At 68.8% G+C, this 55,772-nt stretch carries 55 protein-coding genes (2 of these 55 running past the window's edge); 33 read left to right on the top strand and 22 right to left on the bottom strand.

Annotated elements, in window-relative coordinates:
- Positions 1-668, top strand: partial view of a glutathione synthase gene (gene gshB / locus FL625_RS05780; RefSeq protein ID WP_149587664.1) — the 3' portion only. Its footprint begins 274 nt before the window's first position; the window shows 668 of its 942 coding nt (coding positions 275-942); its start codon lies off the left edge, out of view; the stop codon is at positions 666-668.
- Here the strand turns inward: gshB and FL625_RS05775 are convergent.
- Positions 665-1,555 (bottom strand): hypothetical protein, encoded by an 891-nt coding sequence (locus tag FL625_RS05775; protein WP_149587663.1) that lies wholly within the window; start codon positions 1,553-1,555, stop codon positions 665-667. The two genes, gshB and FL625_RS05775, sit on opposite strands and share 4 nt — an antisense overlap.
- A 177-nt stretch (positions 1,556-1,732) precedes the next feature.
- Between FL625_RS05775 and FL625_RS05770 the strand changes: the two genes are divergently transcribed.
- From FL625_RS05770 to pqqE, 6 genes are all read left to right on the top strand, one after another.
- Positions 1,733-2,272, top strand: a complete 540-nt coding sequence (locus FL625_RS05770; RefSeq protein ID WP_149587662.1) for a tetratricopeptide repeat protein — start codon at positions 1,733-1,735, stop codon at positions 2,270-2,272.
- Positions 2,273-2,348: 76 nt separating this feature from the next.
- A complete protein-coding gene (pqqA, locus tag FL625_RS05765) occupies positions 2,349-2,441 on the top strand; it encodes a pyrroloquinoline quinone precursor peptide PqqA (protein WP_128514459.1) in 93 nt (30 codons plus the stop codon).
- Between the two features lie 12 nt (positions 2,442-2,453).
- Positions 2,454-3,338, top strand: a complete 885-nt coding sequence (gene pqqB, locus FL625_RS05760) for a pyrroloquinoline quinone biosynthesis protein PqqB (protein ID WP_149587661.1) — start codon at positions 2,454-2,456, stop codon at positions 3,336-3,338.
- Entirely contained in the window at positions 3,335-4,078 is a 744-nt protein-coding gene (gene pqqC / locus FL625_RS05755; protein ID WP_435532695.1) for a pyrroloquinoline-quinone synthase PqqC, read from the top strand. The genes pqqB and pqqC overlap by 4 nt, the downstream gene beginning before the upstream one ends.
- On the top strand, positions 4,075-4,338 hold the full coding sequence (gene pqqD, locus FL625_RS05750; RefSeq protein WP_235019322.1) for a pyrroloquinoline quinone biosynthesis peptide chaperone PqqD: 264 nt from the start codon (positions 4,075-4,077) through the stop codon (positions 4,336-4,338). The genes pqqC and pqqD overlap by 4 nt, the downstream gene beginning before the upstream one ends.
- Positions 4,331-5,440: a pyrroloquinoline quinone biosynthesis protein PqqE gene (pqqE, locus tag FL625_RS05745; protein ID WP_149587660.1), complete on the top strand. Its 1,110-nt coding sequence runs from the start codon at positions 4,331-4,333 to the stop codon at positions 5,438-5,440. The genes pqqD and pqqE overlap by 8 nt, the downstream gene beginning before the upstream one ends.
- A 132-nt stretch (positions 5,441-5,572) precedes the next feature.
- Here pqqE and FL625_RS05740 read toward each other — a convergent pair whose 3' ends face one another.
- On the bottom strand, positions 5,573-6,316 hold the full coding sequence (locus FL625_RS05740) for a CPBP family intramembrane glutamic endopeptidase (RefSeq protein WP_160147736.1): 744 nt from the start codon (positions 6,314-6,316) through the stop codon (positions 5,573-5,575).
- A gap of 290 nt (positions 6,317-6,606) precedes the next feature.
- On the opposite strand from FL625_RS05740, the gene FL625_RS05735 reads away from it, so the two are divergent.
- The 5 genes from FL625_RS05735 to FL625_RS05715 all read left to right on the top strand — a co-directional run bounded on the left by FL625_RS05735 (position 6,607) and on the right by FL625_RS05715 (position 13,317).
- Positions 6,607-7,017, top strand: a complete 411-nt coding sequence (locus FL625_RS05735) for a c-type cytochrome (protein ID WP_149587658.1) — start codon at positions 6,607-6,609, stop codon at positions 7,015-7,017.
- A gap of 275 nt (positions 7,018-7,292) precedes the next feature.
- Complete coding sequence (locus tag FL625_RS05730; RefSeq protein WP_149587657.1) at positions 7,293-9,056, top strand: PQQ-dependent methanol/ethanol family dehydrogenase; 1,764 nt, start codon at positions 7,293-7,295, stop codon at positions 9,054-9,056.
- Between the two features lie 175 nt (positions 9,057-9,231).
- Positions 9,232-9,894, top strand: a complete 663-nt coding sequence (locus tag FL625_RS05725) for a response regulator transcription factor (protein ID WP_235019321.1) — start codon at positions 9,232-9,234, stop codon at positions 9,892-9,894.
- 46 nt (positions 9,895-9,940) lie between these two features.
- Positions 9,941-11,125 (top strand): FIST N-terminal domain-containing protein, encoded by a 1,185-nt coding sequence (locus FL625_RS05720; RefSeq protein ID WP_200833893.1) that lies wholly within the window; start codon positions 9,941-9,943, stop codon positions 11,123-11,125.
- Positions 11,122-13,317: a hybrid sensor histidine kinase/response regulator gene (locus tag FL625_RS05715; RefSeq protein ID WP_149587655.1), complete on the top strand. Its 2,196-nt coding sequence runs from the start codon at positions 11,122-11,124 to the stop codon at positions 13,315-13,317. The genes FL625_RS05720 and FL625_RS05715 overlap by 4 nt, the downstream gene beginning before the upstream one ends.
- A 71-nt stretch (positions 13,318-13,388) precedes the next feature.
- On the opposite strand, the gene FL625_RS05710 is transcribed toward FL625_RS05715, so the two are convergent.
- The 5 genes from FL625_RS05710 to FL625_RS05690 all read right to left on the bottom strand — a co-directional run bounded on the left by FL625_RS05710 (position 13,389) and on the right by FL625_RS05690 (position 17,761).
- On the bottom strand, positions 13,389-14,261 hold the full coding sequence (locus tag FL625_RS05710; protein ID WP_149587654.1) for an ABC transporter permease: 873 nt from the start codon (positions 14,259-14,261) through the stop codon (positions 13,389-13,391).
- Entirely contained in the window at positions 14,258-14,971 is a 714-nt protein-coding gene (locus FL625_RS05705; protein ID WP_149587653.1) for an ABC transporter ATP-binding protein, read from the bottom strand. The genes FL625_RS05710 and FL625_RS05705 overlap by 4 nt, the downstream gene beginning before the upstream one ends.
- 121 nt (positions 14,972-15,092) lie before the next feature.
- Positions 15,093-15,506, bottom strand: a complete 414-nt coding sequence (locus tag FL625_RS05700; protein ID WP_149587652.1) for a hypothetical protein — start codon at positions 15,504-15,506, stop codon at positions 15,093-15,095.
- A gap of 63 nt (positions 15,507-15,569) precedes the next feature.
- On the bottom strand, positions 15,570-16,550 hold the full coding sequence (locus FL625_RS05695) for a YVTN family beta-propeller repeat protein (protein ID WP_268815764.1): 981 nt from the start codon (positions 16,548-16,550) through the stop codon (positions 15,570-15,572).
- Positions 16,551-16,591: 41 nt separating this feature from the next.
- Positions 16,592-17,761, bottom strand: coding sequence for an ABC transporter substrate-binding protein (locus FL625_RS05690; RefSeq protein ID WP_149587650.1), 1,170 nt, complete (start codon positions 17,759-17,761; stop codon positions 16,592-16,594).
- A 161-nt stretch (positions 17,762-17,922) separates the two neighbouring features.
- Here FL625_RS05690 and pedF point away from each other — a divergent pair, with 161 nt between their 5' ends.
- The 6 genes from pedF (at position 17,923) to FL625_RS05660 (ending at position 23,808) form a co-directional block, all read left to right on the top strand.
- Entirely contained in the window at positions 17,923-18,594 is a 672-nt protein-coding gene (gene pedF, locus FL625_RS05685) for a cytochrome c-550 PedF (protein WP_149587649.1), read from the top strand.
- Between the two features lies 1 nt (position 18,595).
- Complete coding sequence (locus FL625_RS05680; RefSeq protein ID WP_149587648.1) at positions 18,596-19,504, top strand: transporter substrate-binding domain-containing protein; 909 nt, start codon at positions 18,596-18,598, stop codon at positions 19,502-19,504.
- Positions 19,505-19,574: 70 nt separating this feature from the next.
- On the top strand, positions 19,575-20,096 hold the full coding sequence (locus FL625_RS05675; protein ID WP_149587647.1) for an SRPBCC family protein: 522 nt from the start codon (positions 19,575-19,577) through the stop codon (positions 20,094-20,096).
- A 39-nt stretch (positions 20,097-20,135) separates the two neighbouring features.
- Positions 20,136-20,621, top strand: a complete 486-nt coding sequence (locus tag FL625_RS05670; RefSeq protein ID WP_149587646.1) for a (2Fe-2S)-binding protein — start codon at positions 20,136-20,138, stop codon at positions 20,619-20,621.
- A gap of 9 nt (positions 20,622-20,630) precedes the next feature.
- Entirely contained in the window at positions 20,631-23,009 is a 2,379-nt protein-coding gene (locus FL625_RS05665; RefSeq protein WP_149587645.1) for a xanthine dehydrogenase family protein molybdopterin-binding subunit, read from the top strand.
- A gap of 10 nt (positions 23,010-23,019) precedes the next feature.
- Positions 23,020-23,808, top strand: a complete 789-nt coding sequence (locus tag FL625_RS05660; protein WP_149587644.1) for an FAD binding domain-containing protein — start codon at positions 23,020-23,022, stop codon at positions 23,806-23,808.
- A 114-nt stretch (positions 23,809-23,922) separates the two neighbouring features.
- Here FL625_RS05660 and FL625_RS05655 read toward each other — a convergent pair whose 3' ends face one another.
- The 3 genes from FL625_RS05655 to FL625_RS05645 all read right to left on the bottom strand — a co-directional run bounded on the left by FL625_RS05655 (position 23,923) and on the right by FL625_RS05645 (position 27,563).
- Positions 23,923-24,774 carry an FAD:protein FMN transferase gene (locus FL625_RS05655; RefSeq protein WP_149587643.1) on the bottom strand — a complete coding sequence of 284 codons (852 nt, stop codon included), beginning with the start codon at positions 24,772-24,774 and terminating at the stop codon, positions 23,923-23,925.
- Complete coding sequence (locus tag FL625_RS05650; RefSeq protein ID WP_149587642.1) at positions 24,771-26,846, bottom strand: 4Fe-4S binding protein; 2,076 nt, start codon at positions 26,844-26,846, stop codon at positions 24,771-24,773. Before FL625_RS05650 ends, FL625_RS05655 begins: the two co-directional genes overlap by 4 nt.
- A 69-nt stretch (positions 26,847-26,915) precedes the next feature.
- A complete protein-coding gene (locus FL625_RS05645; protein WP_149587641.1) occupies positions 26,916-27,563 on the bottom strand; it encodes a carbonic anhydrase in 648 nt (215 codons plus the stop codon).
- Between the two features lie 150 nt (positions 27,564-27,713).
- Between FL625_RS05645 and FL625_RS05640 the strand changes: the two genes are divergently transcribed.
- The 3 genes from FL625_RS05640 (at position 27,714) to FL625_RS05630 (ending at position 30,666) form a co-directional block, all read left to right on the top strand.
- Positions 27,714-28,094: a hypothetical protein gene (locus FL625_RS05640; RefSeq protein ID WP_149587640.1), complete on the top strand. Its 381-nt coding sequence runs from the start codon at positions 27,714-27,716 to the stop codon at positions 28,092-28,094.
- Positions 28,095-28,389: 295 nt separating this feature from the next.
- Positions 28,390-29,778, top strand: coding sequence for a leucyl aminopeptidase family protein (locus FL625_RS05635; RefSeq protein ID WP_149587639.1), 1,389 nt, complete (start codon positions 28,390-28,392; stop codon positions 29,776-29,778).
- Between the two features lie 72 nt (positions 29,779-29,850).
- On the top strand, positions 29,851-30,666 hold the full coding sequence (locus tag FL625_RS05630; protein ID WP_149587638.1) for a C40 family peptidase: 816 nt from the start codon (positions 29,851-29,853) through the stop codon (positions 30,664-30,666).
- A gap of 58 nt (positions 30,667-30,724) precedes the next feature.
- Here FL625_RS05630 and FL625_RS05625 read toward each other — a convergent pair whose 3' ends face one another.
- The gene (locus FL625_RS05625) at positions 30,725-31,069 is read right to left on the bottom strand and encodes a DUF2794 domain-containing protein (protein ID WP_149587713.1); all 345 of its coding nucleotides are present in this window, start codon (positions 31,067-31,069) and stop codon (positions 30,725-30,727) included.
- A 30-nt stretch (positions 31,070-31,099) separates the two neighbouring features.
- The gene (locus FL625_RS05620) at positions 31,100-32,119 is read right to left on the bottom strand and encodes an asparaginase (protein WP_149587637.1); all 1,020 of its coding nucleotides are present in this window, start codon (positions 32,117-32,119) and stop codon (positions 31,100-31,102) included.
- Positions 32,120-32,286: 167 nt separating this feature from the next.
- Here FL625_RS05620 and FL625_RS05615 point away from each other — a divergent pair, with 167 nt between their 5' ends.
- The 11 genes from FL625_RS05615 to FL625_RS05565 all read left to right on the top strand — a co-directional run bounded on the left by FL625_RS05615 (position 32,287) and on the right by FL625_RS05565 (position 41,795).
- Positions 32,287-32,805 carry an invasion associated locus B family protein gene (locus tag FL625_RS05615; protein ID WP_149587636.1) on the top strand — a complete coding sequence of 173 codons (519 nt, stop codon included), beginning with the start codon at positions 32,287-32,289 and terminating at the stop codon, positions 32,803-32,805.
- 121 nt (positions 32,806-32,926) lie between these two features.
- Complete coding sequence (gene rlmN, locus FL625_RS05610; RefSeq protein ID WP_149587635.1) at positions 32,927-34,117, top strand: dual-specificity RNA methyltransferase RlmN; 1,191 nt, start codon at positions 32,927-32,929, stop codon at positions 34,115-34,117.
- 60 nt (positions 34,118-34,177) lie between these two features.
- Positions 34,178-34,561 (top strand): DUF6173 family protein, encoded by a 384-nt coding sequence (locus FL625_RS05605; protein ID WP_200833884.1) that lies wholly within the window; start codon positions 34,178-34,180, stop codon positions 34,559-34,561.
- Between the two features lie 174 nt (positions 34,562-34,735).
- Positions 34,736-34,885 carry an aa3-type cytochrome c oxidase subunit IV gene (locus FL625_RS05600; protein WP_149587634.1) on the top strand — a complete coding sequence of 50 codons (150 nt, stop codon included), beginning with the start codon at positions 34,736-34,738 and terminating at the stop codon, positions 34,883-34,885.
- A gap of 14 nt (positions 34,886-34,899) precedes the next feature.
- Positions 34,900-35,517, top strand: a complete 618-nt coding sequence (locus tag FL625_RS05595; protein ID WP_149587633.1) for a hypothetical protein — start codon at positions 34,900-34,902, stop codon at positions 35,515-35,517.
- A 72-nt stretch (positions 35,518-35,589) separates the two neighbouring features.
- Positions 35,590-36,180 carry a molybdenum cofactor guanylyltransferase MobA gene (gene mobA, locus FL625_RS05590; RefSeq protein WP_149587632.1) on the top strand — a complete coding sequence of 197 codons (591 nt, stop codon included), beginning with the start codon at positions 35,590-35,592 and terminating at the stop codon, positions 36,178-36,180.
- The gene (mobB, locus tag FL625_RS05585; RefSeq protein WP_149587631.1) at positions 36,177-36,668 is read left to right on the top strand and encodes a molybdopterin-guanine dinucleotide biosynthesis protein B; all 492 of its coding nucleotides are present in this window, start codon (positions 36,177-36,179) and stop codon (positions 36,666-36,668) included. Before mobA ends, mobB begins: the two co-directional genes overlap by 4 nt.
- The gene (locus tag FL625_RS05580) at positions 36,661-37,500 is read left to right on the top strand and encodes a hypothetical protein (RefSeq protein WP_149587630.1); all 840 of its coding nucleotides are present in this window, start codon (positions 36,661-36,663) and stop codon (positions 37,498-37,500) included. Before mobB ends, FL625_RS05580 begins: the two co-directional genes overlap by 8 nt.
- Positions 37,491-38,078: a GNAT family N-acetyltransferase gene (locus tag FL625_RS05575; protein WP_149587629.1), complete on the top strand. Its 588-nt coding sequence runs from the start codon at positions 37,491-37,493 to the stop codon at positions 38,076-38,078. Before FL625_RS05580 ends, FL625_RS05575 begins: the two co-directional genes overlap by 10 nt.
- A 151-nt stretch (positions 38,079-38,229) precedes the next feature.
- Positions 38,230-39,675 carry an aldehyde dehydrogenase family protein gene (locus FL625_RS05570; RefSeq protein WP_149587628.1) on the top strand — a complete coding sequence of 482 codons (1,446 nt, stop codon included), beginning with the start codon at positions 38,230-38,232 and terminating at the stop codon, positions 39,673-39,675.
- A 143-nt stretch (positions 39,676-39,818) separates the two neighbouring features.
- A complete protein-coding gene (locus tag FL625_RS05565) occupies positions 39,819-41,795 on the top strand; it encodes an FAD-dependent oxidoreductase (protein ID WP_149587627.1) in 1,977 nt (658 codons plus the stop codon).
- 83 nt (positions 41,796-41,878) lie between these two features.
- On the opposite strand, the gene FL625_RS05560 is transcribed toward FL625_RS05565, so the two are convergent.
- The 10 genes from FL625_RS05560 to FL625_RS05520 form a co-directional block, all read right to left on the bottom strand.
- Positions 41,879-43,069: an MFS transporter gene (locus FL625_RS05560; protein WP_149587626.1), complete on the bottom strand. Its 1,191-nt coding sequence runs from the start codon at positions 43,067-43,069 to the stop codon at positions 41,879-41,881.
- A gap of 80 nt (positions 43,070-43,149) precedes the next feature.
- A complete protein-coding gene (locus tag FL625_RS05555; RefSeq protein WP_149587625.1) occupies positions 43,150-44,556 on the bottom strand; it encodes an FAD-binding oxidoreductase in 1,407 nt (468 codons plus the stop codon).
- A gap of 1 nt (position 44,557) precedes the next feature.
- Positions 44,558-45,217, bottom strand: a complete 660-nt coding sequence (locus FL625_RS05550) for a helix-turn-helix domain-containing protein (protein ID WP_149587624.1) — start codon at positions 45,215-45,217, stop codon at positions 44,558-44,560.
- A gap of 74 nt (positions 45,218-45,291) precedes the next feature.
- A complete protein-coding gene (locus tag FL625_RS05545) occupies positions 45,292-45,852 on the bottom strand; it encodes a sarcosine oxidase subunit gamma (RefSeq protein WP_149587623.1) in 561 nt (186 codons plus the stop codon).
- Positions 45,845-48,784: a sarcosine oxidase subunit alpha family protein gene (locus FL625_RS05540; protein WP_149587622.1), complete on the bottom strand. Its 2,940-nt coding sequence runs from the start codon at positions 48,782-48,784 to the stop codon at positions 45,845-45,847. Before FL625_RS05540 ends, FL625_RS05545 begins: the two co-directional genes overlap by 8 nt.
- Positions 48,781-49,065 (bottom strand): sarcosine oxidase subunit delta, encoded by a 285-nt coding sequence (locus tag FL625_RS05535; RefSeq protein WP_149076902.1) that lies wholly within the window; start codon positions 49,063-49,065, stop codon positions 48,781-48,783. The genes FL625_RS05540 and FL625_RS05535 overlap by 4 nt, the downstream gene beginning before the upstream one ends.
- 12 nt (positions 49,066-49,077) lie before the next feature.
- Complete coding sequence (locus tag FL625_RS05530) at positions 49,078-50,328, bottom strand: sarcosine oxidase subunit beta family protein (protein ID WP_149587621.1); 1,251 nt, start codon at positions 50,326-50,328, stop codon at positions 49,078-49,080.
- Between the two features lie 106 nt (positions 50,329-50,434).
- Positions 50,435-50,557 (bottom strand): hypothetical protein, encoded by a 123-nt coding sequence (locus FL625_RS18495; protein WP_268815759.1) that lies wholly within the window; start codon positions 50,555-50,557, stop codon positions 50,435-50,437.
- Between the two features lie 78 nt (positions 50,558-50,635).
- Positions 50,636-54,091 carry a chromosome segregation protein SMC gene (smc, locus tag FL625_RS05525; protein ID WP_149587620.1) on the bottom strand — a complete coding sequence of 1,152 codons (3,456 nt, stop codon included), beginning with the start codon at positions 54,089-54,091 and terminating at the stop codon, positions 50,636-50,638.
- 120 nt (positions 54,092-54,211) lie between these two features.
- Positions 54,212-55,267 carry an NAD(P)/FAD-dependent oxidoreductase gene (locus FL625_RS05520; protein WP_149587619.1) on the bottom strand — a complete coding sequence of 352 codons (1,056 nt, stop codon included), beginning with the start codon at positions 55,265-55,267 and terminating at the stop codon, positions 54,212-54,214.
- A gap of 42 nt (positions 55,268-55,309) precedes the next feature.
- Between FL625_RS05520 and mnmC2 the strand changes: the two genes are divergently transcribed.
- On the top strand, positions 55,310-55,772 hold the 5' portion of the coding sequence (gene mnmC2 / locus FL625_RS05515; RefSeq protein WP_149587618.1) for a tRNA (5-methylaminomethyl-2-thiouridine)(34)-methyltransferase MnmC2. 224 nt of this gene lie beyond the right edge of the window; the window shows 463 of its 687 coding nt (coding positions 1-463); its start codon is at positions 55,310-55,312; its stop codon lies beyond the right edge, outside the window.

Raw genomic sequence — 55,772 nt, 5'->3', positions numbered from 1 at the left:
TCGACATGGGCTACATCACAACCACCCACCTGCTGGAGATGATCCATCCCCGGACGCTGGTGGTGAACGATCCCTTCTGGGTGCGCAATTCGCCCGAAAAGCTCCTCGTGCTGCGTTTCCCGGAACTGACCCCGCCCACCGCCATCGCCCGCGACCTCGGCACCATCCGCGCCTTCAAGGCCCGGCACGGCGACATCATCCTGAAGCCGCTTTACGGCAACGGCGGCGCGGGCGTCTTCCGGCTGGACCCGAACGACCGCAACCTGACCTCGCTGCACGAGCTGTTCATGGGCATCAACCGCGAGCCGGTGATCGTGCAGAAGTTCCTGCCCGCGGTCGAAAGGGGCGACAAGCGGGTGATCCTTGTTGACGGCGAGCCGGTGGGCGCGATCAACCGCGTGCCGCAGGCCGGTGAAACCCGGTCGAACATGCATGCCGGCGGGCGGCCCGAGAAGGTGGGACTGACCGAGCGCGACCTGGAGATCTGCCGCGCCATTGGCCCCGTGTTGCGCGAGAAGGGCCAGATCTTCGTCGGCATCGACGTGATCGGCGACTGGCTGACCGAGATCAACGTGACCTCGCCCACCGGCATCCAGGAGCTGGAGCGGTTCGACGGCACCAATGCCGCGCGCCGCATCTGGGAAGTGATCGAGGCGAAGCGCGCCTAGGCCAGCCCGCTGTCGGGATAGGCGCTGACCACGGTCCAGACGACCTCCTTCATCCAGGCCTGCTGCGCGGCCGAGGGCCAGCCGGGCTCGCCCCGCAGTCCCGGGATCTCGCGCGGGTCGCGGCCGTAGATCACGGCGTAATGCGCCAGCGCGATCAGGAAGGCGCCCTTCGCATTGACGTGGATGTCGTCCTCGAACAGCTCCTGCATCCGCGACAGGCCGGGCGCCGTGCCGGCCTGGATCGCGTCATAGACCGCCGCCATGATCTTCGGCCCGGGAATCACCCGCATCCGCGAGCTGTCCTTCGGGCGGTTGGCGTTCACGAAATCCGCGATGCTCTGCCAGGCGGACATCTCGACATCCAGCCGCTCGCGGAAAGGGATCTTCTGGTCCTCGCTGTTGTCCCATTCGCTGGGCTTGCCGCTGTCTAGGCTGATCCAAGAGGCATAATAGACTGTCTCGGCACCCTTGCCGCCACGACCGTTCTTCCAGGCGTGTTCGAACCATTTCAGCGCAATCTTGTCGGCGTGGTGCCATTCCAGGGTCGCGCGTACCGCCACACGTTCGGTCAGCACCAGCAGGTCGTATTTCGCGATGTCCCGCCGGGCATCCACCGGCAGGTTCAGGTCGTTATCCCAGCGGTGCTCGGCCGGGCTGCCGGGAATCGTGGACAGGTCGATCTTCATGCCGCGCGACTGCTGCCCGCCCGCCGCCCTGACCAGGATCTCCAGCGGATGCGGGATCGGGTCGGTCAGGCTGTGGCCCGACATAACGATGCGCAGGTTGAACGGCCGCTCGGCCGGACCGGCGCCAACCGCGCCGCCCGCAATCGCGGGAAGCGCCGCAAGCCCGGCCAGAACACTGCGGCGGCTAGGAAATTCGGCCATGACAATCACCTTTCACAACGACTCTGCCGACAGCCTACAGGTCGGGGCCGGGGCTGGAAAGGCCCGCTGCCGCCCCGAAAGCGCGGGAAAATGGTCGTATACGACCACAGGACGTTTGGACCGCCGCCCCGCACCCGGTAAGGTTGCCGCACACCGCCAGCGGCCCGCCGGAGACTCATGCGCGCGATCCTGATCCTGTTCCTGTCTGCCCTGCCCGCCCTGGCCGAGCCGGAGGAGGACATCGGCGTCCTCAACCCCGAGGAGATGACCATCGCCCGCATCCTCGACGATGTCGCCCGGGGCGAGACCAGCATGATGCATTGCGCCGCCGGCTACGGGATCACCAAGAAGGGCGACCACGACCATGCGCGCGACGTGTTCGAGGCCTGCGCGCGCGATGGCTGGACCGGGGCGATGACCTGGATCGCGCAGCTCGACGACAACGGCCTCGGCGCGCCCGACGAGGACCCGGCCCGCGCCGCGAACTGGGACCGGATGGCCGCCGAGGCGGGAGATCCGGTTGGCCAGTTCAACTACGGGCTGGACCTGATGCGCGGGCGCGGCGTCGCGCAGGACCAGGCCGCGGGGCGCGCGCTGGTTGACCGGGCGGCGGCGGCGGGTCTGCCGGTGGCGCAAAGGCTGCAGGCGGCGGGCTATGACCTCGACGAGGTCACCCCCGACGCGGACGACTGGAAATACGAGAAACGTCTCTACTGACCCCCTCCGAAGGTCGCATAGGCCCCGGGGCGGAATCATGGCTTACTCACCGGCATCAGATGGAGGAGGACCCAAGATGCGCTGGACGAAACCCAAGGCCGTGGAAGTGCGCTGCGGCATGGAAATCAACATGTACGGCCCCGCCGAGGACGACCGCACCCTGGTCTGATCGGAACATGCCATGATCCTGACGGTACTCGGCGCCGCTGCGGGCGGCGGGGTGCCGCAATGGAACTGTGCCTGCCGGAATTGCTCCCTGGCCCGCGCGGGTGACCTGCCACGGATGACGCAATCGTCCGTGGCCGTTTCATTGGACGGCACCGGATGGGTGGTGCTGAACGCCTCGCCCGACATCCGCGCCCAGCTGGCGGCGCCGCGCTTTGCGCCGCAGGGGCTGCGGGGCAGCCCGGTCAAGGGGGTGGTGGTCACCAATGCCGACGTCGATCACATCGCCGGACTTTTGTCCCTGCGCGAGGGCACGGGCTTCGATCTCTGGGCCAGCGCCGAGACCCATGCCGTGCTGGCGGCAAGCCCGGTGTTCGGCGTTCTGTCCGAGGTGGTGCTGCGTCGGGACATGACGCTGGACGAGGGCTTCAATCCCATCCCCGGCCTGACCGTCACGCCCTTTGCCGTGCCCGGCAAGGTGGCGCTGTTCCTCGAGGCCGAACAGGGCGCCGACCATCGCATGGGCGGGCAGACCGTCGGGCTCGAAATCACGGGCGGCGGCAAGCGTGTCCTTTACATTCCCGGCTGCGCCAGTCTGCCCGACTGGCTGCTGGACCGGATCGAGGGGGCAGACGTGCTGTTCTTCGACGGCACCGTTTTCCACGACGACGAGATGATCCGCGAAGGCGTCGGCGCCAAGACCGGCGCGCGCATGGGCCATGTGGCGATCGGGGGGGCGGGCGGCACGCTCGAGCGCCTTTCGGGACGCCGGGTCGGGCGCAAGATCCTGATCCACATCAACAACACCAATCCCATCCTGCGCCCCGGCAGTCCGGAGCGCGCGGCGGTGACTGCGGCGGGATGGGACATCGCCCTTGACGGGATGGAGATAGCGGCATGACCGAGATGACGAAACCGACAAGCGACTTCGAGGCGCGGCTGCGCCGGATCGGGGACGAGCGTTATCACGACCGCCACCCCTTTCACCGCCTTCTGCACGGGGGCGGGGCGACGGTGGACCAGGTCCGCGCCTGGGTGGTCAACCGCTGGTATTACCAGAGCCGGATCCCGATGAAGGACGCGGCCTTCATGAGCCGGGTCGAGGATCCCGATCTCCGCCGCGCCTGGCGGAGCCGGATCGAGGACCACGACGGCGCCGAGGGCCGCGAGGGCGGCATCCGGCGCTGGCTCAGGCTGGCCGAGGCGGTGGGGCTCGACCCCGACTATGTGGCCTCGGGCGCAGGCGTCATGCCGGCGACGCGCTTTGCGGTGGATGCCTATGTGGCCTATGTCCGCGAAAGGCCGCTCTTGCAGGCAGTGGCCTCTTCGCTGACCGAGCTTTTCGCGCCGAGGATCCATGCCGAACGGATCGCGGGGCTGCTGGAGCACTACGATTTCGCCACGCCCGAGACGATGGCCTATTTCCGGCATCGCCTGACCGAGGCGCCGAAGGATGTGGCCTTCGGGCTGCAATGGGTTCTCGACCACGCCCGCACGCCCGAGGACCAGGACGCGGCGGCTGCGGCGCTGACCTTCAAGACCGATGTGCTCTGGGCACAGCTCGATGCGCTCTGGCACGGCTATGTCGAACCGGGGAACATCCCCCCCGGCGCCTGGCGGCCGGGCGAGGGGCTGCGGTGACGCCCGCCCTGCCCCCCGGCGTACGGCTGCACTGGGACGCGGTGCGCGGGACGCATGTGCTGCTCGCCCCCGAGCGGGTGCTGATGCTGGACGCGGTGGGCCATGCGATCCTGTCCCGGGTGGACGGGGCGACGGCGGTCGCGGCGCTGGTCGCGGACCTCGCCGCCGCCTTCGACGCGCCGGCGGAAGAGGTCGGCCCGGACGTGACCGAGTTCCTGGAAGGTCTCGCCCGCGAGCGGCTGGTGGACCTTCATGCCTGACGGAGCCCGCCCCACCGCCGTCCCGCCGCCCATCGCGCTTCTGGCCGAGCTGACGCATCGCTGCCCGCTCTCCTGCCCCTATTGCTCGAACCCGCTGGAGCTGACCCGGCGCGAGGCCGAGCTTTCGGTCGCGGACTGGGCCGAGGTCTTCCGGCAGGCGGCGGCGCTGGGGGTGTTGCAGGTGCACCTGTCGGGCGGCGAGCCCGCCTCGCGCCGGGATCTGGAAGAGATCGTCGCCGCGGCGCGGGGGGCGGGGCTTTATGCCAACCTCATCACCTCTGGCATCGGGTTGACCGCCGACCGGATCGCGGCGCTGGTCGCGGCGGGGGTGGATCATGTCCAGCTGTCCGTTCAGGGCACGCGGGCCGAGACGGCGGACCGGGTGGGCGGCTACCGGGGCGGCTTTGCCCGCAAGATGGAGGTGGCGGAGGCGCTGGCGGCGGCCGGTCTCGCGCTGACCCTGAACGCGGTGATGCACCGGCACAATCTGGCGGAGCTGCCCGAGGTCTTCGATCTGGCCGAACGGCTGGGCGCGCGACGGGTGGAGGTGGCCTGCGTCCAGTTCCAGGGCTGGGCACTGGCGAACCGGGCCGTGTTGCAGCCGACGCTCGAGCAGGTCGAGGAGGCCAAGCAGCTGGTCGGGGCGGCCCGCCGGGACCGCGCGGGGCGGCTGGTGATCGACTTCGTGCCGCCGGATTACTACGCCGACCTGCCCAAGGCCTGCATGGGGGGCTGGGGCTCGACCGGGCTGAACGTGGCCCCGGACGGCGCCGTCCTGCCCTGCCACGCGGCGCAGACGATCCCGGGGATGGTCTTCGCCAACGTCAGGGAGACCCCGCTGGACGAGATCTGGTATCGCGGCCCGGCCTTCGCGGCGTTTCGGGGGACGGAGTGGATGCCCGAGCCCTGCCGGTCCTGCGACCGGCGCGAGGTCGATTTCGGGGGCTGCCGCTGCCAGGCGCTGGCTGTCCTCGGCGATGCCTCGGCCCCCGATCCGGTCTGCCGGCGGACGCCGGGGCGGGCGAGGCTTGACGAGCTTCTGGCGGCGGAAGGGAACGCGCCGGGCCTCGACGCGGCGCGGTGGCGGCGAATCGGAGGCTGAGTGTCCACGGTGGACATTTTCGGATTTCGCTTTTCGATCATGGGCTTGCCCGTGGAAGGTAACCGGGCGTTAACCACCTGAAACAGCCCTGCCCCGGCCGGCTCCTGCCAGGACCCAGCCGATCCTTCCGGGTCAGTCGGCGCCGGTCTGCCCGGACCGGGCCGCCTCCGGCAACCGCCGCAGGAGGATCAGCCCGTAGAGAAAGTTCGGCAGGACGACGAGCATCGGCATGAGGTAGGTGCCGGGGGGCATGGGGCCGTCGGGCAGCGGATATTTCGCGGTCTCGTAGGCCACGAGCAGGATGCCGAAGTTCCAGAGCAGATGATATGCGACGGCGGTCCAGATCGACCCGGTGCGCAGCATCAGCGCCACGAGGAGGGTGCCGGTCATCATCGCGGCGACCGCCTGCGCGGCGGCCAGGCGGATGTCGCCCAGCGCGAAGGCGTTGAGGACGTGAACCGCTCCGAACAGGACCGAGGTCAGCGCGATCGCCGCCCAGAGGGCCATGCGCCCCCGGAAGGCCGCGAAGAGGACGCCGCGGAACATCCATTCTTCGGAGAGCGCGACAAGCGCCGTGTTGACCGCGAGGAAGAGAATCGCCTGCGCGGGTGGCAGGCCCACGGCGAAGGCGATGGCATAGAAGGGCAGCAGGGTCAGGACGGGAAACCAGGCGAGCCGGAGGACCGGGCCGCTCCGGGGCGCGCGGAAGCCGAGATCGCGCCAGCCGAAGGCGCGCGTGGCAAGCGCGAGGAGGATGGCGCCGGCCAGCACGTTCCAGGCGATGCCGCCGGAGAGGAAGCCGACGATCTCGGCGATCCCGGCGGTCTGCGGGCGCAGCATCGTTCCGACGATGACGGTCACGGCCAGCCATGCCATGAGGGTCACGAGGGCTTTGGGCAGGCGGTTCGGCATCGCGGTCCTGGAACTTGGGCGTCATCTGCCCTTGGTAACGATGCGCGGCGACAAGGCGTTCCGGGTATCGCGGGGCGGTTGCGGATGACTAAGCGCGAAGCAGCCCGGCGGCAAGGACCGGAGTCCGGGGCGGACTACGACCATGAGGCCGGGGTTTCTACGACCATTCGGGCCGGTTCGCTTGACGCAGGTCAAACAGCGCGGGGCGCGGGCGGGCGCAAGTTGGGCAGGTTCCATCAGCCAAGGAGACCGCGATGCAACCGATCCTTCGCCCCTTTGCCGCGCTGGCGCTGGTCCTGTCCGTGCTTCCGCTTGCGACGCCCTTGCGCGCCGACGAGCCGGGGGCGTTCGAGAAGATCAAGATCGACGCGGGCAAGGCGCTGTTCGAGGCCAGTTGCCGCCGCTGCCATGCGACCGATGCCAGCGACCCGAGCTATGGCCCCGTCCTGGAGGGCGTGGTCGGACGGAAGGCCGGCAGCATGGAGGGCTATCCCTATTCCCCGGCACTGAAGGGCGCGGGCTTCGTCTGGACCCCCGGCGCCCTGCGGGCCTGGATGGAGGACAACGACGGGCTCGTCCCAGGCACCAAGATGCGGCATGTGGGCATCGAGGATCCGACGGTGCAGGACTTCATCCTGGCCTATCTGAGGACCACCGGCCGCTGAGCGGCGCGCCTGCGGCGCAAGCCTTTCCTGTCGTCGTCGGCCTTCGCCTCCTCCTCCGTGCGGCATGGCCGCTGGACCGGGTGGCAGGGCAATGCCGTGCCTCCAGCGGGAGTATTTGGAAAAGGGCAAGCAGAAGGCCGGGGGGCGCGCGGGGGCTTACGACCATTGGCCAATACCGGCGGCGCGGTTTGGGACGCAAAGTGACCGGTGACAGGGGCCCCGGGGGAGGGACCGGCGCGCCGTCCAGTCGTCTGAAACCCGAGGGAGGGATCCTGATGAACCGCTTTGTCGCTGCCGTTTCGGCGGCCCTGATGCTTGCTGCCCCGGCTTATGCGGGGATCACCGAAGAGGACCTGGCGGGGGATGCCGCCTCGACCGGGGACGTGCTGACCAACGGGATGGGGCGCGACCTGCAGCGGTTCAGCCCGCTGGCGACGATCAACAAGGAGAACGTGGGCAAGATGGTCCCGGTCTGGGCCTTCTCGCTGGGTGGCGAGAAGCAGCGCGGTCAGGAGACGCAGCCGCTGATCCACGACGGGGTGATGTACATCACCGGGTCCTACAGCCGGCTTTACGCGATCGACGTCAAGACCGGGAAGGAGCTGTGGCAGTTCGACGCCCGCCTGCCCGAGGGCATCCTGCCCTGCTGCGACGTGATCAACCGGGGCGCGGCGCTGTATGGCGACAAGATCTATTTCGGCACGCTGGATGCGCGGATCGTGGCGCTGAACGCCAAGACGGGCGACGTGGTCTGGAACAAGAAGATCGCCGACTACAAGGAGGGCTACAGCTATACCGCGGCGCCGCTGATCGTGAACGGGCTGGTCATCACCGGCAACTCGGGCGGCGAGTTCGGGATCGTGGGCGAAGTGCAGGCGCGCGATGCCGAGACGGGCGAGCTGGTCTGGACGCGCCCCACCATCGAGGGCCACATGGGCACCTACATGGGCAAGGAAAGCACCATGACCGGGACGCTGAATGCCAGCTGGCCCGGCGACATGTGGAAGACCGGCGGCGGGGCGACCTGGCTGGGCGGGTCCTATGACATCGAGACCAACACGCTGGTCTTCGGCGCGGGCAACCCCGCCCCCTGGAACAGCTGGCTGCGCAATGCGGGCGACAAGAACGACGGGACGGGGGACAACCTCTATGCCGCCTCGCGGCTGGGGCTGGACCCGGCGACGGGCGAGATCAAGTGGCATTTCCAGACCACCCCGCGCGAGGGCTGGGACTATGACGGGGTGAACGAGGTCGTGGCCTTCACCGACAGGGACGGCAAGAAGAAGTTCGCCACCGCCGACCGCAACGGGTTCTTCTATGTGCTGAACCGCGAGGACGGGAAGTTCCTCAACGCCTGGCCCTTCGTGAAGGACATCACCTGGGCCAAGGGCATCGACGAGAACGGCCGGCCGATCTATGTCGAGGAGAACCGTCCCGGGAACCCGGCCGCGGCGGCCGATGGCGCCAAGGGCGAGGTGATCTTCGCCTCGCCGTCCTTCCTGGGCGGCAAGAACTGGATGCCGATGGCCTACAGCCAGAAGACGGGGCTGTTCTATGTGCCCTCGAACGAATGGGGCATGGACATCTGGAACGAGCCGATCACCTACAAGAAGGGCGCGGCCTATCTGGGCGCGGGCTTTACCATCAAGCCGAATTACGAGGACCACATCGGCAGCCTGAAGGCCATCGACCCGATGACCGGCGAATGGAAGTGGGAATACAAGAACCCCGCGCCGCTCTGGGGCGGCGTCATGACCACGGCCGGGGGCCTCGTGTTCTTCGGCACGCCGGAAGGCGAGTTCAAGGCGCTGGACGACGAGACCGGCGAGGAGCTGTGGAGCTTCCAGACCGGATCGGGGATCGTGGGCCAGCCCGTCACCTGGGAGATGGACGGCGAGCAGTATGTCGCGGTCGTCTCCGGCTGGGGCGGGGCGGTGCCGCTGTGGGGCGGCGAGGTCGCGAGCAAGGTCAACTACCTGAACCAGGGCGGCATGGTCTGGGTGTTCAAGCTGCCGAAGGAACTGGCGATGGCGAACTGACCCCCTCTGGTCAGGCCATGCGAGGCCGCGCGCGTCCGGGCAGACCCGGGCGCGCGTGTGCTTTCGGATCATAGGACTTTTGGCCTGTATCGGGCCGGGACGGGGCGGGTTAGAGTTGGACATGGACCAACCCGGAAGGCTGAATATCATGGTTCCGCAGGCTGATACCCGCCCGATGCACTCGGCCCTCATCGTGGACGACCACCCGCTGTTCTGCGATGCCCTGTCGATGACGCTGAAATCGGTGGCCGGGATCGAGGAGATCGAGACGGCGGACCGGCTGGAGACGGCGATCCACCGGATCGACCTGAATCCGGCGCCGGATGCCATCGTGCTGGACCTGAACCTGCCGGACGTGAACGGGATCGACGGGCTGATCCGGCTGCGGCAGGCGGCGGGGGAAGTGCCGGTGCTGGTGGTATCTTCGCTGGCCGACAACCGGGTGATCGGGGCCTGCCTGGCCGCGGGGGCGGCTGGGTTCGTGCCGAAACACTCGCGCCGCGAGGTGTTCCGCGCGGCGTTCGACGCGCTGCGGGAGGGCAAGCGGTTCCTGCCGGAGGGCTATGAGCCGGTGCCGGAGGGCAAGGCCAAGGGCACGGCGAAGGAAGAGGCGATCGGGCGGCTGTCGCTTTTGACCCGGCAGCAGGCGAAGATCCTGCAGCTGATCTGCGAGGGGCTGCTGAACAAGCAGATCGCCTACGAGCTGTCCATCGCCGAGACCACGGTCAAGGCCCATGTCACGGCGATCATGCGCAAGCTTGGCGTCCAGAGCCGGACACAGGCGGTGCTGATCGCGCGCGAGACGAATTTCTCGAGCCTGATGCCCGAGGACGGTTGAGACCGCCCGAATCCCTTGCCCTGATCGGAGGGTGCGCCGTAGCATCATCCCCGGGGAGAAGGACCAGATGATCGCGCCCGAGAACTTGGCTCCTGCCGAAGCCGTCATGGTGATGCCGCGCGCTCATGCCGGGGCGCGGGATCCGGAGGCCCTGGCCAGGCTGGCGCGCGACCTGGGACCGGGGCCATTCGCGGCGGTGATCCTGTTCGTCTCGCCCGAGGCCGACCGCGCCGCGCTGGAAGCGGGGTTGCCGGGGGCCTTTCCGGGTGTCACGGTCATCGGCTGCACCACGGCGGGCGAAATCTCGCCCGAGGGATATTCGGAGGGCGAGATCGTCGCGGTCGCCCTGCCCCGCTCCACCTTCGCGGTGGACTGCCTCGGGATCGACCTTGGCGTGCTGGACGGTCAGGAGCTGATCGGGCGGCTGATCCGCGCGCGGGCGGGGCTGGCGCGGCTGCATCCGGGCTGGGAGGACGAGTTCGCCTTCGTGCTGGTGGACGGGCTGTCGATCCGCGAGGACGAGCTGACGGCGGCCCTGGGGCCGGGTCTGGGGCCGGTGCCGCTGTTCGGCGGCTCGGCCGGGGACGGAACGCGGTTCGAGGAAACCTTCGTCCTGCAGGACGGGCAGTTCCGGCAGGGCTGGGCGGTGCTGATGCTGGTGCGCACCGCCTGCAAGGTGAAGGTCTTCAGCCTAAACCACCTGACCCCCACCAACCGGCGAATGGTGGTGACCGGGGCGGACCCTGCCCGTCGCGTCGTCCACCAGATCAACGCCGAACCCGCCGCGCAGGAATATGCGCGGCTTCTGGGCAAGGACCCGGGCCAGCTGACCACCTTCACCTTCGCCGCCCATCCGGTCGTCGTGAGGATCGGCGGCAGTCACCATGTCCGGGCGATCCAGCAGATGGCGCCGAACGGGGATCTGGTCTTCTTCTCGGCCATCGACGAGGGGTTGGTGCTGACGCTCGCCGAACCGCAGGACATGGCGGTGCATCTGGACAGGGCGCTGAGCGATCTCTCCGAGGGCGGACGACCGGCGGCGATCCTGGCCTGCGACTGCATCCTGCGCCGGATCGAGGCGATGGAGAAACAGCGCTTCGGGGCGGTCTCGGCGCTGTTGAAGCGGCACGGGGTGGTGGGCTTTTCGACCTATGGCGAGCAGCTGAATTCCATGCATGTCAACCAGACCATGACCGGGGTCGCCATCTATCCGCCGAAGGTCGCGGGATGATCGAGACGCTGATCAATCCGGCCGACAGCGCCGAGCGGCGGGCCGAGAAGCTCTTGATCATCGCCGAGGCGCTGATGCGGCGGGTAGAGCAGGCGACGGACGATTCCGGCGCGGCCTATGCCCAGTTCCAGCGCGCGGCGCTGCTGGAGGACCAGGTCCGCGAACGCACACATGACCTGGGCCGGGCACTGGACCTGCTGAACGAATCGAACGCGCGCCTTGCCGAGGCGATGCGCGAGGCCGAGACCGCGCGGCAGAACCTGTCGAACGCGATCGAGACGGTGCAGGAGGGCTTTGCCCTGTTCGACCGCGAGGACCGGCTGGTGATGTGCAACAGCCGCTTTGCCATGCACATGCCGGATGTCCATGCGCAGTTGAAGCCGGGGCTGGCCTTCCAGGACTATGTGGCGATGGTCAGCCGCTCGCCCCATCTGGCCCTGCCCGAGGGCGAGGGCGCGCCGGACTGGGCCCAGGGCCGGATGCGGCGGCACAAGGACCGGCATGTGATCTTCAACGTGCGGATGACGGGCGACCACTGGGTGCAGGTGAGCGAGCACCGGACGGCCGACGGCGGCACGGTGATCCTGCAGACCGACGTGACCGACATCATCCGCGCCGAACGGCACGAGCGCGGCAAGCTTCTGGACGACCAGGCGCGTGTGATCCGGGCGACGCTGGACCACATCAACCAGGGCGTCGGCATCTTCGACGCCGAGGCGCGGCTGGTGGGCTGGAACCAGCGGCTCGGGGCGCTTCTGTCGCTGCCCATGGGGCGGCTGCGGATCGGGGCCTCGTTCGAGAACCTGTTCAGCCGGTTCCGGGCCGAGACCCAGTCGGACGACATCAGCGCCGAGGCCCTGATGGACTGGGTGGCGGCGGGGGGCGTCCGGCCGCCGCTGGAGTTCGAGGTGCGGCGGGGGGACGACCTGATCCTTGACGTCTTCGCGCAAGGGATGCCGGACGGGGGCTTCGTGTTCAGTTTCACCGACGTGACCGCGGAACGCGCGGCTCTGGTGGCCTTGAGCCGCGCGAACGAGACGCTGGAAGCGCGGGTGATGGAGCGGACGCTGGAGCTGGAGGATGCGCTGGCCCATGCCGAGCGCGCCAATGCCAGCCGGTCGCGGTTCGTGGCGGCGGCGAGCCACGACCTGTTGCAACCCCTGTCGGCGGCGAAGCTGTTCATCAGCTCCATCACCGGCGAGGGGTTGGACAAGGGCGCTCAGGTGGCGCTGGAGAAGGCGCAGAACGCGCTGATGTCGGTCGAGGGGATCCTGGACGCGCTTCTGGACATCTCGAAGCTGGAATCGGGGAAGGCCGCGGTCAGCGTGGGGGCGGTGCATCTGGACCGGCTTCTGCGCACGCTGGCTGACGAGTTCGCGCCGATGGCGGCGGCCAAGGGGCTGCGGCTGCGGGTGGTGCCCTGCGGTGCGGTGGTGGAAAGCGACCCGGCCTATCTGCGGCGGATCCTGCAGAACCTGATCGGCAATGCGATCCGCTACACGGCGCAGGGCCGGGTGCTGGTGGGTGCGCGGCGGCGGGGCGCGGGGGTGCGGCTGGAGGTCTGGGACACTGGCCCCGGCATCCCGGAAGAGGCGCAGGACGACATCTTCAAGGAGTTCCACCGCCTGAATGCCCGCGCCTCGGCCAGCGAGGGGATGGGGCTGGGCCTGGCGATCGTGGAACGCGCCTGCGCGCTTCTCGGCCATCCGCTCGGGCTGCGCTCGGAGGTCGGGCGGGGCACCTGTTTCCTGGTGCAGGTGCCGCTGAGCGATGCCGGCGCGGCCTTGCCCCTCCCCGCCGAGCTGCCCGAGCGGCGCAGCGGGCCGGTTGCGGCCGACAAGATCGCCTTCCTGGTCGAGAACGACGCGGAACTGCGCCGGGCGCTGGGGCTTCTGCTGGAGAAATGGGGGATGACGGTGCTCGAGGCCGCCTCGGGCGAGGAGGCGCTTGCGCTGATCGAGGAGATCGGGATCCTGCCCGACCTGTTCCTGGTCGATCACCAGCTGGGCGAGGGGATGACGGGGATCGACTTCGTCACCCGCGTCCGGGCGGCGCATGGAACGGTGCCGGCGCGGCTGATCACCGCGAACCGGGGCTGGGACGTGCGCGCCGCGGCGACCTCGGCGGGGATCGATATCCTCTACAAGCCCATCGATCCCCGCGCGCTGGAGGCGGTGGTGGGGCGGCTCTAGGCGACGGCTCCTCGTGCGCTTCGCGCCTCGTCGCGGGGTCAGCGAGGAGAACCGAAGGGCACGACGCGCGGTCAGCCCTTGGCGCGCGTGAAGCCCCTTGCGGGATCATAGCCATACAGCGCGGCGGCGGCGAAGATCGCCGTGGCGAGGCAGGTCCAGCCGAGGGCGGGCCAGTTGGGCGTGAGGTAGAGCGAGAAGCGGATCAGCTCTACCGCCTGGGTGAAGGGGTTCAGCGCGCAGGCGCGGGCGAGCGCGGGGCTCGCCTCGGCCATCTTCCACAGCGGGTAGAGGGCGGAGGAGAGGAAGAACATCGGGAAGATGACGAAGTTCATCACCCCGGCGAAGTTCTCGAGTTGCCGGATGAGCGAGGAGAGGAGGAGGCCGAGCGCGCCGAGCATCAGGCCGGTGAGAAGCAGCGCGGGGATCACGGCGAGGAGGCCCGCCAGGGGCGGGCGGATGCCCCAGGCATAGCCGATGCCGAGGAAGACGAGGCATTGCAGGAGGCTGATGAGCGTGCCCGCGAGGAGTTTCGCGAAAAGGAGCCAGCCGCGCGGCAGGGGGGCGGTGAGGAGAAGCCGCATGGATCCCATCTCGCGGTCGTAGACGAGGGAGAGCGAGGACTGCATGCCGTTGAAGAGGCAGATCATCCCGAGAAGGCCGGGGAGGATGTAGGTCTCGTAGGTGATGTAGGTCTGGTAGGGGGGTGTGATCGACAGGCCGAGGGCGGCGCGGAAGCCGGCGGCGAAGACGAGAAGCCAGACGAGGGGACGCACCAGCGCCGCGACGAGCCGGCTTTTCTGGCCGAGGAAGCGGGCGAGTTCGCGGTGGAGGATGGCCCCGAGCGCGGTGAGGTAGCGCCCTGCGGCCGGCCCCGGGGGGCGTGCGCCGCCCCCCGGACCCCCCTGCGGGATATTTGGGGACAGATGAAGGGGATCGGGGGTCATGCGGTTTCCGCCGTGAGCGCCAGGAAGCGGTCGGTGAGGGTGGTGCCTTCGGCAATCTGCCCGGCGGGGGCGTCGGCAAGGAGGCGGCCCCGGTGCAGGATCAGGCAGCGGTCGGTGGGGCCGACCTCGTCGGTCAGGTGGGTGGCCCAGAGGACGGTCGTGCCCCGGTCGGCAAGCCGGTGGGCATGGTCGGTGATGGCCCGGCGCGAGGCGGCGTCGAGGCCGACGCTGGGTTCGTCGAGGAGGAGGACGGCGGGGCGGTGGATCAGCGCGCGGGCGAGTTCGACGCGGCGGCGTTGTCCGCCCGAGAGGTTGCGCGCGGGCGTGTCGGCCCGGTCGGTGAGCGAGAGGGTCGCAAGGGCCTCGTCGGCCAGTCCGCGGGCGGCGGGGCCGCGGAGGCCGTGGAGGGCGGCGTAGTAGAGGAGGTTGCGGCGCGTGGTCAGGTCGAGATCGAGCGTCGGCTGCTGGAAGACCACGCCCAGCGCGGCAAGGGCCTTGAGGGGGGCCTGCCCGAGGTCGTGCCCGGCGATGGTGATCTGCCCTTTCGGCGCGGTGAAGAGGCGGGTCAGGAGGGAGAAGAGGGTGGATTTGCCGGCGCCGTTCGGGCCGAGGAGAGCGGTGAAGCTGCCGGGGGCGAGCGCAAAGGACAGGTCGTCCAGCGCCTTGCGCGGGCCGTAGGAGAAGGAGAGGTTCTCGACCTTCAGGCTCATCGGGGTGCCGTCCCGGCATGGCATTCGGGGAGGCGCCCCCCTCCCCCATCCCCTCCCCACGAGGGGGAGGTGAGGCGCCATGCCGGAGGCGTCGGGAGGAACGGCTGTGGACGGGCTTCGGTCATTCGATGGTGATCTGCAAGGTCTGGATCTCGCCGCCCTGCGGGGTGCGCAGGGTGTAGCTGCCGGGCCTGATGGCGATGAAGCCCAATTCCAGGGTGCCGGCCTCGTCGAATTCGACGCTGTCGAGGCCGAGAGGGCGGATCTCGATCCCCTCGATCACGATCTCGTCGATCCAGATCGCGCGAAAGAAGGCCGGTCCGGACAGGGCGAGTTCCTGGGACCCGTCGGAGGTGATCTCGACCTCGTAATAGGTGCCGGATTTCAGGACCCAGGGGTCGCCGAGGGGTTCGCCTGCCGAAAGGACGATCTCGGGCAGGTCCTGCTTGTTGGAGGCGGCGAAGAGGCCCGCGGGGGCGTCCTGGGCTGCGGCTGGGATGGCGAGAAGGGCGAGCGTTGCGGCCCCCCACCCCAATCCCCTCCCCACGGGGGTGAGGGGAGGCGTAGTTGGGCGAATGCGGGTGCGATGGATCATCGGTTACTCCGTGGGGCGGAAGGCGGCGCCCCAGGGGAAGCGGCCGACCTTGATGGACTTGAGCGCGGTGCGCGAGGCCACGTCGATCACGGTGACATCGCCCGAGACACCGTTGGTGGTGAACAGCTGCGAGTGGTCGCGGTTGAAGGCCAGATGCCAGACGCGGCGGCCGACGAGGATGTAGGTCTCGACCTCATAGGTCTGCATGTTCACCACGGCGACGTGGTTCGAGGGGCCGAGCGCGACGAAGGCGGTGGTGAGATCGGGGGTGAACTCGAAGCCGACGGGCTGGATCAGGTCCTGGTTCACGCCCGGCAGCGCGAAGCGGATCTTGGCCTTCTCGGCCTTGGTGGCGATGTCGAACACGGTGACGGTGCCGCCGATTTCCGAGGAGACCCAAAGCTCGGTCTCGGTGAATTCTGCGTGGCGGGGGCGGCTGTCCACCAGGGTGTTGGCGATGATCTGGTGCGTCGCCGTGTCGATCCAGTGCGCCATGTTCGTGGTTTCCGAGGTCGTCACCACGATGGAGCCGTCGCGCGAGACGCCCATGCCCTCGGGCTCGATCCCGACGTTGATCTGGGCCACGACCTTGCGGCTTTCCACATCGACCACGGTGGTCACGGCGTCGTCCTCGTTGGCGATCCAGAGGTGGCGGTCGTCGGGGTGGAGGACGAATTGCTCGGGGTCTTCGCCCGAGGGCAGGTCGTGCAGGATCTCGCCGGTGGCCGGGTCCATCACCTGCACGGTGTCGCTGTCGGAGGCGCAGATGTAGACGCGGGAGAAGTCCTTGGAAAAGGTGATGCCGCGCGGGCGTTCGCCGGTGGGGATGGTGCGGGTGACTTCCAGGGTCGCGGTGTCGATCACGCTGATCGTGTCGTCCTTCTCGTTCGTCACCCAGATTTCATCCGTGCGTGCCGGTGTCGCAAGGACGAGGGCGAGCGTCGCGGCAAGGGGGGCGGCCCCCCTCCCCCATCCCCTCCCCACGCGGGGGAGGGGAGGCGCGGTGCGCCGAGGCGGTGTGCGGGTCATGGGCTCTCCGTGAAGGCGGTGCAGGCGGATTCGGGTTGGTCGAGGCCCAGCGTGTCCATCTCGTTGCGCTGGTGCAGGAAGCCCTCGACCGGGGCGAGGGTCACAAGGGCGCGGGCGTTGACCACGGCGATCGGCTGGCGAAGCTGGCCGTTCCAGGCGCGGAACGACAGGCCGCGGCCCTTGAAGCCGTCCATCTGGAAATCGGGGGCGAGGAGCCAGGCGCGCAGCGTGGCGGGGTCGTTCGAGCTGGTGCGCGTCACCGCCTCGCCAATGGCGCGGATGGCGGCCCAGGCGGCGTAGTCGGGGCCGCGCATGTTGCGGCGGGCATGGGCCTCGAAGCGGTTCTGCAACTGGACCGCCCCCCAGCTTTCGATGACATGGGACCAGGCGGTGGGGACCAGCCCGTCCGATCCCGCCACCGGGCGGGGCAGCCAGCCGTTGTGTTCGATGTAGCGGCCGAAGTCGTCGGTTTCGTCCGCCACCAGGATCACGTCATGGTCGGGGAAGTCCTGGGTGAAGCGCGGCACCTCGTCCATGGTGCTGTCGCGCAGGTCGGTGTCGAAGGTCCATTCCTTCTCGGCCGCGATGGCGATGCCGAACTTGGCGGCAGAGCGGCGCAGCGCCTCGGCAAAGGCGCGGTCGGCGGGTTTGGGGCCGGTGACGAGGACGGTCGTCTGCCACTGCTTGCGCTGCAGGACCTGCATCAGCGCGTCGGTGCGGGCGGCGTCCTCGGGTATGGTGTGGAGGAGGTTCGCCCGGCAGTCGGCGGAGCGGAGGCTTTCGGCGCCGGACGAGACGTTGAAGAGAAGCGCCGAGGCGGCCTCGGGCAGGTCGGCGACCGAGAGGATCGCGGCGGGATCGGCATCAAGGAGGATCAGGCGCGAGGTCTGCAGCGCCGCGCGGGCGGCGGCGGCGAAGTCCCCGTCCGGGGGGAGTGAGACGACCGTGAGGCTGTAATCGTGGCCGAGGAAGCTGCCGGTGGTCCGGGTGTCGGCCAGCGCGATTTCGGCGCCGGCGATGCCCAGGTCCTCGGGCACCGGGTCGAGGTTCGACAGGACAGGCGGGCGGTCCACCTCGAGCCGCAGATAGGTGATCGCCACCGGAAGGTCTGCGCGCGCGGGGGCGGTGACCGCCAGGCTGGCGATGGTGACGAACAGGCGGAACATGGAGCCCTCCCTCCAGTCCCGGGAGCCTGCGGCAGAGGGGGGCCGAGGCCAATACGACCATCGTCGCAGGGGCGGGCGGGTCGGCTTGCACCTTGGTCGAATGGCGGGGCGGAGAGGCAGGGGTTACCCCTTGGCCCGAGATATTGAGGGAGGACCCACCGATGAAACGTGCTCCGATCGCGGGCCTTGCCCTGTGCGTGACGGCGAGCCTGGCCTTTGCCCATGGCGATGTCGCCCCGCAGCCGGTGAACACGGATGCCCTGCCGGACGTGGGTGAGGAATGGCTGATCGAGAACCCCTACCGCGCCGACAAGGTCGGGGAAGAGGTCTGGTGGCAGGCGGTGCTGATCGGGGATTCCGGCTACAACCAGAACTGCGCGCGCTGTCACGGGCTGGGCGTGGTCTCGGGCGGGCTGGCGCCGGACCTGCGCTTCCTCGAGGCGGCGGAATACGGCGACGAATGGTTCGCCGAACGCTTCCGGCACGGCTACACCCAGGACGGCACCACGAAGATGCCGGCCTTCGGCGAGATCCTCGGCCAGAAGGCGGCCTGGGCGATCCGGACCTATATCGAGACCCGGCCCGAGGACGGCGCGCTTGAGGCGCACAAGGACCGGCTGGGTGCGATCCGGGACCAGCTGATGGCGGGCGACGGAGACGAGGCCGCGCTGAAGGCGGAGCTGATGGAGATCGCGGCGGGGATCGTCACCGCCTCGGGCGCGCCGAAGGCGGATTCGGCGGCGCTGCGGGCGGCGCTGGCGCTGGACGGCTCGCCCGCGGCCAAGAAGCACGCGGCCGAGATGCTGACGATCGGGCTGTCGGCGGCGCACTGAGATGTGGCGGGCGGTTCTTGCCCTGGTGCTGGCGGCGGGTGTGGCCAATGCCCGCTGCGAGGATCACAAGCCCGGCGCGCGCCCGCAGAACACCCCGCGCGAGTTCGTGGGCCAGACCCTGGACGAGATCATCGACCGAGGCTGGATCGAGATCGCGGTTTACGAGGACTATCCCCCCTACAGCTGGCAGGACGGTGCCACGGCGAGGGGCGTGGACGTCGAGGTCGGGCGGATCATCGCCGAAAGCCTTGGGGTGGAGCCTCGGTTCCGTTTCGTGCAATCGGGCGAGACGCTGGAGGCGGACCTCCTGAACTATGTCTGGAAGGGCGCGGCGGTTGGGGGGCGCGTATCCAACCTGATGATGCGGGTGCCCTACAACAGCGACTTCACCTGCCGGGTGGAACAGGTGGTCTTCACCGGGCAATACGCCGGAGAGAAGGTCGGCATCGCCTACCGGATCGACGACTATCCCGACGCGGTGCAGGAGCCGAACGCGGATGGCCGGCACCCGGGCGGGCCGGTGCCGTCCTTCTTCGTCTATGACCCGGTGGGGGTCGAGAACGACTCCATTTCCGATTTCTACCTGACCTCGACCTTCGGCGCTTCGGCCAGGATCACCCGCTACAAGACCGTGGCGGACGCGATGGAGGGGCTGGCCGGGGGCGAGGTCTGGGCGGTGATGGGCCCCCTGTCGCAGCTGGAGGCCGGGGCGGGCGAGGGCGTCGCGGTCCATGCGCCGCTGCTTCCGGGGTTCCAGCTGTCGCGCTGGACGCTGGGGGTCGCGCTGCACCAGAGCCACCGCGACCTCGGCTATGCGGTGGACGAGGCGGTGGCCGCCGCGCTGGCCGACGGGCGGATCGCGGCGATCTTCGCGCAATACGGACTCGACTTCACCCCGCCCGACCGATGAACCTACGACTTAGGCAGCATAGCCGCTTGCCCGCGCGGCGCTTAGGCTGTGCCCAACAGAGGGACCAATCATGAAACTGACCGACACCCGCGAGATCAAGGCGGACCCGAAGGTCGTCTGGGATGCGATCCTGAACCCCGACGTGCTGAAGGAATGCATCCCGGGCTGCGAGAGCCTGACGGGGTCCGTGGCCGAGGGCTACGAGGCGGTGGTCAAGCAGAAGGTCGGCCCGGTGTCGGCGACTTTCACCGGGCTGGTGCAACTGTCCGACATCGTCGAGGGCCGGTCGCTGAAGATCAGCGGCGAGGGCAAGGGCGGCGTCGCGGGCTTCGCCAAGGGCGGCGCGGATGTGAGCTTCGAACCTTTCGAGGGCGGCACGCGGCTGACCTACGCGGCCGAGGCCAATGTCGGCGGCAAGATCGCCCAGCTGGGCAGCCGGATCATCGACAGTTTCGCCAGGAAGCTGGCGGACGAGTTCTTCACCCGGTTCCAGGCGGCGGTCGAGGAACCGGAAGACGAAGTTGTGACCGAAGAAGCTGTTGCCGATTCGGGGGAAAAGAAGAAGGGTTGGTTCAAACGACTGCTCGGTTGAACCGGCTGCATACCTAGGACGACCCAGGGAGGAGTTAAGATGACCAAGGTCTCGATGACCGTGAACGGCAAGGCCGTTTCCGGCGAGGTGGAGGGGCGGACGCTGCTGTCCTCCTTCCTGCGCGAGGGGCTGGGGCTGACCGGCACCCATGTCGGCTGCGACACCAGCCAGTGCGGCGCCTGCGTGGTGCATGTCGATGGCAAGCCGGTGAAAAGCTGCACCGTCTTTGCGGCGGATGTGGCGGGGGCGAACGTCAAGACGATCGAAGGCATGGCCAATCCGGACGGGTCGCTGTCGGTGATCCAGCAGGCCTTCCAGGACCATCACGGCCTGCAATGCGGCTTCTGCACGCCGGGGATGGTGATGTCCTCGGCCGCGCTGCTGGCGGAGAACCCCAAGCCGACCGAGGCCGAGGTGCGCCACTACCTCGACGGCAACATCTGCCGCTGCACGGGCTACCACAACATCGTAAAGGCCGTGATGGCTGCCAGTGGGCAGGACGTCTCGGCCCTGGCCGCGGAATAGGGGGGGAAGATGCCGAAGGATACCGGGATTGGCGCGTCCATGAAGCGCCGCGAGGATGTCCGCTTCCTGACGGGACGCGGGGTCTATACCGACGACCTGGCGCTGCACGGGCAGACCTATGCGGTCTTCGTCCGTTCGACCGTCGCACATGGCCGGATCAAGTCGATCGACACGTCGAAGGCGGCGGCGATGCCGGGTGTGCTGGCCGTCTTCACCGGCGAGGATTTCAAGGACGTGGGCGGCAACCCGGCGGGCTGGCTGATCAACAGCCGCGACGGCACGCCGATGCGCGAACCGAAGCGCCCCGTGCTGGCGCATGGCAAGGTGCGTCATGTGGGCGACGCCTATGCCGCCGTGGTGGCCGAGACCTACGCCCAGGCCAAGGACGCGGCGGAACAGCTGGCCGCGGATTCGGTGATCGAGGAGCTTCCGGCGATCATCGACATGAAGGCGGCGGTGGCCGATCCGTCGAACCGCGTGCATGACGAGATCCCGGACAACCTCTGCTTCGACTGGGGCTGGATCGAGGACAACCGCGCGGCGGTCGATGCGGCGATGAAGGCCGCGCCGCATGTGGTGACGCTGGAACTGGTCAACAACCGTCTGGTGCCGAACGCGATGGAGCCGCGCGCCTCGATCGGCGAGTACAACCCGGGGACGGGCGACTACAAGCTGACGACGACCAGCCAGAACCCGCACCTGACGCGGCTGCTGGTGGCGGCATTTGTGCTGGGCATCCCGGAGAACAAGCTGACCGTGGTCGCGCCCGATGTGGGCGGCGGTTTCGGGTCGAAGATCTATCACTACGGCGAAGAGGCGCTGGTGCTGGCGGCGGCGAAGAAGCTCGCGCGCCCGGTGCGCTGGACGGCGGAGCGGTCGGAGAGCTTCCTGACCGATGCGCATGGCCGCGACCATGTGACGAAGATCGAGCTGGGCTGCACCAAGGACGGGCAGATCCTGGCGATCCGGACCGAGACGCTGGCGAACGTGGGGGCCTATCTCTCGAACTTCTCGACCGCGACGCCCACCTTCCTGCACGGCACGCTGATGGCCGGGCCCTACAAGGTGCCGCATGTCTATGTGAACGTGAAAACCGTTTTCACCAACACGGCGCCGGTCGATGCCTACCGCGGCGCGGGCCGTCCCGAGGCGACCTTCAGCCTCGAGCGGGTGATCGACAAGATGTGCCGCGAGCTGAACCTCGACCCGTTCGAGGTGCGGCGGAAGAATCTGCTGACGCCGGACCAGTTCCCCTACACGACGCCCGTGGGGCTGGTCTATGACACCGGCAACTATCATGCGACGCTGGACAAGGCGATGCAGATCGCCGATGTCGCCGGCTTCGAGAAGCGGGCGGCCGAGTCGAAGAAGCGCGGCAAGCTGCGCGGCATGGGGCTGTCCACCTGGATCGAGGCCTGCGGGATCGCTCCCAGCCATCTGGTCGGCGTGCTGGGGTCTCGCGTCGGCCTTTACGACGCGGCGACGGTTCGGGTGAACGCGACCGGCAACATCAGCGTCATGACCGGGGCGCACAGCCACGGCCAGGGGCACGAGACGGTCTTCGCGCAGATCGTGGCCGAGAAGCTGGGCATCCCGGAATCCTCGGTCGAGATCGTGCATGGCGACACCTCGAAAATCCCCTTCGGAATGGGGTCCTACGGCTCGCGGTCCTTGGCGGTCTGCGGCACGGCGATGGCCAAGGCGGTGGACAAGATCATCGCCAAGGGCAAGAAGATCGCCGCGCACATGCTGGAGGCCAGCGAGGGCGACATCACCTTCGAGAACGGCAAGTTCCAGGTCGCCGGTACCGACAAGGCCAAGACCTTCGGCGAGATCGCCTTCTCGGCCTATGTCCCGCACAACTACCCGCTGGAGACGCTGGAGCCGGGGCTGGAGGAAACCGCCTTCTACGACCCGGCCAACTTCACCTATCCCGCCGGGGCCTACATCTGCGAGGTCGAGGTGGACCCGGACACCGGCAAGGTGGACGTCGTGGCCTTCCATTGTGCCGACGACTTCGGCAACGTGATGAACCCGATGGTGGTCGAGGGCCAGGTGCATGGCGGCGTGGGCCAGGGGATCGGCCAGGCCCTGTGCGAGTTCACGGCCTATGACGAGAACGGCCAGCTTCTGACGGGGTCCTACATGGACTACCCGATGCCGCGGGCCGAGGACGTGCCGTTCTACAACGTGGACTACTCCTGCCAGACGCCCTGCACGCACAACCCCCTGGGGGTGAAGGGCTGCGGCGAGGCGGGGGCCATCGGCTCGCCGCCGGCGGTGGTCAACGCGGTGATCGACGCGCTGCATCGCGGGGGACATACCCACGTCACGCATATCGACATGCCGGTCTCGCCGTCGCGGGTCTGGTCGGCGATCAACGGGTAAGGGGGCCATCATGCACAACTTCGATTTCGCAAAACCCTCGACCATCGCGGATGCGGCCAAGGCGCTGGCCGCTGACGGGGCGCAGGCCCTGTCGGGCGGGCAGACGCTGATCCCGACGATGAAGCAGCGTCTGGCGCAGCCGACCGTGCTGGTCAGCCTGACCGGCATCAAGGAGATGCAGGGCGTCTGCATGGGCGACGGGGGCCTGCATGTCGGCGCGGCGACGCCCCATGCGGTCGTGGCAAAGGAGGCCCGCGCGCATTACCCGGCGCTGGCCGATCTGGCGGGGGGCATCGGCGACCCGGCGGTGCGGTCGCGCGGCACCATCGGCGGGTCGATCGCCAACAATGACCCGGCGGCCTGCTATCCCTCGGCGGTGCTGGCCTCGGGCGCGACGGTGGTGACCAACAAGCGCAAGATCGCGGCGGACGACTATTTCCAGGGCCTGTTCACCACGGCGCTGGAGGACGGGGAGTTCGTGACCAGCGTGATCTTCCCGATCCCGCAGAAGGCGGCCTATGTGAAGTTCAACCAGCCCGCCAGCCGCTTTGCCCTGACCGGGGTCTTCGTGGCCAAGTTCGCGAGCGGCGTCCGCGTCGCGGTGACCGGGGCGGGCAATGACGGCGTCTTCCGCTGGGCCGAGGCCGAACGGGCCCTTTCGGCTGACTTCTCGGCCTCGGCGCTGTCCGGGCTGAGCGTGGATCCGGCGGGGATGATCTCGGACCTGCATGGCTCGGCCGCCTATCGGGCGAACCTCGTCAAGGTGCTGACCGGGCGCGCGGTGACAGCGGCGGGCTGATCCGACCGGACTGAACGAGAGGCCCGGCGGAGCGATCCGCCGGGCCTTCTTCTTTGGCCCGGGTGCCCCCCACCCCCTCCCTCCCCCACGGAGGGGGAGGGAGGCACCCGGCGCTCAGATCGTGGTCAGGTTGCCGTCCGGGTCGATCAGCGTGACGCGGATCAGGCCGGGGTGGCGGAGGCGCGCAATGCGGTCTGCCGACAGGAAGACCAGCGCGGTGGACAGGGCGTCGGCGAGGGTTGCCGAGGTCGCCTCGACCGAGACGGTGGACCAGAGCGGAGGCAGGCCCTGCGGGTGCAGGATATGCGGCTGGCCGCCTGCCAGCGTCGCCATGGGCGAGGAGGTGGCGATCGCCGTTCCGGTCAGGGTGCGGGTGGCAAGCTGGCCATGGGTCGGATCGCCTAGCCCGAGACGGAAGGGGCCGCCGAGCGCCGCGATCTCGCCCATGTCGATCAGCGCGTGGTCAAAGCCATGCGCGGCGAGATGGGCGCGGACGGCATCGGCGCCGAAGCCCTGGGCGATGCCGTTGAAGGTCAGCGCCATGCCGGGTTCGAGCACAATGCCGCCTTCGCGGCGGACGCGGTGCCAGCCGATGGGGGCAGCGGTCGGGCGACCCTCGGCGGCGGCCTGCCAGAGGGGCTGGACGCTGGGGTCGAAGGCACCGTCCGTCAGGTGGTGGACGGCATCGGCGAGGTCCGTCAACGCGCGGAAGGCGGGGGATGGGTCGGCAAGACGGCCCGTCGCGTTCAGGCTGGTCAGGGCCGAGGGGCGGTGGAGGGAGAAGTCGGCCTCGATGGCCTCGATCAGCGCCGGGAGGCTTGCCAGCGCGGCCTCGGCCCGTCGCACGTCGCCGGCGAGGGTGAGGGCGCAGTCGGCCCCGAAGGCGCGACCCCGCCATGTCGTTTGCGCCCGGGCCGGGGTGGCCAGCGCCGCGGCGGACAGGGCAAGGAAGCGGCGGCGGTTCATGCCTTCGCCTCGCGCAGTTGCGGGGGAGCGAGGGGGCGGCCCTTGCCGGCGAGGACCAGAGGGACGCAGGCGGCTGGCGAATTGTGGATCGTCACGCAGTCGAGGCACTGGAAACACTCCGAATACGCGACCTGTCCGCTCGCCTTGATCGCCCCGTACTTGCAGCGCACCCGGCACAGCTGGCAGGGCGAGCCGCATTCCTTGCGCCGGGCGATCCAGTCGCGGCCGCGGATCAGGCCGCCGATCGCCATGAGCGCGCCGAGCGGGCAGACCCAGCGGCAGAAGCCCTTGAAGGTGAAGAGACTAAGGACCAGCCACAGCGCCGCATAGGCGACAAAGGGCCAGTCGCGGAGGAAGAAGGTGGTGATGGCGGTCTTGAAGGGTTCCACCTCGGCGGCGGTGTCGAGCTGGCCGGGGGCGAAGAGCGTGACACCGACGAGCGCCGCGAGAAGGCCGTACTTGAGCCATTTCAGCCGGCCGTCCCAGCGGGCCGGGGGATCCCATTGCGGCAGGCGGAGCAGGCGGCCCGCGTGGTGTGCGAATTCCTGCAACGCGCCGAAGGGGCAGAGCCAGCCGCAGAAGAGCCCCCTGCCCCAGAGGACGAAGCCGAGGATGGCGGTCGCCCAGATGAGAAGGGAGAAGGGGTCGTAAAGGAGGAAGGCCAGCGACCCGCCGTCCAGCGCGGTGCGCAGCGTGGCAAGCGGCGTGACGATGGACAGCTGCCCCTGTCCCCAGAAGCCGATGAAGCCGGTGACGACGACAAGGGTGGCAAGGCGGATCGGGGTGAACAGCGCGTGGTCGGCCAGACGGTTCATCCCGGGGCCGAGGGCGGCAAGCATCACGGCAAGAAGCCCGGTCAGCGCCCAGAGATCCGTCTGCCGGTTCAGGATCGCCTCCTGCCAGGGGGCGAGTTTCTCCGGCGGGGTTTCGCGCAGGAAGAACCGTTCGGGCGCGGCGAGGGTCAGTGTGAAATGGGCGCTGCCGATCTCGGGCTGGAACTGGCCATGTTCGCGCAGCGCGGTGGCGGACAGCTCCCAGTCGGCGGCGGGATCGAACCCGAGGCGGCGGTCGATGCGCAGGATCATCGCGGTGCCTTCGGGGACTTCTGGCAGCGTCTCGAACAACAGGTCCGCATCGCGCAGGGCCAGGGGCAGGCCACCCTGCGTGGCCGACAGGAGGTCGGGCGCGGTGTTGCGGACGAAGTCCTTCGACACGAGGCCATGCCGGGCGGTGTCGATCACGAGGATCGGTTCGTCCTGCGGCGAGACGGCAAGGAAGCGGCCGAGTTCGGACAGGCTTTCGGGGCTCAGCACGGCGCGCGCGACCGAGGGCGGGCCAAGGTCCACGGCCCAGAGGTCGAGATAGAGGCCATCCGGGTCCGCCCGCGCCTCGGGGTCGTCCGTCGCCCAGAGCGTCCCGGCAAAGGCCGCGTCGGCCTCGGCATTGGTGACGCGCAGGTTGCGGGCGATGCCCTGTGCGACCAGGTCCTCCCAGGTGAGGGGTTCGTCGAGGCCGGGGTCCGGCCGTGCGGGCGGCGCGGACTGGATGCCCTGCATCCGTTCGCGCGCCACGGCCAGCGCCGCGGCCAGGATCGATTCATGCGCGATGCGGACCGAGGCCGTGGCCTTGGTGACCCCGTCGAGATAGACGAGGTCGGCCCCGCCCCCGGAGCCGTAGGGGGTGCCCACGACCAGCGGTTCGTTGATCGAATGGCCGCGATACTGTTCGAGGAACTTGAGGAACGGCGCCTCGCCCAGGCCCGAGACGAAGATCGGCTCGTTATGGTCGAGAAGGCGGACATCGATGAAGGTGCCCTGCAGGTCGATCATCACCAGCATGTTGATCGGCCCGCCGGAAAAGCCCGGCAGGGGGGCAAGCGGGCCGGTCTCGAACACATATCCCGCCTCTGCCCCGCCCGAGTTGAGCAGGCTGTAGACCCCGCGGTCATCCAGCGCCTCGCCCAGCGCGTAGGGCGGCACGATCAGGGGCGCGATCCGGTCGCGCGGCGAAGGATCGGCGGCAGCGACGACGGCCGTCAGGCAGATCCAGAGAATGCAGAGCAGCGCGCGCATGCGCCGACAATAGGCGCGCGCGGGACCGGCGCGTATCCGACCAAAGTCGGCCGGGTGCGGCGACAGGGCTCAGACAGCGAAGAACCCGCCCCGCGCCGGATCGTAGGCTTCAAGCAGGCCTTCCCCGGTGTTGTTCCACAGCCCGTGCAGCGTCAGCCGGTCATCCTCGACCGCCGCGCGAACGAAGGGGAAGGTCAGCAGGTTCTCGAGGCTGGTCAGCACCGCCTGCTTTTCCAGCGCCTGAAGGATTTCCGCATCGGGCAGGTGCGCGACCTTCTCGAAGCCGGGGCGCAGGATGTCCATCCAGCGACCTACGAAGCTGGTCTTCTCTTCCAGCGCGGGCGCGTGGCCCCGGCACATGTCATGGCACCCCTTGACCCCGCCACAGTTGGAATGGCCCAGCACCACGATATGCGCCACCCCCAGCGAGGTGACGGCATATTCGACCGCCGCCGAGGTGCCGTGATACTCGCCGTCCGGGTTGTAGGGCGGCACCAGGTTGGCGATGTTGCGGTGGATGAAGAACTCGCCTTCGTCCGCGCCGAAGATCGAGGTGACGTGCACGCGGCTGTCGCAGCAGGAGATCACCATGGCGCGCGGATGCTGTCCGCTTTCGGCGAGGCGGCGATACCAGGCGCGGTTGTCCTGGTAGGTGGTGGCGCGCCAGCCGTGGAAGCGCTGGACAAGGTAGGCGGGAAGCGGGCGGATCGGTGTCATGCGCGGGCATCCTTGATATGCGCCCCTGCCTAGGCTGCATTTGCGGAAAATTCGAGAGGCAAAATCAGGCCCGGATCCCATCCGGGCAACCAATTGTTCAGCATGCAGGCGCAGGCTGTGCACGGGTGTGATGAAACTTGGGTGTTTGTGATGGGAGAGATTGCCACTCTCAGGCCACGCGAGGTCGTGCGTCAGGATGTCGAGGCGATCGCGGTGATCTACCGCAACCTCGGTGCGCCGGTGGCCGAACAGATGGTGACGCGGGCCCTGGGCGAACTGGCGCTGACCATGGCAGCGATCGCCGAAAAGGTCCGCGCGCAGGAATTGCGTGACATGGCGCGGCAGCTGGGGCGGCTGGCCCGGCTTGCGGGCGACCTTGGCCTTTCGAGCCTTGCGACCGTGGCAGGGGATGCCAAGACCTGCCTCGAATGCGCCGACAGCACGGCCTTCTCGGCGGTCTGGGCGCGGCTGATGCGGGTTGCCGAAAGGTCGCTGGCGATCGAAGCAGGGCTTGCCGACCAGCTGATATGACCGGCCGCCGATCCATGGAGCAGGAGTGCGCAGACGGCGGAGAAGCCCTGCGCGACAGTCTTGGGCGTCACTGATGCCGGGCGAGTCGCACAAGGAAAGGTTGCAGGCCGAATGGCGCGCGCAATCGGCCGTCAACGGGTGCAGTCACGCCAGTGCTACAGTGCGCCGCAAGGGAGCCAAATTTGCGGGGAATCGACGGCAATCTGGCGCAATACTCTGGAAATGCTTGCTTTCTGACCGTGAAGCACGCCATCTGGGTGGAAGATCCCGACCAACCTTCTGGATGAAACCTCGCGTGACCGTCGCCTTCGCCGAACCCACAGCCGCCGCACTGCCCTTGCATGTCCTGCGCCCCGAGGAATTGCCAGGATTTCTGAACGGACCCGGCAAGACCTGGGCGGACTGGCTGAAGGCGACCGGATTCGAGGCCGGGCTGGGCGATTTGCGGCTGTTGCCGGATCCGGCAGGCGGTCTTGCCGGGGCGGTCGCGGGCTTCGGCACGCCGCAGGCCCGGCGTCGGATGAGGTTCGGGCTGGCCAAGGCGGTCACGGGTCTGCCCACAGGCGACTGGCGGCTTGAGGGCGTGCTTGACATGGCAGAGACGACCGAAGCCACCCTTGCGTGGTTGCTTTCGGGCTACCGCTTCGACCGTTATCGCCCGGGCCGCAAGCCCACCGCACTTGCGCGCCTGGTCTGCCCCAAGGGAATGGACCCGGCCCGACTGCTGGCCATGGCCGAAGGCGAGGCCCTGACCCGCGACCTCATCAACACACCGGCCGAGGACATGGGGCCGGACGAACTGGAAGCCGCGCTCGTGGCGCTGGGGGCCGGTTTCGGGGCCTCGGTTCAGGCGATCCGGGGCGATGACCTGCTGGCGCGGAACTTCCCGATGATCCATGCCGTCGGCCGCGCCAGCCCGCGCGCGCCGCGAATTCTGGACCTGCGCTGGGGCAAGGCGGGGCCGAAGCTGACGCTGGTCGGCAAGGGGGTCTGCTTCGACACCGGGGGGCTGAACCTCAAGCCATCGTCCGGCATGAACCTGATGAAGAAGGACATGGGCGGGGCGGCGACCGTCATGGGACTGGCGCGGATGATCATGGCGCTGGACCTGCCGCTGCGCTTGCGCGTGCTGATCCCGGCGGTGGAGAACCTGGTCTCGGGCAATGCGCTGAAGCCGAAGGACATCCTGACCAGCCGCAAGGGCCTGACGGTCGAGGTCAACGACACCGATGCCGAGGGGCGACTGGTGCTGGCCGATGCGCTGGCCCATGCCTGCGAAGAGGCGCCGGACGTGCTGATCAGCATGGCGACCCTGACCGGCGCGGCGCGCGTGGCGGTAGGGCCGGACCTCGCGCCCTACTACACCGACGACGCGGGGCTGGCGGCTGCGCTGGAGGCGGGGGCGCGCAAGGGCTTCGATCCGGTCTGGCGGATGCCGTTCCATGATCCCTACGAGAGCGTGATCGAGCCGGGGATCGCCGACCTGGACAATGCGCCGGGCTACGGCTTTGCGGGGTCGATCACCGCCGCCCTGTTCCTGCGCCGTTTTGTCGAAGGGCCGCGGTACCTGCATTTCGACATCTATGGCCATACGCCCAGCGACCAGCCCGCGCGGCCGAAAGGCGCCGTCGGCCAGGGCGCGCGGGCCGTGCTTGAAGGGCTGGCGGAAATGGTGGAACTCTAGCGGAACCGCAGCGGGGGCGGTCAGGCCTGCGGTTTATGGCAGGCAGTGGGTGGACGAGTGGAGGAAATCGCAATGGACCGCAGGCTGACGCCATTTTCCGGCCGGGTTGCACATGTGTCGCTGTCCGGTCTGGTCAACGCGCCGCTAACGGAAGGCTTGCAGGCACAGGTCATCGTGCCGGTTGCCAATCTCTGCGACCGCCCGGGCGGGACACGCGATCGCCAGCTGCTGCTGGGCGAGGCCGTGACGGTGATCGACCGGGACCAGGGGCATGTGTTCGTCCTGTCGGCCAAGGACGGCTACTGCGGCTGGATGGAGGAAAGCGACCTGGGCCAGGGTCCGGCGCCGACGCATTGGGTGGCGGCGCCCGGCACGCATATCTATTCCGAGCCTCAGGTCCAGGCCCCGGAGCGGATGGCGCTAAGCCTCGGGTCGCGGCTGGCGGTCATCGGATCCTGGGGGGCCTGGGCCAACACGCCGCATGGCTTTGTCCCGCTGTGCCACTTGAGGGCACTGGGCGACTGGGCGACCGATCCCGTCAGCGTGGCCGAAAGCCTTCTGGGAACGCCCTATCTCTGGGGCGGCAATTCGCGGTTCGGGCTGGACTGTTCGGGCCTGGTGCAGCTGTCGCTGCATGCCTGCGGGCTGCCCTGCCCCGGCGACAGCGACATGCAGATGCAGCTCGGCCGCCAGCTGGCCCCGAACGAGCCGATGAAGCGCGGCGACCTGATCTTCTGGAAGGGTCACGTGGCGATGGTGGTGGACCGCGACCGGGTGATTCACGCCAATGGTCACACGATGTCGGTGTCCTACGAAGGGATGAAAGAGGCGGTGGCGCGAATCTCGGCCGGCGGCGGCGGGCTGGTGCAGACGCGGCAGCGCCTCTAGCCGGAAAGCTCGTCGATGACTGCGTCACTCCTCGCGCGGACTCCGAGGAGGCGCCGTCTCATACCGGGCCGATCAGGCGGCGTTCCAGCACCTTGAGCACCTGGTCGAGGTCATGGCCCCGGCGCAGCACCCGGCCGTCCATCCCCACCACGGCGTACAGCCCCTGCCGATGGCGCAGCTTGGGTCGCTTCTCGATCCGGTAGAGCGGGGTTTCCGAGGTGCGGCGAAAGACGGCGAACACCGCAAGGTCGCGCATTGCGGCGATGGCGTAATCTCGCCATTCCCCGGCGGCGACCATCCGGCCATAGACCCGCAGGATCTGGCCAAGTTCCTTCCGGTCGAAGCTGACCTCATCGGCGATGCGGTCGGACTGCGGAAACGGGATCGGCGCCTCGGCGTTCATCGGCAAAGCTTACCCGCTTTGCCCTCCAAATCAACCGGGAAAGCCCGGTGCCAGCCGCAGGAAACCGGTTTCCAGCCCGCGCCAGTTGCGCTGGACGCCCGCCATCCGCTTGACCGCCTCGGGATGGGCCGGGTCCAGCACGCCGATCCGCGCCAGAAGCGCGGCGATCGCCGCCTGCGAGCCGCGCTCGCCGCCATCGACCACCTTCAGCGCGATGCCAAGGCCCTTTTCCGGCACGATGCCGACATAGACCGCCTCGGCCCCGCCCTTCAGCGCCACGCGCCCGCCCATGGCGCGCATCAGTTCCGTGCAGGCCCGCCCCTCGCCCGAGACGAGTTCGGGATGGGCCGCCATGGCCCGGGTCAGGCGATGCATCGCGTCCTCGCGGGCCCCGTGCCCCTCGCGTGCCGTGGCGAAGGCGGCCATCGACCGGGCGAGCCCCGCGACCGACATCGCGAAGTTCGGCGCCGAGCAACCATCCACCCCCCAGCCCGCCACCGTCTCGCCCGTGGTCTCCTCGGTCGCGGCGCGGACGGCCTTTTGCAGAGGGTGGTCGATCTCGACATATTCCGGCCCGGCCTTCAGGTGCCGGGTCACGGTAAGGAAGCCGGAATGCTTGCCCGAACAGTTGTTGTGCAGCTGGCAGGGTGCCTCGCCCGCGCGGATCAGCCGGTCGCGTTCGGCGCGGTTCGAGGGTTCGTGCGCGCCGCAGCGCAGGTCGGCCTCGGTCAGGCCCAGATCGGCGATCCAGCGCGCGGCCATGCCGACATGCAGTTCCGCCCCCTCGTGGCTGGCGCAGGCCAGCGCCAGCTGGCGGTCGGTCAGGCCATGGGCGGCGGCAGCCCCGGTCTCGATCAGGGGCAGTGCCTGGATCATCTTGGCCGAAGAGCGCGGGAAGATCACCGCATCCGGGTTACCCCAGGCCGCGACGATGCCCTTCGCGTCGCAGATCACCGCATGGCCCCGGTGCACGCATTCCTGGATGCCGCCGCGCCAGACTTCCAGCATGGGAACCGCGCCTTCGCCGACCTGTGCCCCGATCTGTGCCATCGAACCTCCGTCACATATGCGCGAATTGTCGCCCACGGGGCTTTCGCCACCTGCCCTGTTTGAGTATGGCTGGAATATCGGGTAGAACGGCGCCGCGCCAGCCGAAAAGGCCATTCGGGCAGGGCAGAACGGCGCGAAAGGAAGACAGCTTGGAGGCTGCGTCAACCATGACATCCCTTTTCGGTCGCACGCTGGCGGTTGCCGCGATCACGCTTGCCGGGGCGGCTGCCCAGGCCCAGGAGTCGACCAATCGCGTCGCCACGATGACGGACTGGAACGTCTTCACCGAGGAGAACCCCAAGGAGTGCTGGGGCGTTTCCAAGCCGAAGGAGACGCTGAACACCCGCGACGGCCAGCCGGTTTCGGTGCGGCGCGGCGACATCCTTCTGTTCGTGACCTTCCGTCCGGGCAAGCCGGGCGAGATCAGCTTTACCGGCGGTTATCCCTTCGCCAGCGGCTCGACGGTCGATGTCGCGATCGACGGCGCCACCTACCAGCTGTTCACCGATGGCGAATGGGCCTGGCCGGGCAGCGCGGAGGAGGATGCGAAGCTTCTGGCCGCGATGAAGGCCGGCACCACTGCGGTCCTGACCGCGCGGTCCGGCAAGGGCACGCAGACGAAGGACACCTTCTCGTTGCGCGGTTTCACCGCCGCCATGGAAGACGCCGAGAAGCGCTGCAAGTAACGCCATCAGGCCGGCCAACCGGGCGCCCCCTTCGCGGGGCGCTTTTCTTTTGCGCCCCCCTGCCCTATATGCGCGCCAGCCCAGATCGCCTGTGACAAGGCCCGACCGAAGGATCTGCCCCATGACCGCCGCACCGGCAACCGCCCCCATCACGCAGGACGTGCTGACCATCCCGCGCAAGCTGCCCGAGGGCGGCAAGACGAACATCGTCGGCCTGACGCGCGAGGCCCTGCGCGCCGCGCTGGTCGCTGCCGGCACCCCGGAAAAGCAGGCGAAGATGCGGCTCGGCCAGGTCTGGCAATGGGTCTATCACTGGGGCGTGCGCGACTTTGCGCAGATGACCAACCTCGCCAAGGACTACCGCGCGCTTCTGGAGCGGCATTTCACCATCGAGATCCCCGAGGTGGTGACCCGCCAGATCTCGGCCGACGGCACGCGCAAGTATCTGGTGCGCATCGCCGGGGGCCATGAGGTCGAGGTGGTCTATATCCCGGAAACCGACCGGGGAACCTTGTGCATCTCCTCCCAGGTCGGCTGCACGCTGACCTGTTCCTTCTGCCACACCGGCACGCAGAAGCTGGTGCGCAACCTGACCGCGGCGGAAATCGTCGGCCAGGTGATGATGGCGCGCGACGACCTGGACGAATGGCCGGTGCCGGGCGCGCCGAAGGAAGAGGTGCGGCTCATCTCGAACATCGTGCTGATGGGGATGGGCGAGCCGCTCTACAACTTCGAGAACGTCCGCGACGCCATGCAGATCGTGATGGACGGCGAGGGCATCGCGCTCGGCCGCCGGCGGATCACGCTCTCGACCAGCGGGGTGGTGCCGGAGATCGCCCGCACCGCGACCGAGATCGGCTGCCAGCTGGCGATCAGCTTCCATGCGACGACGGACGAGGTCCGCGACGTGCTGGTGCCGATCAACAAGCGCTGGAACATCGCCACGCTTCTGGAGGCTTTGAAAGCCTATCCGGGCCTGTCGAACAGCGAGCGGATCACCTTCGAATATGTGATGCTGGACGGGGTGAACGACACGAAGGAAGACGCGCACCGGCTGGTGAAGCTCCTGGAAGGGATCCCCGCCAAGGTGAACCTGATCCCGTTCAACGAATGGCCGGGCGCGCCCTACAGACGGTCGTCGGGCAACCGCATCCACGCCTTCGCCGACATCATCTACAAGGCCGGTTACGCCAGCCCGATCCGCACCCCGCGCGGCGAGGACATCATGGCAGCCTGCGGCCAGCTGAAATCGGCCACCGAGCGGGCGCGGAAGTCAAGGGCCCAGATCGCGGCCGAGGCCGGCCTCGGCTGACCCCTTGCGGGCCCGGCCGCAGTCGCGTTCTCTGGCCTTCCGCGCAAGAGGGAGCGTCCCATGGCCACCACCCGGAAGTCCGCCAAAGTCAGGAGCCAAACGCCGAAAAGCCCAGCCGCCTCGGCCCATGACCGGCTGGTCGCCTATATCCGCAGCTTCGAAGCCGGGCTGGATGCGGAACAGGAGATCGCGATGGGCTTTGCCTCGGACGAATCCGGCGTGCTGCGGATCGAGGGACTGGGCTATTTCGACCCCGACATCATCACCTTCTACGGCCGCGACGAGGACGGTGCGAAGACGCAGTTGATCCAGCATGTGACGCAGCTTTCCGTCACCCTGCGCGCCGTGCCGAAGGAGGCCAAGGCCGAGCCGCCGCGCCGGATCGGGTTCCAGTTGAACGCGGGCTGGATGGGGGGCGATTCGGGCGACGGTTCGGCCGGCTGAGGCGGGCAAAGGTTCGTCGTCGACTTCGTCGCTCCTCGCGCGTGTCGTCCGACGAGGAGACGCAGTCGAGCGAGGAGGCCTCGCGGGCACTACCCCCGGGCCAGCCGACCCCGTGACAGGGCGCAACGAATCCGCTATCAGGCTTGCAAACCGGGAAAACAAGGTGAACCGCCCATGGCCGACCAGCACCACGCCGAGTACAAGCACGGCTCGATGGACATCCGCGAGCAGGAGAAGACCTTCGAGGGCTTCATCCGCATGACGGTCTGGGTGACCTGCATCGTCATCGGCGTGCTGATCTTCATGGGCCTGGTGAACGCCTGATCCCGGACCTGGCGATGGCCCGCCTGCTGCGCATTCTCTGCGGTCTCGTTGTCGCGCTGGCCTTGGCCGCCTGCGGGGCGGATTCGAAGTGGGCGCCGCAAGAGCAGGTGGATGCCATGCGCTTTGTGGCCGGACCTCCGACCTACATCACGCTTTACACGGTCGTGAACACGCGCACCGGCTCGGGTGCCCATTCGGCGATTCTGGTCAATGCCTCGGAACGGGTGATCTTCGACCCCGCCGGCACCTGGTATCACCCCAAGCTGCCGGAACGGAACGACGTGCATTTCGGCATGTCCGACAAGGCTGTTGCCTTCTATCTCGATTACCACACCCGCATCACCTACAACACGATCGAGCAGACGATCTACGTCTCGCCCGAGGTGGCCGAACTGGTATTGGCCCGCGTCAAGGCCTATGGGGCGGTGCCCAAGGCGATGTGCACGCAGGCGACCTCGTCCATCCTGCGTGGGGTGCCGGGTTTCGAATCCCTGCCGCAGACCTTCTACCCGAGGAAGCTGTCCGAAGCCTTCGGCCGCCTGCCGGGGGTGACGACCCGGGTCGTCACCGATGACGATGCCGACGACAACCACGGCGTCCTGATGCGGCAGCGGGACGGGACGCTGCTTTAGTTCCGACCTTCGTTGCTTGAACCGGACACTGGATCGGATAGGGTTCCGGCCGGGACAGGGACAGGCGGGGCCGTGCGCATCTTCGGGGTGATCCTTGCAGGGGGACAGGGCCGTCGCATGGGCGGGGTCGACAAGGCGCTGGTGCCCCTGGCCGGGCGCCCGATGATCGCCCATGTGCTGGACCGGCTGGAGCCGCAGGTGGACAGCGTGCTGATCTCGGCCAACGGCGACCCGGTGCGGTTCGCCCCCTTCGGCTGCCGCGTGGTCGCGGATGACGGGTCGCGGGGTCCGCTGTCGGGCATCCTCGCGGGGATGCGCGTCGCGGCCGAGATGGGGGCGACGCATCTCGTCTCGATCCCGGTCGATACCCCCTTCCTGCCGGGCGATCTGGTGCCGCGACTGCTGCTGGCGGCGGAAGCGTCGGCCGAGCGGCTGGCCCTGGCGGCGGACGACAGCGGGGATCATCCGGCCACCGCGCTCTGGCCCGTCGGGCTGGCACCGGCGCTGGCCGCGTTTCTGGATGCAGGCGAAACCCGCGTCCTGCGCTTTGCCGAGGCGCATGGCGTGGTCCGTGCACCTTTCCCCGATCCGCGCGCCTTCGCCAACCTCAACACGCCCGACGAGCTTGCCGCCGCCGAGGCCCTGATCCGGGGGACGGCATGAAGGTCTATGGCGTGATCGGCTGGAAGAATTCCGGCAAGACCAGCCTGATGGAACGCCTGGTGGCCGAGATCACCGGGCGGGGCTTCTCGGTCTCGACCGTCAAGCATGTGCATCACGCGGTCGATCTGGACCAGCCGGGCAAGGATACCTATCGCCACCGCCAGGCCGGCGCGCGCGAGGTGGTGCTGGCGGCGGCCGAGCGGCTGGCGATCCTCGTCGAACATCGCGGGCCGGAGCCGGAGCTGCCGCAGGTGCTGGCGCGGCTGGCCCCGGTCGATCTCGTGCTGGTCGAGGGCTACAAGCGCGACGCCCACCCCAAGGTCGAGGTCTGGCGGGCCGAGACCGGCCAGCCGCTGATCCAGAGCGGCGACCCGCTGGTGCGCGCGGTGGCGACCGATGCCGCGCTGACGCTGCCGGTGCCGGTCCTGGACCTGAACGACACGCGGGCGGTGGCCGATTTCATCCTGCGCGAGGTCGGGCTTGTTTGACCGGGTCATCGTGGTGGACTGGTCGGGCCGGGGCACGCCCAGCCCTGCCCGGGCCAGCAGGGACGCGATCTGGGCTGGCCTCTGCGAGGACGACCGTCAGGAACAAGCCTATTTCCGCACCCGTGCCGAGGCTTCGGACTGGCTGACAGCCCGGTTGGCCGAGGGCGGGCGGCAACTCGTCGGCTTCGACTTCCCGATGGGCTATCCCGTCGGTTTCGCGCGAATGTTGACCGGCCGGGACGAAGCCCGCGCGCTGCATGGCTGGCTCGCGGAGCGGATCGAGGATGGGCCGGACAACCGCAACAACCGTTTCGAGGTGGCCGCCGCGATCAATGCCCGGCTGGGCGGTGGGGGTCCGTTCTGGGGCCGGCCCAAGGCGCGGCGGATCCCGCATCTGTCGCCGCTCAAGGCCGTGGACCATGCCGCCCTCGGCCTGGCCGAGAAACGCCGGGTGGAACGCGAGAACCCGCCGGCCAAGCCGGTCTGGCAGCTGATGGGCGCGGGCTCGGTCGGGTCGCAGGCGCTCATGGGCATTCCGGTGGTGCACCGGCTGGCCAAGGTCAGCGGCGCGCGGGTCTGGCCCTTCGAGCCCCTCGGCCCGCTGACCCTGGCCGAGGTCTATCCCTCGCTTCTGGCCCCATCGGTGGCCACCTCGGGCGACCCGATCCCTGACCGGGCACAGGTGCGGCTTCTGGCACGGGCCCTGTTCGCGCTGGCCCGGGCGGACCGGCTGGCGGCCCTCTTCGACACCCCGCCCGAGGCGGCCGAGGAGGGCTGGATCCTCGGCGCGGGCCATGCCCGGCTGTTGCAGGAGGCGCTGGCATGGGCGTGACCCTGTTCCGCGGCCTGCACGACGACCTGCGCCCTCAGGCGGCGCGGCTGTACTGGGAGGCCTTCGGCGGCAAGCTCGGCCCGGTGCTCGGCCCCGATGCGCTGGCCCTGCGCTTCTTCGAGCGGGTGATGCGGGGCGACCTTTGCCTCACCGCGGTCGATGACAGCGGAGACCTGGTGGGCATCGCGGGCTTCAAGACCCCCATGGGCAGCTTTGCCGGGGGCAGCTGGGCCGATCTGGTGGCAGTCTATGGTGCCTTCGGCGGCCGCTGGCGCGGGGCGCTTCTGTGGCTCTTGGGGCGCGAGATCGACAACGAGCGCTTCCTGGTCGATGGGCTTTGCGTCGCGCGGGCGCATCGGGGCAAGGGGGTGGGTTCGCAGCTTCTGGCCGCGCTCTGCCGCGAGGCGGCCGAGCGGGGCTATCGCGCGATCCGGCTGGACGTGATCCAGGACAACTTCCGCGCCCGCGCCCTGTACGAGCGGCAGGGGTTCCGGGTCGAGCGGACCGACCGGCTGGGACCGCTGCGCTATCTGTTCGGATTCGCGGCCTCGACCGTGATGGTGCGGCGGGTCGAATAGTCCGTCCACCGTGGACAGGATGGGCCGTGCCTTTGTCATCAACGGGTTATCGGCGCGCGTCAGGAAACCGGAAAGGTTTGCCGCCCGCCCTTGTGGCCGGCCGCGCCACCTGTCAGGATATGATCAAATTCCAACCCTTCGGAGGCCGGCCATGATCGAGAAGCGCGAATTCTACATCGACGGGACATGGGTCGCGCCCCTTGAGCCGCAGGACTGCCCGGTGATCGACCCCTCGACCGAAGAGGTCTGCGCGGTGATCTCGCTGGGGTCCGAGGCGGATACCGACCGGGCGGTGGCGGCGGCGAAGGCGGCCTTCCCGGCCTGGGCGGCGACCGATCCCGCCCAGCGCCGCAAGGTCGTGGAGGGGATCCTGGAGCAGTATTACCTGCGCAAGGAGGAAATGGCGCAGGCGATCAGCCTGGAGATGGGCGCCCCCATCGACATGAGCCGCGACGACCAGGCGGAGTGCCTGCCCTGGCACCTGAAGAACTTCCTCAAGGCCTTCGACCAAATGGAGTGGATCCGACCGCTGGGTCCGCATGCCCCAGACACGATGATCGCACTGGAGCCGATCGGGGTGGTGGGCCTCATCACCCCCTGGAACTGGCCGATGAACCAGGTGACGCTGAAGGTGATCCCGGCGCTCTTGGCGGGCTGCACCTGCGTGCTGAAGCCTTCGGAAGAGGCGCCCCTGTCCTCGATGCTTTTTGCCGAGTTCTGCCATGACGCGGGCGTGCCGCCGGGCGTGTTCAACCTGGTGAACGGCGACGGCGCCGGGGTGGGCACACGGCTGTCGAGCCACCCGGATGTCGAGATGATCAGCTTCACCGGCAGCACGCGGGCGGGTCGCGCGATCAGCAAGGCCGCGGCCGAGACCTTGAAGCGGGTGACGCTGGAACTTGGCGGCAAGGGCGCGAACCTGGTCTTCGCCGATGCCGACGCGCGGGCGGTGGAACGCGGCGTGCGGCACATGATGAACAACTCGGGCCAAAGCTGCAACGCGCCGAGCCGGATGCTGGTGGAACGCAGCTTCTACGACCGGGCGGTCGAGATCGCGGCGGAGGTCGCGAACGGGATCAAGGTTGGTCCGGCAAGCGAACCCGGCAGGCATATCGGCCCGGTGGTGAACAAGCGGCAATGGGAGCAGATCCAGGCCTATATCCAGAAGGGCATTGACGAGGGCGCGCGGCTGGTGGCCGGGGGGCTGGGCCTGCCCGAGGGGATGAACAAGGGCTTCTATGTCCGCCCCACGGTCTTTGCCGATGTGAAACCCGGAATGACCATCGAGCGCGAGGAAATCTTCGGCCCGGTCCTCTGCATGATGCCCTTCGACAGCGAGGAAGAGGCGGTGCGCATCGCCAACGACACGCCCTACGGGCTGACCAACTATGTCCAGTCGGCGGATGGCGCCCGGCGGAACCGGCTGGCGCGACAGTTGCGGGCCGGGATGGTCGAGATGAACGGCAAGTCGCGTGGGGCCGGTGCGCCCTTCGGGGGCGTCAAGGCCTCTGGCCGGGCGCGCGAGGGCGGGGTCTGGGGGATCGAGGAGTTCCTGGAGGTCAAGGCGATTTCGGGCTGGGACGTGGCGGCGGAGTAAGCGATTTCTTCGAAGAAATCGCATCGGAGCCTTTGAAGGCTCCGGTCCGGAGTTTTCGAAAACTCCGGGGTCAGGGGACCGGCGCGCGGAAAACTTGACACAGGTGTCGAGATTGGCTGACATGGGGGCGAACGGAGGCCCCCATGACCCAGCATCGCCGCCTGATGTCCCCGCTGAAACTGCGCGACCACACGCTGCGCAACCGCATCGTCTTTGGCGCGCATACCGCGAACATGTCGGACCAGGGCATGCCGGGGCCGCGCTTCGGCAAGTACCTGCTGGAGCGCGCCCTGGGCGGGGCGGCGATGGTGGTGGCCGAACCCGTGCCGGTGCACCGGACGGGCGTGCTGACCCGGGGCAACTTCCTGCATTCGGATGACCGGGTCATCCCCGCCTTCCGCACGATCACCGACGAGGTGAAGGCGGCGGGGGCGGTCATCCTCCAGCAGCTTTACCACATCGGCGCGCATGGCGATTCGGACCTGAGCTTCGCGCCGCACTGGTCCCCTTCCGGCGGGCCGTCCTATCACGATTCGGACGGCAGCCATGCGATGACCGGGGCAGAGGTCGAGGAGCTTCTTGAGGCGCATGTCGCGGCGGCGGTGCGCGCGAAGGCCTCGGGCTTTCAGGGGGTGGAGGTCTGGGCCGCCTATCACTCGCTTCTGGACCAGTTCTGGACACCCTGGTCGAACCAGCGGACGGATCAGTGGGGCGGCTCGCTGGAGAACCGCACCCGCTTTTCCCGCACGCTGATCGAGCGCATCCGGCGGGCGTGCGGCGAGGACTTCGTCGTGGGTCTCGCGGTCAGCTATTCCGAGGCCTACCGCGTGACGCTGGGGGCCGAGGCACTGTGCGAGATCCTGTCGCTGCACGACCGGACGGGGCATGTCGATTATGTGACCGTGGGCGCCGGGTCCTACCTGGAGTTCGAGTCGATCATTCCTCCGTTTACCCATGGCGAGAAGCTGACGACGCCCTTGACGGCGCAGTTGAAGGGGGTGCTGAAGCATGCGGTCGTAACCTCGGAAGCCGGGGTCAGGACGCCCGAGAATGGCGAGGCGATCATCGCCTCCGGCCTGGCGGACCTGGTATCCATCGTGCGGGGCCAGATCGCCGACCCGCACCTGGCGCGGAAAGTGGCCGAGGGGCGGCCGCAGGACGTGCGCGGTTGCATCTCGTGCAACCAGATGTGCTGGGGGCGGCGGAGCCGGGATTACTGGATCTCCTGCCTCATCAACCCGAGTGCGGGGCGCGAGTTCGAATGGGGCGGGGACCGGTTCGTCGCCGCGCCCGAGCCGAAGGATGTGCTGGTGGTGGGCGCGGGGCCTGCGGGGCTGGAGGCGGCGCGGGTCGCGGCGGAACGCGGGCACCGGGTGGAGATCGTCGAGGCCGCGCCGGTGGTCGGCGGGCAGTTCCGGCTGGCGGGGATGCAGCCGCGGCGCGGGCAGATCCTGGAGCTGATGGACTGGTACGAGCGGCAGTTCGACAGGCTGGGGGTGCGGTTGCGGCTGAACACCTTCCTTGACGCCGAGGAGGTGGCGGCGCACCCGGCCGGGGTGGTGGTGGTGGCCACGGGCTCGCTGCCCGATGAAACCGGCTTTCAGCGCTGGGTGCCGGAGGAACCGACGCTGCCGGGGATCGAGGCGGGCGGCGTCTGGTCGCCCGAGGCGGTCCTGCGGCGCGAGGCGCGGCTGGGCGACGCGGTGGTGCTCTATGACGAGGGGTCGAACTGGCGCGGGGTGGGCACGGCCTGGGCTCTGGCCGAGCAGGGGAAGAAGGTGACCATCGTCACGCCCGAGCCCTTCGTCGGCAAGGAGCTGTCCCGGACGGCGGCGGACGGGGTGGTGCGGCGGCGGCTGGGGGCCTTGGGGGTGCGGATGCTGGCCGAGCACCGGCTGGTGCGCTGGCATGGGAACGGGGTGACGGTGCGGTCGTTCCTGACCGGCGCGGAGGAGGTAATCCCGGCCTCGGGTCTGGTGATGGCGACGACGAACCGGGCGTTCGATGTTCTGCCCGAGACGATCGAGGGGAAGGTACTGCACCGGATCGGCGACTGCGCGGCGCCCAGGCTTGCGGCCTATGCGTTCCATGAGGGGCGGAAGGTCGGCCTGTCGATATGACGGCCACCACGGCAAGTCATTGATCGCAATGATTTGCTGCGCAGCATTCCCGCAGCATTCCACGCGCTTCGCTGCGCAGCAATTCAGCGCGGATCGGCCAAGAGCAGTGCGGCCGCCCCCAAGAGCGAGGCAGCCACGCCAAGTAGCGCGACCGTGCCGTATCCCGCGAAGGTCGTGCCGAGGGCAAAGCAGCTTGCCGCGATCACGTCGCCGGCAAGTCGTTGCAGCGCCATGAGCGAGGCCCCCGCCCCGGGGCGGTCGGCCATGAGATCCTGCAGATAGGCGATCGGGACCGTGAGCGTGACGGCCCCTCCCACCGCGGCGGGCAGGACCAGAAGCCAGACAAGGGGCGAGCCGGCCAGCATCGGCAAGAGCACGACATGCAGGCTGTAGAGCCCCGCGCCGGCGAAGATCAGCCGGGTGCGCGGGATACCCCGGGTCAGGCCGGGGATCAGCAGCATGAACGGCACTTCGAGGCCCGCCACCAGGCCGACGTAAAGCGCCACGTCGGAGGTCGAGCGGCCGACATCGGGCACCATGACCAGCGAGACGATGGCCATGTAGACCGTCGAGGCGCTGAACACCGCGCCAAGGGCGATCACGCGCGCCGCGATGCGGGGGCGGCCCATCTCGGCCAGGGCGGCGCGGAAGCTCAGGCCCGAGGGGCGGTCGTCCCAGGGGGTGCGGCCGTCGGCGGGCCAGAGGCGCAGGACGGCGGCAAGCATCGCGGCGGACAGGACCAGCGCCACCGGAAAGATTGCGGCGACGGGGGCTCCGGCGGCGAAGGCGAAGGACCAGAGCGGCAGGACGACGACGAAGGGAAAGGCAAAGAGGGCGCGGATGACGGCCATGATGCCGTCGCGCTCTTCTGACGGGTGACGGGTTGCGGCAAGCCGGGCGAGTGCGAAAACCTGGCCGAAGGTGATGCTGCTGATCGGGATCAGCAGGGCGGCGGTCAGGGCAAAGACCCAGGGGCCGGGGGCGACCGACATCAGGAAGGCGCCGAGCAGGAGCGACAGGACGGCGGTCAGGGTCACGCGGCGACGGTTCGCGGTCTGGTCGGCACGGATGCCGCCGATCACCGAGGCCGTGACCGAGGCGATGGACGACAGCGCGAGAAGCACGGCATATCCATGGTCGCCGAAGCCGAAGGTGTTGACGGCGAGGGTCGAGAAATAGGGGCCGAAGGAACAGGCGACCGCGCCCTGCAAGGCCATGACGAGACCCGCGGCGCGCAGCGCCGGATCGGAAAGGCAGAGGCGGATGGCTGGCATGGCCGACTGGCTATCCCGGGCGTGACGTGGCCGCAAGGTGCCGCGTCAGGCCCAGGAAGTTTCGTCGAAAATTCCTGGGCTCAGGGGGGGATGACCTTGCCGGGGTTCATGAGGCCCCGTGGGTCGAGCGCCAGTTTCAGCGTCCGCATCACGTCGAGCGCCACCGGGTCCTTGCGGCGCCGCATCGAGGGGAGCTTGGACAGGCCCACGCCATGTTCGGCCGAGAAGCTGCCGCCGAGGTCGGCCACGACATCCTCGATGGCTTCCAGCACCTTGTCCTTCAGCGCCGGATCGTCCCGGGTCGGGTAGGCGGTGAAGTGCAGGTTGCCGTCGCCGAGGTGGGCCACGGTGATCGTGCGCGCGCCGGGGTCGAGGGTTTCGAGTCTGGCTACGGCTTGGGTCAGGAAGGTTTCGACCTTGTCGAGAGGCAGGCAGACATCGGTATCGACCTCGGGGTAAAGGCCCACTCCGATCTCGGCGGCGGCCTCGCGCCGTGCCCACATCGCTCGGCGCTGCTGTTCGCTGCGGGCGAGGATGGCGTCGGTGACGAGGCCCGCCTCCATCATCTCGGCCAAGATGGTTTCCAACGTGAGGACGAGGGGGATGTCGCCGTTCGCGTCCGGGGTGGCCTCGTGCGGGACGGTGGTGGCGGCCTCGATCAGGATGGTGACTTCGGGGATGTGGTCGAAGGGCAGTCCAAGGTCCGGTCGGGCCTCGCGCAGGCGTTCGGAGTAGGTGCGGGGCATGAATTCGAACGCCTCGACCCGGCCGCCGGTGGCTTCCTGCATGCGGTTCAGGAGGGTCAGCGCATCGGGAAGCGAGCGGGCGGCAAGCGTGGCGGTAGCATGGGCGCGCGGCGCGGGGACCAGCTTCATCACGGCGGCGGTGATGATGCCAAGCGTGCCCTCGGCGCCGATGAAAAGATTTTTCAGATCGTAGCCGGAGTTGTCCTTGTGCAGTTCGGACATCAGGTTCAACACGCGGCCATCGGGCAGGACGACCTCCAGCCCAAGGCAGAGGCCGCGCGTGGAGCCGTAGCGGAGGACGTTGGAACCGCCCGCGTTGGTGGAGAGGACGCCGCCCAGCATGGCTGAACCCCGGGCGCCGAACAAGAGGGGGAAGTAAAGCCCTTCCCTTTCAGCGGCTTCGTGCAGGCGGGTGAGGATCACCCCGGCCTCGGCGATGACCAGTTTCGCGTCGCGCTTGACCTGCCGGATGCGGTTCATCCGTTCGAGGGAGAGCATCAGGCCACCTTGCGTCATGGTCCCGCCGACAAGGCCGGTGTTGCCCGAGATGGGCACAACGGGCACGCCATGCTGCGCAGCGATCCTGACGCAGGCGGCCACTTCGGCGGTCGATCCGGGGCGGACGACGCAGACCGGCTGGCCCTCGTAGCGGCCCATCCAGTCGCGCGCGTAGCGGGCCACGTCGGGGCCGGTCAGGACATGCGCGGCCCCGATTGCGGCGGCCAGGTCTGCGGTCAGCATGTCAGCCCTGCGGGTAGGCAATGACCGACAGGTAACGCGCGGGAAGCTTGACCAGCGTCTCCGGCCCATGCGGCGCATCGGCGTCGAAGAACAGGCTGTCGCCGGGCTTCAGCGGATAGACCGTGTCGCCATGGCGGTAATCGACCTCGCCTTCCAGCATGTAGAGCAATTCCAGCCCCTCGTGTTGAAAGGTGGGGAAGGTGTCGCTTTCGGTGGTGAGCGTGATCATGTAAGGCTCTACCACCACCCCCGAGCTGTTGGAGCCGATATGGCCCAGCAGATGATACTGATGACCCGCACGGGTGCCGCGGCGTTCGATCTCGACATGATCTCCGGCCTTCACATGCTGCGCCTCGCGACGCTCCTCGTAGCTGCGGAAGAAGGCGGTGACCGGGACGGAAAAGGCGTGGCTCAGGACCTGGAGCGTGGTCAGCGAGGGCGAGGTGTTGCCGTTCTCGATCTTGGACAGCATGCCGATCGACAGGCCGGTGACATTGGCCAGATCGGCCACGGTCATCCCCTGCTGGCGGCGGAAGTTGCGAACCTCGCGCCCGATGGCAGCCTCGAGGTTTCGCTCGGTGATCTCGCGGACGCGGTGGGGGTCCTGATCGAAGGCAGGCTTGCCGCGTGGCAGCGTCGGATTGGCAGAGCCGTCGGACATGGGTGAACATCCCGGGTGGAACCACTACATGCGATTTCACTACAGGGAAACATGTCCGCTATCAAGCAAAAGCCCTAGAAGGCGGAATGTGCCGCCGTTTCAAGCGCATGAAGCAGGCTTTCCGCGCTGGACCGGGGCCCGTAAAGGCGGGCTGCGCCGGGGCCGTGCTTGACGAGGTAGACGCCCAGATGCTCCATCACCGTGCGGGTGGCGTAGCCGTTCGGGACGGCCGGGAAATCCACATTGCAGAGCCGCTCCAGCAGCGGGGCAAGATCGGTGGCCGCAAGGTCGAAGGCGACCCAGGCGTCGGTCTGTTCGGTGATGCTGGCCGCATCGCCCAGGGCGGACTTGAGAAGGTCGGCGATCAGCTCGTGGGTCGCATGGGGCGCTTCGACGAACCACATCTCGGGCGCGACCCAGAAGGCAGAGTAGGGTATCCCGGCCTGATGGGTGGCCGGACCCGGAAGCGGGACGCCCGCCTTCTGTGCAGCAGCGGAGAGGTCGGCCATCCTGCCCTTGCGGGCGGCAACCGAGGCGAGGGCGACGTCGGTGCGCTCGGTGATGGTCAGCGGGCCGTGGGTGACGGCGGTCGCTTCGCGTTTGCCAAGCGCGGTGAGGGGCTGGAGACTAGCCACGGAGACGCACTCCTTCCGGGTCGAACATGTGGGGCGAGATGATCTCGACCTCGGTATCGAGGCCGGCCAGCAGGTTCACCGCGCGCATGCGCTGGCCGATCTTCTTGTCGCCGCCCTTGAGGTAGCCAAGCGCGATGTCATGGCCGAGATGCGGCGAATAGACCTTGGAGGTCAGCCAGCCGCCATCGTTCGCCGCCACCGGCGCCGCGCCCTTCTCCAGGAAATGGCTGCCTGCGGTCAGCTTTCCGTTCGGGTCCACCGGCTTGACACCCACAAGACGGTAGCCGTTCTCGTCCGTGAGGCCCTCACGCTGCGACAGGACCATGCCGATGGAGTCCTTCTTCTTCGACACCATCTTGCCCAGCCCCATGTTCAGCGCGGTGGATTGGCCGTTGAGTTCGCCCCCCGCGACATGGCCCTTCTCGACGCGCATCACGCCCAGCGACTCGGTGCCATAGACGACCGGATCGAATTCTGCCCCCCGCGCCAGCATCTCGCGCAGAAGTGCGTCGCCATAGCGGGTAGGCACCGCGATCTCGTAGGCCAGTTCGCCCGAGAAGCTGATGCGGAACAGACGCGCGCGCAGGCCGCCGCAGACGGTGATGTTGCCCGCGCCCATGTAGGGGAAGGCTGCATCGCTGATGTCCTGATCGACGACTTTCTCCAGGAGTTTCCGCGCGTTGGGACCCGCGACCGAGAACTGCGCCCAGGCCTCGGTGGTCGAGATGAGCTGCACGTCCATCTCGGGCCAGAGGCATTGGCGGCAGAATTCCAGGTGCCGGAAGACCGTCACGGCATTGGCCGTGGTGGTGGTCATCACATATTCATGCTCGCCCATCCGGGCGGTGGTGCCGTCGTCGAAGACGATGCCGTCCTCGCGCAGCATCAGGCCATAGCGGCACTTGCCGACGGGCAGGGTCGAGAAGGTGTTGGCATAGACCCGGTCGAGGAAGGCCCCCGCGTCGGTGCCCTGAACGTCGATCTTGCCCAGCGTGGTCACATCGCAGATGCCGACGGATTTCCGGGTCGCCAGGACCTCGCGGTCCACCGACTGCCGCCATTCGGTTTCGCCTTGTTTCGGGACCCATTGGGTGCGAAGCCAGTTGCCGACCTCGACAAAGATCGCGCCCTGTTCCTTGGCCCAGTGGTGCGAGGGGGTCAGGCGGAAGGGCTTGAACTCCTTGCCCCGCGACCGGCCCGCCAGCGCGCCCATGGCGACGGGAGTATAGGGTGGGCGGTAGATCGTGGTACCGGTTTCGGGGATCGACCGGCCGGTTAGCTCGGCCATGATGGCGAGGCCGATCACGTTGCCGGTCTTGCCCTGGTCGGTCGCCATGCCCAGCGTGGTGTAGCGCTTCAGATGCTCAACGCTGGTGAAGTTTTCCTGCTTCGCCAGCTTCACGTCCTTGACGGTGACGTCGTTCTGCTGGTCGATCCAGGCGCGGCCCTTGCCGTGATGGACGAACCACAGCGGCGAGATGCGGACGGGCGCGTCCTCGGCCTGCGGCAGGTCGGGCGCGGTGCCGAGGTCAAGCGCGGCGATGGCGGCGTCGCGGCCGGTTTTGAGCGCGGCGTGGGTGGACATCTGGCCTGCCGCCGCGCCTGCGACCAGAAGGCCGGGCGGGCCTTCGGGACCGGGGACGAAGGCAGCGATGCCGGCGTCATAGACGGGACGGGACCGGTGATGCGAATGGATGTTCACGTTTGGGTTCCAGCCGCCCGACACGCCCAGGGCATCGACCGCAATGGTCTCGGTCGCACCGTTCGATTGCCGGACCGTGATCGTCTTCAGGCCCAGCTTGCCCGAGGTGTCGATCACCTCGGCCCCATGCAGATGCCGGATGCCGGGAAGGAGGTCGCCCACCGGGCGGCTGTCGATCACGGCGACCACGTCCACACCCTTGGCCCGCAGGTCCAGCGCCGTGCGGATGCCGTCGTCGTTGTTGGTGAAGACCGCGACGCGCTCACCGACCTTGACGCCCCAGCGGTTCGCATAGGCCCGCAGCGCTCCGGCCAGCATGATGCCGGGGCGGTCGTTGTTCTCGAACGCGATGGGGCGTTCGGTGGCGCCACCGGAAAGGATCGCCTTCCCGGCGTAGATGCGCCAGAGGATCTGGCGGGGCTTGCCCTTGGCGGGGGTGGGGAGGTGGTCCGACACCCGCTCCACCGCGCCGTAGATGCCATGGTCGAAGGCGCCGATGACCGTGGTGCGGGTCATCAGGCGGAGGTTGGGCATCGCGGCAAGCTCGGCCAACACCGCTGCTGCCCAGTCGGCGCCGGATGCGTCGCCAACCGCAAGAGTCTCGGCGTTCAGACGCCCGCCCATGCGGAAATCCTCGTCGGCGAGGATCACCCGCTTGCCTGCCCGCCCGGCCGTCAGCGCGGCCATCAGGCCTGCGGGACCGGCGCCGATGACCAGCAGGTCGCAGTGCAGGAAGCCCTTGTCATAGGCGTCCGGGTCCTCTTCCCGCGTGACCGAGCCAAGGCCCGCGGCGCGGCGGATGATCGGCTCATACAGCTTTTCCCAGAAGGACTTGGGCCACATGAAGGTCTTGTAGTAGAACCCGGCCGCGAAGAAGGCGCTGAGCTTGTCGTTGATCCCCATGGCGTCGAAGCGCAGGCTGGGCCAGCGGTTCTGGCTGTTGGCCTCAAGACCGTCGAACAGTTCGGCCACCGTGGCCCGCGTGTTCGGCTCTTGCCGGGCACCGGTGCGCAGTTCGACCAGTGCGTTCGGTTCCTCCGACCCGGCGGAAATCGGGCCGCGCGGGCGGTGATACTTGAAGCTGCGGCCCATCAGCCGGACGCCGTTGGCGAGAAGCGCCGAGGCCAGCGTGTCGCCGGGATGGCCCTGGTAGGGGATGCCGTCGAAGGTGAAGCGGAGCGTCTTCGTGCGGTCGATCAGGCCGCCGTCAATGCGATGCGACTGGGTCATTTCGTGCGCCCCCGGGCCCGCGCCACGTCGCGGGCGAGTTCGACCTTGGTAATCTCGTGCGTGACGGTGTTGCGGGTGACGACCAGCCAGGAGCGGTCGCCCTGTTCGTGATACCAAAGCTCCTGGTGTTCGCCCGCAGGGTTGGTCCGCTGGTAGAGGTAGTCGTGGAACGCCTCGACCCCGGCGGTCATGCCATCGGGGCGGTCGATAAGGGAGGCATCGCCGAGATAGACGAATTCCTGCGCATCGCGGGGGCCGAGGATCGGATGGTGAATGATCATTCGTTTATTCCGTCAATGCAGGTTCGGGGTCGCGCCTTGCCCCTTTTCGTCGATCATCAGCCCCTTGAGGAACCGATCGAAGCGGTAGGCCCTGGCCGTTGAATGTGACTCATCCTTCGCCAGCAGATGCGCGAAGCACCAGCCCGAGGCCGGGGTCGCCTTGAACCCGCCGTAGCACCAGCCGCCGTTGAAGTAGAGGCCCTCGACATGGGTCTTGTCGATGATGGGCGAGCCGTCCATCGACATGTCCATGATCCCGCCCCAGGTCCGCAACAGCCGCACGCGGCCGATGGCGGGCATAAGAGCCATGCCGCCCTCGGCCACGTCCTCGATCACCGGCAGGTTGCCGCGTTGAGCGTAGGAATTGTAGCCGTCGATGTCGCCGCCGAAGACGAGGCCGCCCTTGTCGGACTGGCTGACGTAGAAATGCCCGGCACCGAAGGTCATCACACCGTCGATCAGGGGCTTCAACCCCTCGGAAACGAAGGCTTGCAGGACGTGGCTTTCGATGGGCAGGCGCATTCCGGCATGGGCCATGACCTTGGAGGACGACCCTGCCACCGCCACGCCGACCTTCTTCGCGCCGATGTAGCCTCGGGTGGTCTCGACCCCCTTGATGCGGCCGTTCTCGATCCGCATGCCGGTGACTTCGCAGTTCTGGATCAGGTCCACCCCGCGCTGGTCCGCGCCCCGCGCATAGCCCCAGGCGACCGCGTCGTGCCGCACCGTGCCGCCGCGCGGCTGCATCAGCGCGCCCTTGATCGGGAAGCGGGCGTTGTCGAAGTTGAGCCAGGGATACATCTGGCGGACCTCGTCGCGCGACAGAAGTCGGGCGTCCGCCCCGTGCAGGATCATCGCATTGCCGCGCCGGGTGAAGGCGTCGCGCTGCGCATCGGTGTGGATCAGGTTGATGATGCCGCGCTGCGACACCATGGCGTTGTAGTTGAAGTCCTGCTCCAGCCCCTCCCAGAGCTTCAGCGAGAATTCGTAGAAGGGCTCGTTGCCGTCGAGCAGGTAGTTCGACCGGATGATCGTGGTGTTGCGGCCGACGTTGCCGCCGCCGAGGTAGCCCTTTTCCAGCACTGCGATCCGCGACTGGCGGAATTCCTTGGCTAGGTAATAGGCCGTGGCCAGCCCGTGCCCGCCGCCGCCGATGATGATGTAGTCGTATTCGGCCTTGGGGGTCGGGTCGCGCCAGACGGGCTTCCAGCCCTTGTGGCCGGTCAGTGCCTCGGCAATGACCCGAAATCCGGAATAGCGCATGGGCCTTCTCCTGCTTTGGGGCCGGTTGTAGGCCCGTTTCGGCGCAGGAGGCTGCCGGTTTTCGCCACGCGCGCCGCCGTTTTCGCCACGGCGCGCAGACGTGAGGTCAGGGATTCACGGCCGCTTCGATGGCCGAGAACGGCGACCATGCGGGGGGGAGCTTGGCGACTTCTTCCTGCGCCCAGGCGAAGAGCACAAGGATCGTGGTGGCGGAGAGGAGCATCTGCATGTTCAGGCCCTGGCTACGGTTTGTTCCCGTACCGTTCTGCCCGATTCTGGTTGCCAGTCAGTTAACCATCCGCCCGCTTCAGGCGACCAGCGCCTCGGCCTTCTTCAGGTCCACGCTGACAAGCTGGCTGACCCCCTGCTCCTGCATCGTCACGCCGAACAGGCGGTCCATCCGCGCCATGGTCACGGCGTGGTGGGTGATGATGAGGAAGCGCGTGTCGGTGCGGCGGGTCATCTCGTCCAGAAGGTCGCAGAAGCGCGTCACGTTGGCGTCGTCGAGCGGCGCGTCCACCTCGTCCAGCACGCAGATCGGCGCGGGGTTGGCCAGGAACACGCCGAAGATCAGCGCCAGCGCGGTAAGGGTCTGTTCGCCGCCCGACAGCAGCGACAGCGTCGCCAGCTTCTTGCCCGGCGGCTGGCAGAGGATTTCGAGGCCGGCCTCAAGCGGATCGTCGGATTCGACCAGCACCAGCCGCGCCTCGCCGCCACCGAACAGATGGGTGAAGAGGGTCGAGAAATTCGCGTTCACCTGCTCGAAGGCGGTCAGCAGGCGTTCGCGGCCCTCCTTGTTCAGGCCCGCGATCCCGGCGCGGAGTTTCTTGATCGCTTCCTCGAGGTCGGCCTTTTCCGTCGCAAGGGCGTCATACTCGGCCTCGACCGCCTTGGCGTCCTCCTCCGCCCGCAGGTTCACCGCGCCCAGCGCCTCGCGCTGGCGCTTCAGACGGATCACCTCGTGATCCAGCGTTTCCGCGTCCGGCATCTTGTCAGGGTCGGTGCGCAGCGATGCGAGCAGTTCGTCCGGCGTCCGGTCGTCCTCCTCGGCGATACGCTCGGCGGCCAGCGCCACGCCCTCGCGGGCGGCATCCAGCCGGGCCTCGGCGCGGGCGCGGGCCTCGCGGGCCTCGCCGGCCAGCCGTTCGGCCTCGCGTTCGGCCATGGCGGCCTCGCGCAAGCTTCCCTCGGCCTCGGCAAGGGCGTCGGCGGCGCGGCGGCGGCGCTCTTCGGCCTCGGCGATGGCCTCGACCAGTTCGTCGCGCCGGGCGGCGATTTCCTCGGGCGCCAGCATCGCCTCGGCGAGTTCAGCCTCGGTCTCGGCGCGGCGTGCGGTCAGTTCCTCGGTCCGCTTCGAGGCGGTTTCCAGGCGGTGCTTCCAGCCGGAGAGTTCCTTCAGTGCCTCCTGCCGCCGCCGCACCCGCGCCTCGCCCTCGCGGCGGACCTCGTCCTGGGCCGAGCGGCGGGTCATCATGGTGATGCGCGCGGCCTCGACGGTGATCTTCGCGGCCTCGACCGCCCCGCGCGCCGCGTCCAGATCGCCCAGATCGGCCATGGCCGCCTCGGCCTCCTTCAGCCGCGCGCGGGCGGCCATCGCCTCGTCCTCGAAGCGGCCGACGGCAAGCCGCGCGGCTTCAAGCTTGCCGCCGGCGATGGACCGGTCGGCCTCGGCGCGGGCCAGGGCACGGTTCGACTCGGCCAGACGGGCATCGGCGGCGCGCCGGGCATCGCGGGCGCGCTGGTCGGCTGTTGCCAGTTCCTGCAGGCGGGCTTGCAGGGCCTCATGCGCCTGGCGGGCCCCGTCGGCCCGGGCGGCGACCTCCTCAAGATCGCGCTTCAGCTGGACGAGGCGGTTCAGCTGTTGCAGGCGCAGCGCGGCGGCCGAGGGTGCATCCTCGGCCCCTGCGCGGAAGCCGTCCCAGCGCCAGAGATCGCCTTCAAGACTGACCAGCCGCTGGCCCGGCCGCAGGTCCGCCTGAAGCTGGAAGCCCTGCTCCCGGCTGACCAGACCGATCTGCGAAAGGCGCCGCGCCAGCACCGCCGGGGCCTTCACCCGGGCCCCCAGAGGCTCTGCCCCGGCGGGCAGGGGTTGCGGATCGCCATAGGGTGCCAGGACCGCCCAGCCCGACCGTGCGTCGCCGCCGACTTCGGGCGCGCGAAGGTCGTCGGCCAGGGCCGCGCCAAGCGCCTTCTCATAGCCCGGTTCCACCTCCAGCCGGTCCAGAAGCTGCGATCCGGCCTGCGCCTCGCGCTCCACCAGCCGCGCCAGCGCCGCGACTTCGGCCCGCAGTGCGGAAGCCTCGCCTTCGGCGGCCGACCGTGCAGCACGGGCTTCGGCTTCTCTGCCCTGGGTCTCGGCACGGGCGGCCTCGGCTTCTTCCAGCGCGGCCTCGGTCGCCTCGGTCTCGGCCACGGCGGCTTCCTGCGCCTCTTCGGCGGCGGCGAAGGCCTCGCCCGCCGCCTCCAGCGCGACTGTCGCTGCGGCCACCGCCTCGCGGGCCGCAGCGGCCTGCTCTTCGGCTCGGTCGAGCACCGACCGCGTGTCGGCCAGCATCCGCTGGGTGGACTGGTGCCGCGCCGCCAGCCGGGCGGCATCCTCGGTCAGTTCGGCCAGCGCCGCCTCGCGTTCGGCCAGCACGGCGCCCGCCTCGCGCGCGGCCTCCACCGCCTCGGCCAGTTTCTCCTCGTGCCCGTCATGGGCGCGGGAAAGCTGTTCGATCTCCCAGTCCAGCCGCTCGATCACCTCGCCCGCGTCGCGGTTCAGGCCCGCCTCGCGCTCCATGTCGCGGGTCAGTTGCTCTATCCGACCTTTCAGCGTGTCGATCTGCGCCAGGGCGCGCGCCTCCTGATCGCCCAGCGCGTCGCGTTGCAGGACCAGCCGTTGCAGGATGGCGCTGGCGATCGCCTCCTCCTCGCGCTTCGGCGGCAGGGCGTCCTCGGCCGCCTCGCGCGCCTTGCCCGCCGCCCGTGCCGCCGCCTCGGCCTGATGCTGGGCGATCAGCCGCTCGCGCAGCACGGCCTCGGCCTGGGCGCGCGCCTCGTCGGCCTCGCGCCAGCGCCGCCAGAGCAGCATGCCCTCCGACTTGCGCAACTCCTCGGAAATCTCGCGGTAGCGCGCCGCCTGCTTGGCCTGCCGGGTCAGGACGGACAGCTGCTGCGCCAGCTGTTCCAGCACGTCATCCACGCGCGTCAGGTTCGTCTCGGCGCCCGACAGTTTCAGTTCCGCCTCGTGCCGGCGCGCGTAAAGCCCGCTGATCCCGGCGGCCTCTTCCAGCACCCGGCGGCGAGCCTTGGGCTTGGCGTTGATGAGTTCGGAAATCTGTCCTTGCCGAACCAGCGCGGGAGAGTGCGATCCGGTCGAGGCATCGGCGAACAGCATCTGCACATCGCGGGCGCGCACGTCCTTCGAGTTGCATCGATAGGCCGAGCCTGCGTCGCGGGTGATCCGCCGCACGATCTCGATCTGGTCGGCATCGTTGAAACCTGCGGGAGCCAGCCGGTCGGAATTGTCGATCACCAGCGCGACCTCGGCGAAATGCCGGGCGCCCCGCGTGGCCGCGCCGTTGAAGATCACGTCCTCCATGCCCCCGCCGCGCATCGCGGAGGGTCGGTTCTCGCCCATCACCCAGCGCAGCGCCTCCAGCAGGTTCGACTTGCCGCAGCCGTTCGGGCCGACAATGCCGGTCAGCCCCTCGTGGATCACCAGATCCGTGGGGTCGACAAAGCTTTTGAAGCCGTTCAGGCGCAGTCGGGTCAGACGCAAGGCACACTCACGAGTCGCGAGTGGGGATGTTCCCGCCGGGGGACGCAGGAGTCAACCCGACCCCCCGCATCTGGGCGGAAGCGGGCGGGTTATCCCCAAGATGTTGCGGGTAGCGCCGGCTCAGACCGGGCCCGCGCCGGGCAGGAGCGCCTCGAACCGGAAGCCGGGCGGGATCTCGTCGCGGCCCTCCAGCACCAGCGCGGCCATGACCTCTGCGACCTTGGGCGCCACGCCGAAGCCGATCTTGAAGCCGCCGTTTGCGACGAACTGCCCCGGCCGCCCCGGCCAGGGGCCGAGGAGCGGCGCGCGGCTGGCGGCGCGGGGCCTGACCCCGGCCCAGCGCGCCACGACCTCGGCGCCGCGCAGCGCCGGCAGGGCGGCAGTCGCGCGGTCCAGAAGCGCGTCGAGCCGGGCATCGGGGCCGTCCCCGGTCCAGGTCGTCTCGGAGGTCGAGCCGATCGCCACGGTGCCATCGGCATGGGGCACGATGTGCAGGCCGTCGACGAAAAGCTGCGGCGCATCGCGCGCGTCATGACGGAGCGCCAGCGCCTGCCCCTTTACCCCCGATCCGACCGGCAGGCCGAAGGCGCGCGACAGCTCCTGCAATCCGGCGACGCCGGTCGCATGGACCACCGCGCCCGCTTCGGACGCCTCGGGTCCCGCGATCTGGGCCCCGCCCGCCCGCAACGCCGCGACCAGCGCCGCCAGCGCCATCCGGGGCGAAAGCCGGGCCGAGAGCGTGTCGCGCACCAGCCAGCCCGAGGGCGAGACGGGCTCCCACGCCGCGCCCGTCGCCGGGACCACCTGCCAGTCGGCCAGCCCACGCCACAGGACCCGCGCCTCTTCCGCCCGTCGCCGCGCGGCGGCAAGGGCGCGGTCATCGGCCAGGGGTTGCAGCCGGCCCGTCCGCGCATGGCCCGACGAGAGACCCGAGGTAGCCTCGACCGCCGCCCACCAGTCCGCCGCCATCAGGAGGCTGTCGAGCTGAAAGGCCTTCTTGTCGTTCCACGCCTCGGGCACATGCGGCGACAGCGCCCCCACCAGCCCGCCCGAGGCCCCCGCGCCGGGCTGCGCCACCTCGATCACCCGCACCTTTGCCCCGCGCCGCAGGCAGGCCCAGGCGATGGACAGCCCGAAGATCCCCGCGCCCCGGATCGTCACGTCGATGCTTGCCATTCCCCTGCCCCGGCGCCATGAACCGGGAAAGGACTACTCCCGATGCCCCCTGCCGACCAGACCCCAGAGACGCCCCCGGAGCTTGACTGGCGCGACGATGTGATCCCGGTCTCGCGCCGGTTCGACGACCCCTATTTCTCGCTGGCCGGGGGCCTGGAGGAGACGCGGCATGTGTTCCTTGCCGGGAACGACCTGCCCGCGCGGCTTTGCGAGGGGTTCCAGGTGGCGGAACTGGGCTTCGGCACCGGGCTGAATCTCCTGGCGCTTCTGGCCGAGCACCGGGGGCCGGCGCGGGTGCACTACACCAGTTTCGAGGCCTTCCCGCTGCCCGCCGCCGAGATGGAACGCGCGCATCGGGCCTTTCCGGAACTTGACGAAATCTCGCAGCGGCTGCTCGGCCAATGGGCCAACGGCGCGCGCGAGCTGAAGTTTCCGAACCTCACGGCCCGGATCGTCGTCGGCGACGCGCGGCAGACGCTACCGGCCTGGGAGGGCCGCGCCGATG

Origin of the sequence: Tabrizicola flagellatus (assembly GCF_008271465.1) — a bacterium.
Lineage (GTDB): Bacteria > Pseudomonadota > Alphaproteobacteria > Rhodobacterales > Rhodobacteraceae > Tabrizicola > Tabrizicola flagellata.
Note: the sequence above shows the minus strand (reverse complement) of the source record. Positions and strands in the feature narration are given on the sequence as shown.

Coding starts and splice junctions, on each gene's coding strand:
- FL625_RS05775 (WP_149587663.1), bottom strand. CDS start 1,555: ATGGCCGAATTTCCTAGCCGCCGCAGTGTTCTGGCCGGGCTTGCGGCG.
- FL625_RS05770 (WP_149587662.1), top strand. CDS start 1,733: ATGCGCGCGATCCTGATCCTGTTCCTGTCTGCCCTGCCCGCCCTGGCC.
- pqqA (WP_128514459.1), top strand. CDS start 2,349: ATGCGCTGGACGAAACCCAAGGCCGTGGAAGTGCGCTGCGGCATGGAA.
- pqqB (WP_149587661.1), top strand. CDS start 2,454: ATGATCCTGACGGTACTCGGCGCCGCTGCGGGCGGCGGGGTGCCGCAA.
- pqqC (WP_435532695.1), top strand. CDS start 3,335: ATGACCGAGATGACGAAACCGACAAGCGACTTCGAGGCGCGGCTGCGC.
- pqqE (WP_149587660.1), top strand. CDS start 4,331: ATGCCTGACGGAGCCCGCCCCACCGCCGTCCCGCCGCCCATCGCGCTT.
- FL625_RS05740 (WP_160147736.1), bottom strand. CDS start 6,316: ATGGCATGGCTGGCCGTGACCGTCATCGTCGGAACGATGCTGCGCCCG.
- FL625_RS05735 (WP_149587658.1), top strand. CDS start 6,607: ATGCAACCGATCCTTCGCCCCTTTGCCGCGCTGGCGCTGGTCCTGTCC.
- FL625_RS05730 (WP_149587657.1), top strand. CDS start 7,293: ATGAACCGCTTTGTCGCTGCCGTTTCGGCGGCCCTGATGCTTGCTGCC.
- FL625_RS05725 (WP_235019321.1), top strand. CDS start 9,232: ATGCACTCGGCCCTCATCGTGGACGACCACCCGCTGTTCTGCGATGCC.
- FL625_RS05715 (WP_149587655.1), top strand. CDS start 11,122: ATGATCGAGACGCTGATCAATCCGGCCGACAGCGCCGAGCGGCGGGCC.
- FL625_RS05710 (WP_149587654.1), bottom strand. CDS start 14,261: ATGACCCCCGATCCCCTTCATCTGTCCCCAAATATCCCGCAGGGGGGT.
- FL625_RS05705 (WP_149587653.1), bottom strand. CDS start 14,971: ATGAGCCTGAAGGTCGAGAACCTCTCCTTCTCCTACGGCCCGCGCAAG.
- FL625_RS05690 (WP_149587650.1), bottom strand. CDS start 17,761: ATGTTCCGCCTGTTCGTCACCATCGCCAGCCTGGCGGTCACCGCCCCC.
- pedF (WP_149587649.1), top strand. CDS start 17,923: ATGAAACGTGCTCCGATCGCGGGCCTTGCCCTGTGCGTGACGGCGAGC.
- FL625_RS05680 (WP_149587648.1), top strand. CDS start 18,596: ATGTGGCGGGCGGTTCTTGCCCTGGTGCTGGCGGCGGGTGTGGCCAAT.
- FL625_RS05675 (WP_149587647.1), top strand. CDS start 19,575: ATGAAACTGACCGACACCCGCGAGATCAAGGCGGACCCGAAGGTCGTC.
- FL625_RS05670 (WP_149587646.1), top strand. CDS start 20,136: ATGACCAAGGTCTCGATGACCGTGAACGGCAAGGCCGTTTCCGGCGAG.
- FL625_RS05665 (WP_149587645.1), top strand. CDS start 20,631: ATGCCGAAGGATACCGGGATTGGCGCGTCCATGAAGCGCCGCGAGGAT.
- FL625_RS05660 (WP_149587644.1), top strand. CDS start 23,020: ATGCACAACTTCGATTTCGCAAAACCCTCGACCATCGCGGATGCGGCC.
- FL625_RS05655 (WP_149587643.1), bottom strand. CDS start 24,774: ATGAACCGCCGCCGCTTCCTTGCCCTGTCCGCCGCGGCGCTGGCCACC.
- FL625_RS05650 (WP_149587642.1), bottom strand. CDS start 26,846: ATGCGCGCGCTGCTCTGCATTCTCTGGATCTGCCTGACGGCCGTCGTC.
- FL625_RS05645 (WP_149587641.1), bottom strand. CDS start 27,563: ATGACACCGATCCGCCCGCTTCCCGCCTACCTTGTCCAGCGCTTCCAC.
- FL625_RS05640 (WP_149587640.1), top strand. CDS start 27,714: ATGGGAGAGATTGCCACTCTCAGGCCACGCGAGGTCGTGCGTCAGGAT.
- FL625_RS05630 (WP_149587638.1), top strand. CDS start 29,851: ATGGACCGCAGGCTGACGCCATTTTCCGGCCGGGTTGCACATGTGTCG.
- FL625_RS05625 (WP_149587713.1), bottom strand. CDS start 31,069: ATGAACGCCGAGGCGCCGATCCCGTTTCCGCAGTCCGACCGCATCGCC.
- FL625_RS05620 (WP_149587637.1), bottom strand. CDS start 32,119: ATGGCACAGATCGGGGCACAGGTCGGCGAAGGCGCGGTTCCCATGCTG.
- FL625_RS05615 (WP_149587636.1), top strand. CDS start 32,287: ATGACATCCCTTTTCGGTCGCACGCTGGCGGTTGCCGCGATCACGCTT.
- rlmN (WP_149587635.1), top strand. CDS start 32,927: ATGACCGCCGCACCGGCAACCGCCCCCATCACGCAGGACGTGCTGACC.
- FL625_RS05605 (WP_200833884.1), top strand. CDS start 34,178: ATGGCCACCACCCGGAAGTCCGCCAAAGTCAGGAGCCAAACGCCGAAA.
- FL625_RS05600 (WP_149587634.1), top strand. CDS start 34,736: ATGGCCGACCAGCACCACGCCGAGTACAAGCACGGCTCGATGGACATC.
- FL625_RS05595 (WP_149587633.1), top strand. CDS start 34,900: ATGGCCCGCCTGCTGCGCATTCTCTGCGGTCTCGTTGTCGCGCTGGCC.
- mobB (WP_149587631.1), top strand. CDS start 36,177: ATGAAGGTCTATGGCGTGATCGGCTGGAAGAATTCCGGCAAGACCAGC.
- FL625_RS05575 (WP_149587629.1), top strand. CDS start 37,491: ATGGGCGTGACCCTGTTCCGCGGCCTGCACGACGACCTGCGCCCTCAG.
- FL625_RS05570 (WP_149587628.1), top strand. CDS start 38,230: ATGATCGAGAAGCGCGAATTCTACATCGACGGGACATGGGTCGCGCCC.
- FL625_RS05565 (WP_149587627.1), top strand. CDS start 39,819: ATGACCCAGCATCGCCGCCTGATGTCCCCGCTGAAACTGCGCGACCAC.
- FL625_RS05560 (WP_149587626.1), bottom strand. CDS start 43,069: ATGCCAGCCATCCGCCTCTGCCTTTCCGATCCGGCGCTGCGCGCCGCG.
- FL625_RS05555 (WP_149587625.1), bottom strand. CDS start 44,556: ATGCTGACCGCAGACCTGGCCGCCGCAATCGGGGCCGCGCATGTCCTG.
- FL625_RS05550 (WP_149587624.1), bottom strand. CDS start 45,217: ATGTCCGACGGCTCTGCCAATCCGACGCTGCCACGCGGCAAGCCTGCC.
- FL625_RS05540 (WP_149587622.1), bottom strand. CDS start 48,784: ATGACCCAGTCGCATCGCATTGACGGCGGCCTGATCGACCGCACGAAG.
- FL625_RS05535 (WP_149076902.1), bottom strand. CDS start 49,065: ATGATCATTCACCATCCGATCCTCGGCCCCCGCGATGCGCAGGAATTC.
- FL625_RS05530 (WP_149587621.1), bottom strand. CDS start 50,328: ATGCGCTATTCCGGATTTCGGGTCATTGCCGAGGCACTGACCGGCCAC.
- FL625_RS18495 (WP_268815759.1), bottom strand. CDS start 50,557: ATGCAGATGCTCCTCTCCGCCACCACGATCCTTGTGCTCTTCGCCTGG.
- FL625_RS05520 (WP_149587619.1), bottom strand. CDS start 55,267: ATGGCAAGCATCGACGTGACGATCCGGGGCGCGGGGATCTTCGGGCTG.